Origin of the sequence: Salinispirillum marinum, assembly GCF_042650105.1 — a bacterium.
In the GTDB taxonomy this organism is placed as follows: Bacteria; Pseudomonadota; Gammaproteobacteria; order Pseudomonadales; family Natronospirillaceae; genus Salinispirillum; species Salinispirillum marinum.
The window spans coordinates 461371-518830 of sequence record NZ_JBHSAL010000002.1 but is presented as its reverse complement, the minus strand read 5'-3'; the positions used below and the strand labels follow the sequence as shown (position 1 = coordinate 518830).

General features: G+C 51.4%; 59 protein-coding genes (2 of these 59 running past the window's edge). 33 read left to right on the top strand and 26 right to left on the bottom strand.

What is annotated here, in order from left to right; all coding sequences use genetic code 11:
• Positions 1–773, bottom strand: the 5' portion of a protein-coding gene (gene gltA, locus ACFOSD_RS09575; RefSeq protein WP_380695894.1) for a citrate synthase. 505 nt of this gene lie to the left of the window's left edge; 773 of the gene's 1278 nt are visible here — the first part of the coding sequence; the start codon lies at positions 771–773; the stop codon falls past the left edge of the window.
• 416 nt (positions 774–1189) lie between these two features.
• Here gltA and sdhC point away from each other — a divergent pair, with 416 nt between their 5' ends.
• The 10 genes from sdhC to ACFOSD_RS09525 all read left to right on the top strand — a co-directional run bounded on the left by sdhC (position 1190) and on the right by ACFOSD_RS09525 (position 13017).
• Positions 1190–1564 (top strand): succinate dehydrogenase, cytochrome b556 subunit, encoded by a 375-nt coding sequence (gene sdhC / locus ACFOSD_RS09570; RefSeq protein WP_380695892.1) that lies wholly within the window; start codon positions 1190–1192, stop codon positions 1562–1564.
• Entirely contained in the window at positions 1558–1905 is a 348-nt protein-coding gene (sdhD, locus tag ACFOSD_RS09565; protein WP_380695890.1) for a succinate dehydrogenase, hydrophobic membrane anchor protein, read from the top strand. Before sdhC ends, sdhD begins: the two co-directional genes overlap by 7 nt.
• A 3-nt stretch (positions 1906–1908) precedes the next feature.
• Positions 1909–3681 (top strand): succinate dehydrogenase flavoprotein subunit, encoded by a 1773-nt coding sequence (gene sdhA, locus ACFOSD_RS09560; RefSeq protein WP_380695888.1) that lies wholly within the window; start codon positions 1909–1911, stop codon positions 3679–3681.
• An 11-nt stretch (positions 3682–3692) separates the two neighbouring features.
• On the top strand, positions 3693–4400 hold the full coding sequence (locus tag ACFOSD_RS09555) for a succinate dehydrogenase iron-sulfur subunit (RefSeq protein WP_380697258.1): 708 nt from the start codon (positions 3693–3695) through the stop codon (positions 4398–4400).
• Positions 4401–4524: 124 nt separating this feature from the next.
• Positions 4525–7371, top strand: coding sequence for a 2-oxoglutarate dehydrogenase E1 component (locus ACFOSD_RS09550; protein ID WP_380695886.1), 2847 nt, complete (start codon positions 4525–4527; stop codon positions 7369–7371).
• Between the two features lie 35 nt (positions 7372–7406).
• Positions 7407–8627 (top strand): 2-oxoglutarate dehydrogenase complex dihydrolipoyllysine-residue succinyltransferase, encoded by a 1221-nt coding sequence (gene odhB / locus ACFOSD_RS09545; protein ID WP_380695884.1) that lies wholly within the window; start codon positions 7407–7409, stop codon positions 8625–8627.
• Positions 8628–8664: 37 nt separating this feature from the next.
• Positions 8665–10104, top strand: a complete 1440-nt coding sequence (gene lpdA / locus ACFOSD_RS09540) for a dihydrolipoyl dehydrogenase (RefSeq protein WP_380695882.1) — start codon at positions 8665–8667, stop codon at positions 10102–10104.
• A gap of 126 nt (positions 10105–10230) precedes the next feature.
• Positions 10231–11400 (top strand): ADP-forming succinate--CoA ligase subunit beta, encoded by a 1170-nt coding sequence (sucC, locus tag ACFOSD_RS09535; RefSeq protein WP_380695880.1) that lies wholly within the window; start codon positions 10231–10233, stop codon positions 11398–11400.
• Positions 11397–12269, top strand: coding sequence for a succinate--CoA ligase subunit alpha (sucD, locus tag ACFOSD_RS09530; RefSeq protein ID WP_380695878.1), 873 nt, complete (start codon positions 11397–11399; stop codon positions 12267–12269). The genes sucC and sucD overlap by 4 nt, the downstream gene beginning before the upstream one ends.
• Before the next feature lie 115 nt (positions 12270–12384).
• Complete coding sequence (locus ACFOSD_RS09525; protein WP_380695876.1) at positions 12385–13017, top strand: alpha/beta family hydrolase; 633 nt, start codon at positions 12385–12387, stop codon at positions 13015–13017.
• A 13-nt stretch (positions 13018–13030) separates the two neighbouring features.
• Here ACFOSD_RS09525 and ACFOSD_RS09520 read toward each other — a convergent pair whose 3' ends face one another.
• The 6 genes from ACFOSD_RS09520 to ACFOSD_RS09495 all read right to left on the bottom strand — a co-directional run bounded on the left by ACFOSD_RS09520 (position 13031) and on the right by ACFOSD_RS09495 (position 16161).
• On the bottom strand, positions 13031–14035 hold the full coding sequence (locus ACFOSD_RS09520; RefSeq protein WP_380695874.1) for a glycosyl transferase family protein: 1005 nt from the start codon (positions 14033–14035) through the stop codon (positions 13031–13033).
• 13 nt (positions 14036–14048) lie between these two features.
• A complete protein-coding gene (locus ACFOSD_RS09515; RefSeq protein WP_380707588.1) occupies positions 14049–14381 on the bottom strand; it encodes a TusE/DsrC/DsvC family sulfur relay protein in 333 nt (110 codons plus the stop codon).
• A 20-nt stretch (positions 14382–14401) separates the two neighbouring features.
• Positions 14402–14704: a hypothetical protein gene (locus ACFOSD_RS09510; RefSeq protein ID WP_380695870.1), complete on the bottom strand. Its 303-nt coding sequence runs from the start codon at positions 14702–14704 to the stop codon at positions 14402–14404.
• Positions 14704–15072, bottom strand: coding sequence for a hypothetical protein (locus tag ACFOSD_RS09505; RefSeq protein ID WP_380695868.1), 369 nt, complete (start codon positions 15070–15072; stop codon positions 14704–14706). The genes ACFOSD_RS09510 and ACFOSD_RS09505 overlap by 1 nt, the downstream gene beginning before the upstream one ends.
• Entirely contained in the window at positions 15065–15436 is a 372-nt protein-coding gene (locus tag ACFOSD_RS09500) for a DsrE/DsrF/TusD sulfur relay family protein (RefSeq protein WP_380695866.1), read from the bottom strand. Before ACFOSD_RS09500 ends, ACFOSD_RS09505 begins: the two co-directional genes overlap by 8 nt.
• A 62-nt stretch (positions 15437–15498) precedes the next feature.
• Positions 15499–16161 (bottom strand): Bax inhibitor-1/YccA family protein, encoded by a 663-nt coding sequence (locus ACFOSD_RS09495; protein WP_380695864.1) that lies wholly within the window; start codon positions 16159–16161, stop codon positions 15499–15501.
• A gap of 189 nt (positions 16162–16350) precedes the next feature.
• Between ACFOSD_RS09495 and ACFOSD_RS09490 the strand changes: the two genes are divergently transcribed.
• The gene (locus ACFOSD_RS09490; protein WP_380695862.1) at positions 16351–17001 is read left to right on the top strand and encodes a TetR/AcrR family transcriptional regulator; all 651 of its coding nucleotides are present in this window, start codon (positions 16351–16353) and stop codon (positions 16999–17001) included.
• A gap of 129 nt (positions 17002–17130) precedes the next feature.
• Here the strand turns inward: ACFOSD_RS09490 and ACFOSD_RS09485 are convergent, their stop codons facing one another.
• A complete protein-coding gene (locus tag ACFOSD_RS09485) occupies positions 17131–17874 on the bottom strand; it encodes an enoyl-CoA hydratase/isomerase family protein (protein WP_380695860.1) in 744 nt (247 codons plus the stop codon).
• A gap of 73 nt (positions 17875–17947) precedes the next feature.
• Between ACFOSD_RS09485 and ACFOSD_RS09480 the strand changes: the two genes are divergently transcribed.
• Positions 17948–20860: an insulinase family protein gene (locus tag ACFOSD_RS09480; protein ID WP_380695858.1), complete on the top strand. Its 2913-nt coding sequence runs from the start codon at positions 17948–17950 to the stop codon at positions 20858–20860.
• Between the two features lie 13 nt (positions 20861–20873).
• On the opposite strand, the gene xthA is transcribed toward ACFOSD_RS09480, so the two are convergent.
• The gene (gene xthA, locus ACFOSD_RS09475) at positions 20874–21689 is read right to left on the bottom strand and encodes an exodeoxyribonuclease III (RefSeq protein WP_380695856.1); all 816 of its coding nucleotides are present in this window, start codon (positions 21687–21689) and stop codon (positions 20874–20876) included.
• A gap of 51 nt (positions 21690–21740) precedes the next feature.
• Between xthA and ACFOSD_RS09470 the strand changes: the two genes are divergently transcribed.
• The 7 genes from ACFOSD_RS09470 (at position 21741) to ACFOSD_RS09440 (ending at position 26790) form a co-directional block, all read left to right on the top strand.
• Positions 21741–22358: a thymidine kinase gene (locus ACFOSD_RS09470; protein WP_380695854.1), complete on the top strand. Its 618-nt coding sequence runs from the start codon at positions 21741–21743 to the stop codon at positions 22356–22358.
• 2 nt (positions 22359–22360) lie between these two features.
• Positions 22361–23122 (top strand): TSUP family transporter, encoded by a 762-nt coding sequence (locus ACFOSD_RS09465; RefSeq protein WP_380695852.1) that lies wholly within the window; start codon positions 22361–22363, stop codon positions 23120–23122.
• Positions 23123–23141: 19 nt separating this feature from the next.
• On the top strand, positions 23142–23561 hold the full coding sequence (locus ACFOSD_RS09460) for an HIT family protein (RefSeq protein WP_380695850.1): 420 nt from the start codon (positions 23142–23144) through the stop codon (positions 23559–23561).
• Positions 23562–23680: 119 nt separating this feature from the next.
• Complete coding sequence (locus ACFOSD_RS09455) at positions 23681–24421, top strand: substrate-binding periplasmic protein (RefSeq protein WP_380695848.1); 741 nt, start codon at positions 23681–23683, stop codon at positions 24419–24421.
• 96 nt (positions 24422–24517) lie between these two features.
• On the top strand, positions 24518–26104 hold the full coding sequence (locus ACFOSD_RS09450) for an ABC-F family ATPase (protein WP_380695846.1): 1587 nt from the start codon (positions 24518–24520) through the stop codon (positions 26102–26104).
• A gap of 126 nt (positions 26105–26230) precedes the next feature.
• A complete protein-coding gene (locus ACFOSD_RS09445) occupies positions 26231–26503 on the top strand; it encodes a CopG family ribbon-helix-helix protein (protein ID WP_380695844.1) in 273 nt (90 codons plus the stop codon).
• Positions 26491–26790 carry a type II toxin-antitoxin system RelE/ParE family toxin gene (locus ACFOSD_RS09440; RefSeq protein WP_380695842.1) on the top strand — a complete coding sequence of 100 codons (300 nt, stop codon included), beginning with the start codon at positions 26491–26493 and terminating at the stop codon, positions 26788–26790. The genes ACFOSD_RS09445 and ACFOSD_RS09440 overlap by 13 nt, the downstream gene beginning before the upstream one ends.
• Here ACFOSD_RS09440 and ACFOSD_RS09435 read toward each other — a convergent pair.
• Positions 26787–28034 carry a tyrosine-type recombinase/integrase gene (locus ACFOSD_RS09435; protein ID WP_380695840.1) on the bottom strand — a complete coding sequence of 416 codons (1248 nt, stop codon included), beginning with the start codon at positions 28032–28034 and terminating at the stop codon, positions 26787–26789. The two genes, ACFOSD_RS09440 and ACFOSD_RS09435, sit on opposite strands and share 4 nt — an antisense overlap.
• Positions 28035–28314: 280 nt before the next feature.
• On the opposite strand from ACFOSD_RS09435, the gene ACFOSD_RS09430 reads away from it, so the two are divergent.
• The 8 genes from ACFOSD_RS09430 to ACFOSD_RS09395 all read left to right on the top strand — a co-directional run bounded on the left by ACFOSD_RS09430 (position 28315) and on the right by ACFOSD_RS09395 (position 34645).
• Positions 28315–28923, top strand: a complete 609-nt coding sequence (locus ACFOSD_RS09430) for a hypothetical protein (RefSeq protein WP_380695839.1) — start codon at positions 28315–28317, stop codon at positions 28921–28923.
• Between the two features lie 92 nt (positions 28924–29015).
• A complete protein-coding gene (locus ACFOSD_RS09425; RefSeq protein WP_380695837.1) occupies positions 29016–30104 on the top strand; it encodes a hypothetical protein in 1089 nt (362 codons plus the stop codon).
• Between the two features lie 224 nt (positions 30105–30328).
• Complete coding sequence (locus tag ACFOSD_RS09420) at positions 30329–30712, top strand: DUF302 domain-containing protein (RefSeq protein WP_380695835.1); 384 nt, start codon at positions 30329–30331, stop codon at positions 30710–30712.
• Between the two features lie 429 nt (positions 30713–31141).
• Positions 31142–32260, top strand: coding sequence for an S-(hydroxymethyl)glutathione dehydrogenase/class III alcohol dehydrogenase (locus ACFOSD_RS09415; RefSeq protein WP_380695833.1), 1119 nt, complete (start codon positions 31142–31144; stop codon positions 32258–32260).
• Between the two features lie 11 nt (positions 32261–32271).
• Positions 32272–33117, top strand: a complete 846-nt coding sequence (gene fghA / locus ACFOSD_RS09410; RefSeq protein ID WP_380695831.1) for an S-formylglutathione hydrolase — start codon at positions 32272–32274, stop codon at positions 33115–33117.
• Between the two features lie 128 nt (positions 33118–33245).
• Complete coding sequence (locus ACFOSD_RS09405; protein WP_380695829.1) at positions 33246–33650, top strand: SRPBCC family protein; 405 nt, start codon at positions 33246–33248, stop codon at positions 33648–33650.
• Between the two features lie 24 nt (positions 33651–33674).
• Complete coding sequence (locus ACFOSD_RS09400; RefSeq protein ID WP_380695827.1) at positions 33675–34376, top strand: DNA alkylation repair protein; 702 nt, start codon at positions 33675–33677, stop codon at positions 34374–34376.
• Positions 34377–34396: 20 nt separating this feature from the next.
• Positions 34397–34645, top strand: a complete 249-nt coding sequence (locus tag ACFOSD_RS09395; protein WP_380695825.1) for a putative signal transducing protein — start codon at positions 34397–34399, stop codon at positions 34643–34645.
• An 81-nt stretch (positions 34646–34726) separates the two neighbouring features.
• Here the strand turns inward: ACFOSD_RS09395 and ACFOSD_RS09390 are convergent, their stop codons facing one another.
• Positions 34727–35743 (bottom strand): NAD(P)-dependent alcohol dehydrogenase, encoded by a 1017-nt coding sequence (locus ACFOSD_RS09390; RefSeq protein ID WP_380695823.1) that lies wholly within the window; start codon positions 35741–35743, stop codon positions 34727–34729.
• Between the two features lie 5 nt (positions 35744–35748).
• Positions 35749–36183: a DUF1761 domain-containing protein gene (locus tag ACFOSD_RS09385; protein WP_380695821.1), complete on the bottom strand. Its 435-nt coding sequence runs from the start codon at positions 36181–36183 to the stop codon at positions 35749–35751.
• A gap of 202 nt (positions 36184–36385) precedes the next feature.
• On the opposite strand from ACFOSD_RS09385, the gene ACFOSD_RS09380 reads away from it, so the two are divergent.
• The gene (locus ACFOSD_RS09380; protein WP_380695819.1) at positions 36386–36811 is read left to right on the top strand and encodes a VOC family protein; all 426 of its coding nucleotides are present in this window, start codon (positions 36386–36388) and stop codon (positions 36809–36811) included.
• 37 nt (positions 36812–36848) lie between these two features.
• Here the strand turns inward: ACFOSD_RS09380 and cysG are convergent, their stop codons facing one another.
• The 5 genes from cysG to ACFOSD_RS09355 are packed head-to-tail and all read right to left on the bottom strand — an operon-like array spanning position 36849 to position 44072.
• On the bottom strand, positions 36849–38249 hold the full coding sequence (gene cysG, locus ACFOSD_RS09375; protein ID WP_380695817.1) for a siroheme synthase CysG: 1401 nt from the start codon (positions 38247–38249) through the stop codon (positions 36849–36851).
• A complete protein-coding gene (serS, locus tag ACFOSD_RS09370) occupies positions 38249–39541 on the bottom strand; it encodes a serine--tRNA ligase (protein WP_380695815.1) in 1293 nt (430 codons plus the stop codon). Before serS ends, cysG begins: the two co-directional genes overlap by 1 nt.
• 42 nt (positions 39542–39583) lie before the next feature.
• Positions 39584–40963 carry a replication-associated recombination protein A gene (locus ACFOSD_RS09365; protein ID WP_380695813.1) on the bottom strand — a complete coding sequence of 460 codons (1380 nt, stop codon included), beginning with the start codon at positions 40961–40963 and terminating at the stop codon, positions 39584–39586.
• Positions 40960–41616: an outer membrane lipoprotein chaperone LolA gene (gene lolA, locus ACFOSD_RS09360; protein ID WP_380695811.1), complete on the bottom strand. Its 657-nt coding sequence runs from the start codon at positions 41614–41616 to the stop codon at positions 40960–40962. Before lolA ends, ACFOSD_RS09365 begins: the two co-directional genes overlap by 4 nt.
• Before the next feature lie 11 nt (positions 41617–41627).
• Entirely contained in the window at positions 41628–44072 is a 2445-nt protein-coding gene (locus ACFOSD_RS09355; protein WP_380695809.1) for a DNA translocase FtsK, read from the bottom strand.
• A gap of 104 nt (positions 44073–44176) precedes the next feature.
• On the opposite strand from ACFOSD_RS09355, the gene aat reads away from it, so the two are divergent.
• The 3 genes from aat (at position 44177) to infA (ending at position 45882) form a co-directional block, all read left to right on the top strand.
• Positions 44177–44911, top strand: coding sequence for a leucyl/phenylalanyl-tRNA--protein transferase (gene aat, locus ACFOSD_RS09350; RefSeq protein ID WP_380695807.1), 735 nt, complete (start codon positions 44177–44179; stop codon positions 44909–44911).
• Positions 44883–45590 (top strand): arginyltransferase, encoded by a 708-nt coding sequence (locus ACFOSD_RS09345; protein WP_380695805.1) that lies wholly within the window; start codon positions 44883–44885, stop codon positions 45588–45590. Before aat ends, ACFOSD_RS09345 begins: the two co-directional genes overlap by 29 nt.
• 73 nt (positions 45591–45663) lie before the next feature.
• Complete coding sequence (gene infA / locus ACFOSD_RS09340; RefSeq protein WP_380695803.1) at positions 45664–45882, top strand: translation initiation factor IF-1; 219 nt, start codon at positions 45664–45666, stop codon at positions 45880–45882.
• 105 nt (positions 45883–45987) lie between these two features.
• Here infA and clpA read toward each other — a convergent pair whose 3' ends face one another.
• Entirely contained in the window at positions 45988–48270 is a 2283-nt protein-coding gene (clpA, locus tag ACFOSD_RS09335) for an ATP-dependent Clp protease ATP-binding subunit ClpA (protein WP_380695801.1), read from the bottom strand.
• 15 nt (positions 48271–48285) lie between these two features.
• Positions 48286–48636, bottom strand: a complete 351-nt coding sequence (gene clpS / locus ACFOSD_RS09330) for an ATP-dependent Clp protease adapter ClpS (RefSeq protein ID WP_380695799.1) — start codon at positions 48634–48636, stop codon at positions 48286–48288.
• A gap of 192 nt (positions 48637–48828) precedes the next feature.
• On the opposite strand from clpS, the gene cspD reads away from it, so the two are divergent.
• The gene (gene cspD / locus ACFOSD_RS09325; protein ID WP_380695797.1) at positions 48829–49137 is read left to right on the top strand and encodes a cold shock domain-containing protein CspD; all 309 of its coding nucleotides are present in this window, start codon (positions 48829–48831) and stop codon (positions 49135–49137) included.
• A 178-nt stretch (positions 49138–49315) separates the two neighbouring features.
• Here cspD and icd read toward each other — a convergent pair whose 3' ends face one another.
• A complete protein-coding gene (gene icd / locus ACFOSD_RS09320) occupies positions 49316–50572 on the bottom strand; it encodes an NADP-dependent isocitrate dehydrogenase (protein WP_380695795.1) in 1257 nt (418 codons plus the stop codon).
• A gap of 117 nt (positions 50573–50689) precedes the next feature.
• On the opposite strand from icd, the gene ACFOSD_RS09315 reads away from it, so the two are divergent.
• Positions 50690–51256: a pseudouridine synthase gene (locus tag ACFOSD_RS09315; protein ID WP_380695793.1), complete on the top strand. Its 567-nt coding sequence runs from the start codon at positions 50690–50692 to the stop codon at positions 51254–51256.
• Here ACFOSD_RS09315 and tdh read toward each other — a convergent pair.
• The 6 genes from tdh to ACFOSD_RS09285 all read right to left on the bottom strand — a co-directional run.
• Entirely contained in the window at positions 51253–52278 is a 1026-nt protein-coding gene (gene tdh, locus ACFOSD_RS09310) for an L-threonine 3-dehydrogenase (protein ID WP_380695791.1), read from the bottom strand. The genes ACFOSD_RS09315 and tdh overlap by 4 nt on opposite strands.
• A complete protein-coding gene (locus tag ACFOSD_RS09305; protein ID WP_380695789.1) occupies positions 52275–53480 on the bottom strand; it encodes a glycine C-acetyltransferase in 1206 nt (401 codons plus the stop codon). The genes tdh and ACFOSD_RS09305 overlap by 4 nt, the downstream gene beginning before the upstream one ends.
• 125 nt (positions 53481–53605) lie before the next feature.
• Positions 53606–55387, bottom strand: coding sequence for an ABC transporter ATP-binding protein (locus ACFOSD_RS09300; protein ID WP_380695787.1), 1782 nt, complete (start codon positions 55385–55387; stop codon positions 53606–53608).
• A 91-nt stretch (positions 55388–55478) separates the two neighbouring features.
• The gene (gene fabV, locus ACFOSD_RS09295; RefSeq protein WP_380695785.1) at positions 55479–56657 is read right to left on the bottom strand and encodes an enoyl-ACP reductase FabV; all 1179 of its coding nucleotides are present in this window, start codon (positions 56655–56657) and stop codon (positions 55479–55481) included.
• A gap of 111 nt (positions 56658–56768) precedes the next feature.
• Positions 56769–57050 (bottom strand): DUF427 domain-containing protein, encoded by a 282-nt coding sequence (locus ACFOSD_RS09290; RefSeq protein WP_380695783.1) that lies wholly within the window; start codon positions 57048–57050, stop codon positions 56769–56771.
• Positions 57051–57060: 10 nt separating this feature from the next.
• On the bottom strand, positions 57061–57460 hold the 3' portion of the coding sequence (locus tag ACFOSD_RS09285) for an MFS transporter (protein ID WP_380695781.1). Its footprint extends 833 nt past the window's final position; 400 of the gene's 1233 nt are visible here — the last part of the coding sequence; its start codon lies beyond the right edge, outside the window; it ends in the stop codon at positions 57061–57063.

Sequence of the window (57460 nt, the reverse complement as noted above, 5' to 3'; positions counted from 1 at the left end):
GCAATGCCTGCCGAAATACAGGCGAAGGGGTTGGCGCCAGTAGAACCTGTTAAGCGTACCGTGGACGTAGAGGCATTTTGCTCGTGGTCGGCGTGCAGAATAAAGATCTTATCCATGGCGGCTGCCATCACCGGATTCACTTTGTACTCTTCACATGGGTTAGAGAACATCATGTGCAAGAAGTTGGAAGCATAGTCCAAATCATTGCGTGGGTAGGCAAAGGGTTGGCCGATTGAATATTTGTACACCATGGCTGCAATGGTGGGCATTTTAGAAATCAAACGGTGCGCGGTAATTTCGCGGTGATTCTGATCATTGATATCCAGTGAATCATGGTAGAAGGCCGCCAGAGCGCCAACCACCGCTACCATGATGGCCATGGGGTGTGAATCGCGACGGAAGCCGTTGAAGAAGGTGTGGATCTGCTGATGCACCATGGTGTGGTGCATGATGGAATGATTGAACTTTGCTTTCTGTTCCGCATTGGGTAAATCGCCATACAGCAGTAGATAGCAGGTTTCCAGATAGTCGGCGTTGTCGGCCAGCTCTTCGATCGGGTATCCACGGTGCAGCAAAATGCCTTTATTGCCGTCAATGAACGTGATCTGGGATTCACAGGACGCGGTAGACATAAAGCCAGGGTCATACGTGAAAACGCCGTGTTTTAACAAGCCGCGAACATCTACTACATCGGGCCCTTTGGTGCCAGAGTACATCGGCAATTCAATAGGCTCTTTGCCTTCAATCGTCAAGGTCGCTTTCTTCTCAGTCATGCGGCTTCCTCAGAGTGGTCTAGTTAATGATGGATCGAAAGGGATGGTATTCAGCAGGCGAGGTGATGTCTTCTTATACCATGGTCTAATTCTAAACAACAACAGACCTGTGAAAATTGCGCACAACTATAAGGGCCGTGCGCCGTTTGTCAATTTTTTCCGTGTGTAATGACCTTCTATCGAGTGGGATATTGCGGTGGTAACGTTGTCATTTGTTCGCCTTGCCTTTGATAGCGCTAAACTATCAAGTTAATGTCAAGAAACGGTGGAAAACTTGCGAACATGATTTGTAATTGCGTGGGGTGGACACTATAATCGCCCACGTTTTCAGCCCTCATGTATGGCGCTCCAGGTGGCCTAATACCTGTACCGAGCACCATGCCGACCCATAAAACTTAAAGTGAGTGTCTTCAGCCGTGAAAGCAGACAGACCTGTAAATCTAGACTTAACTACCTTATCGCTACCTCTCTCCGCTATTACCTCCATTTTGCACCGCATTTCAGGTGTGTTCCTGTTCATCGGGACGGCCTTTATGGTGTGGATGCTGCACAAGTCGTTGGCGTCGCCAGCTGATTTCGCAGCCGCACAAAATGTGATGGAGCATGGCTTAGCCAAGTTTATTACTTGGGGCCTGTTGTCTTCTCTTGCTTACCATTTGGTAGCTGGTATTAAACACCTGATCATGGATACCGGCATTGGTGAGACAAAAGAGGGCGGCAAGCTCGGAGCGCAGATCACCATCGTGGTCAGTGTGGTTCTGTTTATTCTGGCAGGAGTTTGGGTATGGTGAGCAGTGTAACTAACTTTAGTCGTAACGGTCTTTCGGACTGGCTGATTCAACGGCTGTCGGCGGTCTTACTCGCCGCATATACATTATTTTTAGTGGCTTACTTTTTGGTGCAGCCCGCTTGGACATACGACGCTTGGACCGGCCTGTTCGCACAAGGCTGGATGAAGGTATTCACTCTATTAGCCATCATTTCAATCATAGCGCACGCGTGGATTGGCTTGTGGACAGTCGCCACAGACTATATCAAGCCCACCGGTTTGCGCATGGCTTTCCTCGTGGCGCTTGGGGTGATTTTATTCGTGTATTTTGTTGTGTCCTTTGATGCAGTATGGGGTGTGTAACCAATGGCTAATTTAAGAGTTATGGAGTTTGACGCCGTCATCGTTGGTGGTGGTGGTGCTGGTTTGCGTGCTGCTCTGCAGTTGGCGCAGTCGGGCGTAAAAACGGCAGTGATCTCAAAAGTTTTCCCGACCCGTTCACATACTGTATCGGCGCAAGGTGGTATCACCTGTGCCATCGCCAGTGACGATCCAAACGACGATTGGCGTTGGCATATGTATGACACCGTTAAAGGGTCAGACTACATTGGTGACCAAGAAGCCATTGAATATATGTGCAGTGTGGGTCCACAAGCGGTTTTCGAACTAGACCACATGGGTCTGCCTTTCTCGCGCACCGAAAACGGCCGAATTTATCAGCGTCCGTTTGGCGGCCAATCCAAAGATTTCGGTAAGGGCGGGCAGGCCGCTCGTACCTGCGCCGCAGCGGACCGTACCGGTCATGCACTGTTGCATACACTGTATCAAGGTAACTTGAAAGCCGGTGCTCAATTCCTGAACGAATGGTACGCCGTTGACTTGGTAAAAAACCAAGACAACGCGGTGGTCGGTTGTACGGCCATTTGCATTGAAACCGGTGAAACCGTTTACGTAAAAGCCAAAGCTACCGTGTTTGCAACGGGCGGTGCAGGGCGCATCTATGCCTCAACGACCAACGCCTTGATCAATACGGGCGACGGCATTGGTATGGCACTGCGTGCTGGCTTCCCAGTGCAGGATATGGAGATGTGGCAATTCCACCCGACCGGTATCGCTGGAGCGGGTACGCTGGTCACCGAAGGTTGCCGTGGTGAAGGTGGATATCTGGTCAATAAAGACGGTGAACGCTTCATGGAGCGTTATGCACCTACAGCGAAAGATCTTGCGGGTCGTGACGTTGTAGCACGCTCGATGATTCTGGAAATTCTTGAAGGCCGTGGCTGTGGCCCGGACGGCGATCACGTTTATCTTAAGCTTGATCACTTGGGTGAGAAGGTACTGAACGAAAAACTGCCAGGTATCTTGGAATTGTCGCGGACGTTCGCGCACGCCGACCCGGTTAAAGAACCGATTCCAGTGGTGCCTACCTGCCACTACATGATGGGTGGTATTCCGACCAATATCGGTGGTCAAGCATTGACCATGGATGCCAACGGTAACGATCAGGTGATCGAAGGTTTGTATGCTTGTGGTGAAGCAGCTTGTGTGTCTGTTCACGGTGCGAACCGCTTGGGCGGTAACTCATTACTGGACTTGGTGGTGTTCGGTCGTGCTGCGGGTCTGCAAATTGAAAAATCGTTGCGTGAAGGCATTTCTACACGCGCCGCCAGCTTGAGCGATATCGATGCCTCAATGGATCGTTTGAATAAGCTGGAAGCTCGGAAGTCCGGTGAGAAAGTAGCCGACGTGCGGAAAGAATTGCAAAAAACGATGCAACTGTACTTTGGCGTATTCCGCCAAGGTGAAAACATGCAGAAAGGGCGCAAAATTTTGGAAGAACTGCGTGGCCGGGTTGAAAACGTGGCGCTGGAAGACTCCAGCAAGGCGTTCAACACCGCTCGTATCGAAGCTTTGGAACTGGCAAACTTGCTGGAAGTGGCAGAAGCTACCGCAGTGTCTGCTGAAGTCCGTACTGAAAGCCGTGGCGCGCATGCCCGCGAAGACTTTACTGAACGTGATGACGTTAACTGGCTGTGTCACACCCTGTATTACCCGCAGGACCGCAGCGTGAAGAAACGTGGCGTTAACTTCGCACCGAAAACGGTCGAGAAGTTTGAACCCATGGTACGGTCTTACTAGGAGTCATCGTGATGCAAGTATCTATCTATCGCTACAACCCGGAAACCGATAAAAAGCCTTACATGCAGGACTACACCGTTGAATTGCCTGAAGGCAAAGACATGATGGTGTTGGATGTCTTGAACTTGTTGAAAGAGCAAGACGTTACATTGTCATACCGCCGCTCATGTCGGGAAGGTGTGTGCGGTTCAGACGGCATGAACATTAATGGCAAAAATGGCTTGGCCTGTATTACTCCGTTGTCAGAAGCAACGCATGGCAAGAACAAATTGGTTCTGCGCCCGCTACCTGGCTTGCCTGTCGTACGAGATTTAGTCATCGACATGTCGATGTTTTATCAACAATATGAAAAAATTAAGCCATACTTGCAAAACAATACACCTGCACCGGCTATTGAACGGTTACAGTCACCGGAAGATCGCGCTAAGTTAGACGGGCTGTATGAGTGTATTCTATGTGCATGTTGCTCTACCTCGTGTCCATCGTTTTGGTGGAACCCGGAAAAATTTGTGGGTCCTGCAGGTCTGTTGCAAGCCTACCGTTTTCTGGCTGACTCTCGAGACACGGCAACCGCAGAGCGTTTGGCGGACTTGGATGATCCGTTCAGCGTGTTTCGCTGCCGAGGCATCATGAACTGTGTGAACGTATGTCCGAAAGGGTTGAACCCCACTCGGGCCATCGGCCACATTCGTTCTATGCTATTGAAGTCTGCGACCTAAGGGTCGCTTTCTTTTTGGTGTAAGGAAGGAAGGCGGGTACAGTAGTGCACGTGTTGCATTGTTGGCCCGCCACTGAAGACAACAATCGCCGTCGCAAACAAGCATTATTCTAGGTAGAGCAGAAATGGCTGAAAGCTACATGGAACAACAATGGGCGCTGTCTCATTTGGCAGGAGGAAACTCGAAGTATCTTGAGGAGCTTTTCGAAGCGTATCTCCAAGATCCAAACTCTGTGCCCGAAGAGTGGCGCAACGAATTTGACAAGCTGCCCAGCGTTAACGATCAAGTTCACAACGACATCCCACAAGCCCCAATTCGTGATCACTTCCTGTTGTTGGGTAAGTCACGCGGACGCAGCGTCGGTTTGGTCGCGCCTTCGATCAGTTCAGAGCATGAACGTAAGCAGGTACGCGTGCATCAGCTCGGTACCGCGTATCGTTTTCGTGGTCACCAAAAGGCTAAGATTGATCCTCTGGGCATTCTCCAGCGCCCACCGGTGCCGGACTTGGATCTGCATTTTCATGATCTCTCTAAGGCCGATGAAGAAACAGTTTTTAACTGCAGCAACCTCTACATCGGGGTTGATCAAGCCCCTCTGAAAGACATCGTTAACGCCCTCGAAAAAACCTATTGTTCTAGCATAGGTGCCGAATTCACGCACATTGTTGATACCGAACAGCGCCGCTGGATTGAGCGCCGTATGGAATCCGTTCGCTCTGCGCCCTCGTTCAGCAAACATGCTCGTTTGCACATTTTAGAACGCTTAACAGCGGCTGAGGGCTTAGAGAAATATCTCGGTTCAAAATACCCGGGCACCAAACGGTTTGGCCTTGAGGGCGGTGAAGCACTGATCCCGATGATCGATGAATTGATCCAGCGGGCAGGTTCTTACGGCGCTAAAGAAATAGTGATTGGTATGGCCCACCGTGGGCGTTTGAACATGCTGGTCAACATCTTGGGTAAAAACCCGCGTGACCTGTTCGATGAATTCGAAGGCAAATCATTCATCGACATGGGTTCAGGTGACGTTAAATACCACCAAGGTTTTTCATCAAACGTGATGACCACGGGCGGCGAAGTGCACTTAGCCTTAGCCTTTAACCCGTCGCACTTAGAAATCGCTTCGCCGGTAGTTGAAGGCTCCGTGCGGGCGCGCCAAGACCGCCGCAAAGACACCGACGGGTCCTTGGTTGTACCGGTGAATATCCATGGTGACGCTGCCTTCGCAGGGCAGGGTGTGGTCATGGAAACTTTCCAGATGTCGCAAACCCGTGCCTATAAAACCGGTGGCACCGTACATATCGTCATCAATAACCAAGTGGGTTTCACCACCTCGCGGCAAGAAGATGCACGGTCAACGGAATACTGCACAGACGTAGCAAAAATGGTGCAAGCGCCCATTTTTCACGTGAACGGTGATGACCCTGAAGCTGTAGCCTTTGTGACACAGATGGCGATAGATTTCCGGCAAACCTTCAAGCGTGATGTGGTCATAGACCTGGTCTGCTACCGCCGCCGTGGGCACAACGAAGCCGATGAACCGGCGATGACACAGCCGGTGATGTACTCGAAAATTCGCTCGCAAAAAACGACACTTGATCTCTACGCGCAAAAACTTGTGGATGAAAATCTGCTGAGCAGTGATGAATTCAAGGATATGACGGAAAACTACCGTGATCTGCTGGATAAAGGCATGCACGTCGCCAAATCGTTGGTCACCGAAGCGGATAAAAGCCTGCAAGTGGATTGGACGCCGTATCTGAATCAGAAAATGGAAAACCATTTTGATACTTCGTACCCGCTGAAAGAATTGCAAGAACTTGCGCGTTTAATGACGCATGTGCCGGAAGGCTTTCCGCTGCAAAAGCAAGTGCAGAAAATCATCACCGACCGCCAGAAAATGACAGCGGGCGCATTATCGATTAACTGGGGCTATGCTGAAACTCTGGCTTATGCATCCATTTTGGCACAAGGTCATCCGATCCGGTTCACCGGGCAAGATGTAGGCCGTGGTACGTTCGTGCACCGACATGCGGTATTGCACAACAACAAAGACGGTTCAACCTATATCCCGTTGCAAAACCTGGCGGAAGATCAACCGCATTTTGAGATCTATGACTCCTTCTTGTCAGAAGAAGCGGTGCTCGCGTTTGAATACGGGTACTCGGCAACGCGGCCTGATACCTTGGTCATCTGGGAAGCGCAGTTCGGTGACTTCGCCAACGGTGCTCAAGTAGTGATCGACCAGTTCATTACCAGTGGTGAAAACAAATGGGGCCGTCTGTCTGGCTTGGTTATGTTATTGCCGCACGGTTATGAAGGGCAGGGGCCGGAACACTCATCGGCTCGTCTAGAGCGTTTCCTGCAATTGTGTGCGGAACAAAACATTCAGGTGTGTGCGCCGACCACGCCGGCACAGGTGTATCACATGTTACGCCGCCAGATTATCCGTAATCTGCGCAAGCCATTGGTGGTCATGTCGCCGAAGAGTTTACTGCGTCACAAAGATGCCGTATCCACGCTGGAAGAACTGGCTGATGGCCATTTCAGAACGATCATAGATGAAGTAGACAGCAGCATTGAGCCGAAAAATGTGCAGCGGGTCGTGCTCTGTTCGGGCAAGGTTTATTACGATCTCGCGGAGTTCCGCCGTGAAAACGGGATCAATAACGTTGCCATCATCCGTGTGGAGCAACTCTATCCGTTCCCGGAAGACGAGCTGCAAAAAGCAATGGCGCCCTACGTCAACCTAGAAGACGTGGTTTGGTGTCAGGAAGAACCGATGAACCAAGGGGCTTGGTACAGCAGCCAGCACCATATGCGCAACGTGATCTCTCGCCATAACCCGGATCTGTATCTGAGTTATGCGGGACGTGACGCTTCTGCATCGCCAGCTGCGGGTTATATGAAGCTGCACATGGAACAATTAAAGAAATTTTTGGATGACGCATTAGTCTATCCAAAGAAATGATTTTGGGCGCACGAGGAACGAGTAAGGGTTGAAGAATGGCTATCGAAATTAAAGCTCCACAGTTTCCGGAATCTGTTGCAGACGGTAGCATCGCTACTTGGCACAAAAAACCCGGCGAAGCATGTACACGTGATGATCTGATTGTCGACATCGAAACCGATAAAGTGGTGCTGGAAGTAACAGCACCTGCGGACGGTGTAATCAAAGAAATCATCATGGATGAAGGCTCCACCGTAGAAAGTGAAATGGTGATTGCCATATTCGAAGAGGGTGCTGCCGGTTCAGCGGAAGCGTCCGCACCAGCAGATGCGCCTGCCGAAGTAGAAGAAGATGTTACCGTTGCTGGTAAGGTACTAAGCCCTGCTGTACGCCGTTTGGTGGAAGAGCACAATTTGGATGCGGCTGCCATCGAAGGTACAGGAAAGGGTGGACGGATCACCAAAGAAGATGTGATGGCCTACCAAAACAGCAACAAGGCTAAGCCAGCAGCCAAGCCAGCCACTGCGGCCAAGTCTGCGCCTTCTGTGGCTCCGGTTGCTGTCGGTGCCACCGGACGCACCGAGAAACGTGTACCGATGACGCGTTTGCGCAAAACCATTGCCCGTCGTTTGGTGGAAGCGCAACAGAATGCAGCCATGCTGACGACGTACAACGAAGTGAACATGAAGCCAGTTATGGAATTGCGTTCACGCTACAAAGACTTGTTTGAAAAAACGCATAACGGCGCTCGTTTGGGCTTTATGTCGTTCTTTGTGAAAGCTGCCACAGAGGCTTTGAAGCGCTTCCCGGATGTCAACGCATCCATCGACGGCGATGACGTCGTCTACCACGGATATTACGATGTAGGCGTTGCTGTATCATCGGATCGCGGTCTGGTGGTTCCTGTACTACGTGATGCAGATACTATGGGACTGGCCGAAATCGAATCAGCCATTCGTGATTTCGGTGCGCGTGCGCAAAAAGGCCAAGTAGGCATTGAAGAAATGCAAGGCGGCACGTTCACCATCTCAAACGGTGGTGTGTTTGGCTCCTTAATGTCAACGCCCATCTTGAACCCGCCGCAAACGGCAATCTTGGGCATGCACAAGATTCAAGAGCGCCCCATGGCAGTGAATGGCCAGGTGGTTATTCTGCCCATGATGTATCTGGCGTTGTCGTATGATCACCGGATGATCGATGGTAAAGAAGCTGTTCAGTTCTTAGTGACCATTAAAGAACTGCTGGAAGACCCAGCACGCATTTTATTGGACGTTTAAGTACTCAAATTCACGAATACCGCAATAGGATAGTTCAATGGCAAATCAATTTGACGTCGTAGTCATCGGTTCAGGCCCAGCAGGTTATGTGGCCGCCATCAAAGCTGCTCAACTTGGCTTGAACACCGCCATCGTTGAGAAATGGCGTAACAAAGAAGACAAGGCCGTATATGGTGGTACTTGTCTGAACGTTGGTTGTATTCCTTCCAAGGCTTTGTTGCAGTCATCTGAGCATTATCATCAAGCTGACTCATCTTTCAAAGATCATGGGATTAGCCTGTCGAATTTGAAAGTTGACGTTAAAGCGATGTTGGCACGTAAAGATGGCATCGTTAAAAACCTCACGACCGGTGTTGCTGGCTTGTTGAAAGGCAACGGCGTTACATCGTTTGAAGGTTCGGGCAAATTGTGCGCGGGTAAAGTCGTCGAAGTTACCGATAAAGACGGCAAAGTCACCAAGCTGGACGCCAAGAACGTCATCTTGGCGTCGGGTTCTATTCCCGTTGAGATTCCGCCTACGCCAACCGATGGCAACATCATTGTTGACTCAACCGGCGCGTTAGAGTTCACCGAAGTGCCAAAACGCTTGGGCGTTATCGGCGCAGGTGTCATCGGCTTGGAGCTTGGCAGTGTCTGGAAGCGTTTGGGCTCGGAAGTGATCGTGTTGGAAGCGCAAGATTCTTTCTTAGCCGCGGCCGACCAGGCGTTGGCGAAAGCGGCGTTCAAGTCGTTCACCAAAGACCAAGGTTTAGACATTCGTTTGGGTGCTCGGGTAACGGGTTCCGAAATCAAAGGCAAGAAAGTCTTGGTGAAGTTCACCGACAGCGAAGGTGAGAAAGAAGAAACCTTCGACAAACTGATTGTTTGCGTTGGTCGTCGTCCTTTCACGCAAGGTCTGCTGTCGGAAGACTGCGATGTGAAATTAGATGAACGTGGATTCATCTTCGTCGATGACAACTGCCTGACTACAGCGCCCGGCGTTTACGCGATCGGTGACGTAGTGCGTGGACCTATGTTGGCTCACAAAGGCTCGGAAGAAGGCATCATGGTTGCCGAGATCATTGCGGGCCATAAGGCACAGATGAACTACGACGCCATCCCGAACGTTATTTACACCAATCCTGAATTGGCTTGGGTCGGTAAAACGGAAGAAGAAGTGAAGGCTGAAGGCATCAAGTACAAAGCCGGCAGCTTTCCTTTCGCCGCCAGTGGCCGTGCAATGGCCGCAAACGACACGACAGGTATGGTGAAAATCATTGCCGACGAAGAAACCGACCGCATTTTAGGCATGCATGTGTTTGGTTTGCATGCGTCTGAGATTGTGGCTCAAGGTGTCATTGCCATGGAATTTGGCTCGTCAGCCGAAGACCTGCAACTGATGTGCTTTGCTCACCCGACGTTGTCTGAAGCAGTGCATGAAGCTGCCTTAGCAGTCGACAACAAGGCTATTCATGTCGTTAACCGGAAAAAACGCTAAAGCGTAGATCGGTTAAATGACATGAAATAATCCGGCGCGCGATCAGGCTACCTTGGTAGTCTGCCACGCGCCTTTCGTTAAACGGAATGCGTTACGACGCAACCTATCAATAGACGGTTTAATGGTATGAACTTACACGAGTATCAAGGCAAACAGCTGTTCCGTGAATATGGCTTGCCCGTGTCCGACGGCTTCGCCTGTGACACCCCGGCAGAAGCCGTAGCAGCGGCTAAGAAAATTGGCGGCAGTATGTGGGTCGTTAAGGCTCAAGTACACGCAGGGGGCCGTGGTAAGGCCGGCGGTGTTAAGCTGGTAAAAACCGAAGACGAAATTCGCGAATTCGCCCAAAAATGGCTTGGCCAGCGTCTGGTGACTTATCAGACTGATGAACATGGCCAGCCGGTGAGCAAAATTTTGGTTGAAACCTGCACCGATATCGCTAACGAGCTGTATTTGGGTGCCGTTGTTGACCGTTCAACCCGCCGTATCGTTTTCATGGCCTCTACCGAAGGTGGCGTGGAAATTGAGAAAGTAGCGGAAGAGACACCAGAAAAAATCCTGAAAGCAGAAGTAGACCCGTTGGTCGGTGCACAGCCTTACCAAGGCCGTGAACTGGCGTTCAAACTGGGCCTGCAAGGCGACCAGATCAAGCAATTCACCAAGATCTTCTTGGGCTTGGCAAAACTGTTCCAAGACAAAGACTTGGCGCTGTTAGAAATCAACCCATTGGTTATCACTGACCAAGGCAACCTGCATTGCTTGGACGCCAAACTGGGTATCGACTCTAACGCTCTGTACCGTCACCCTGAACTGCAAGCGATGGCCGATCCTTCGCAAGAAGACGAGCGTGAAGCTCATGCAGCACGTTGGGAACTGAACTACGTAGCATTAGATGGCAACATCGGTTGCATGGTTAACGGTGCTGGTTTGGCCATGGGTACCATGGACATCGTGAACCTGCACGGTGGCAAGCCTGCAAACTTCTTGGACGTTGGCGGCGGCGCGACCAAAGAACGCGTAGCAGAAGCGTTCAAGATCATCCTGTCGGATGAAAACGTGAAGGCGGTTCTGGTTAACATCTTCGGTGGTATCGTGCGTTGTGACATGATCGCGGAAGGTGTTATCGGTGCGGTAGCTGAAGTCGGCGTTAAAGTACCCGTGGTTGTTCGCCTAGAAGGCAACAATGCAGAACTGGGTCAGAAAAAACTGGCCGAAAGTGGCCTGAACATTATTGCGGCTACCAGCCTGACAGACGCTGCTAAACAAGTGGTTGCAGCAGCGGAGGGTGCAAAATGAGTATCTTGATCGATAAAAACACCAAAGTAATTTGCCAAGGTTTCACGGGCTCACAGGGTACTTTTCACTCTGAACAAGCCATCGCCTACGGTACTAAGATGGTTGGCGGTGTAACCCCCGGTAAAGGCGGTCAAACGCACCTAGGTTTACCTGTTTTCAACACCGTAGCAGAAGCCGTAGAAGCCACAGGTGCCGATGCATCAGTTATCTACGTACCCGCTCCGTTCTGCAAAGACTCTATCTTGGAAGCAGCTAATGGCGGCATCAAGTTAGTGGTGTGTATTACGGAAGGCGTGCCTACGCTGGATATGCTGGAAGCTAAAGTAAAATGTGACGAGTTAGGTGTTCGTTTGATCGGACCTAACTGCCCCGGTGTGATCACACCCGGTGAATGCAAAATCGGTATTATGCCCGGCCACATTCACTTGCCCGGTAAAGTCGGTATCGTATCGCGTTCCGGTACATTGACGTATGAAGCGGTTAAGCAAACCACAGATCACGGTTTCGGCCAGTCGACCTGTGTTGGTATCGGTGGTGACCCGATTCCTGGCTCTAACTTCATCGACATCCTGGCTATGTTCGAGAAAGATCCTAAGACAGAAGCGATTGTGATGATCGGTGAAATCGGTGGTTCTGCTGAAGAAGAAGCTGCTGCATACATCAAAGCCAACGTAACCAAGCCTGTAGTGTCTTACATTGCCGGTGTTACTGCACCAAAAGGTAAGCGTATGGGCCACGCCGGTGCGATCATCTCTGGTGGTAAAGGTACCGCCGATGAGAAGTTCGCTGCGCTGGAAGACGCGGGTGTGAAAACCGTTCGTAGTTTGGCGGATATTGGCGATGCTTTGAAAGAGATCACTGGTTGGTAGTTTGAAATGACTGCGCTTGTACAGGCGGTTTTTAAAGACTATGCACTAATCTAATAACCCCGGTAGGTTTCGGTCTATCGGGGTTTTCTATTTTAACGGGGAGGAAGATTTCATCGTGTCTCGTTACTTACGAAATACCTGCGCGAATCCACAAGCCCGTATTCTGTTGCTGCATGGTGCCGGGGCGCCCATGGACAGCCTTTGGATGAATACGGTGGCCGAAGCATTGAGTAGTTTGCAACTTGATGTGGTGCGTTGGGAATTTCAGTATATGCACCAACGCCGAGTGAATGGCAAAAAACGTCCGCCTTCCAAAGCGCCGGTTTTGCTGGCTGAATTGGCCGAAACGATATCAGAGCTGCAAACTTGGGATCAGATGCCATTATTTCTGGCGGGGAAATCCATGGGCGGGCGTATGGCAACGATGCTTATAGCACAGCAACCCGAGCTGAATATTCACGCCTGTTTGGCCTTCGGCTACCCGTTTCATCCACCCGGCAAACCGGAGCGGTTGCGCACGGAGCATTTTTCCGCGCTCAAGGCTCCTGTTTATATTTTGCAAGGCAGTGCGGATACCATGGGAAATCAAACCTTGGTATCCGGGCTCAGGCTACCGGACAACATGCATATACGATGGGTTGAAAGCGGGAATCATGACTTGCGTGCTAAAGGCTTAAAGCAAGCCGAGGTAATGCCAACGTTGGCGGCTGAGGTAACAGCATTTGTCAACGTAATGCTTGGCCGCTAGAGCATGAGAACGGTTAACGTCGTGTTCGATCCCGATCTTCCCACGCTGTTTGTACGCGCTGCAGGGCAGAATCGAATGTCCATTGTTCATGCGCCATGATGGCCAACGCTGCCGTGCTCAGTACGGCGGCTTCGGCGTATTCGTCTTGTAGGTCGCCTTTCCATAGCCGCACTAAGTCATCAAGATCCAGGCTTTCAGGCTTTACATGCCGCCGCGCAAACAGCGCGGGCAGGGTGGTTTCAGACGTTTCGCCATGGCGTGCCCAGTACAGCGTAAGCTCTGCATCCGGGTTGCGTTCAAATTCGCCACCATCACCTTTGATAACCAGCGCCGATGGGTAGTTTAGGAGCGCACTCGCACCTTGGTGAATGCTGTGATAGCCCGGGTGAAAAATCGCTTGTAGGACCGTTGGGGCCGCAAAGGGGTTTAATAGGCGGCTAAAACTGTGCACCGGCGAACGCAAACCCAGAACACGGCGCAGCTGAATGATGCTTTCCAAACGCGGTGACAACACGTCCAGCGGTAAGAAGGAGGGTGTGCCAGGATCCCAGTCCGCCAACTCCTCTAGGCTCTTCAATACCGGCCAGCCCAAATAATCATAAGCATCCTGAACATACAGCCGGTCGACCGTATGGCCTCGCGTACCGTGAATGCACTGCCGATAGCCCATGTCAGCCAGCAATCGTTGACTCAGCACCAGCCATGGTATATGGCGACGTTTGCCTGCGTAGCATGACCAATCGATATCAACGGAAATGTCAGGCAGCGGCCAATGTGCTTGAACGGCCGCACAAAATCCGGCAATTTCAGCGGGCGACTCTTCCTTGATGCGCAACAACATCAAGAATGCCCCCAATTGCTCCGGCAGTACATCATCACGCAGAATCATGCCCATGGCGGCTTGAGCTTCATCTTGCGTTAAATCACGCGAGCCTTTTTTACCCTTACCAAGAATGCGTACAAAGGGAGCGAACGGGTGGTTGTCCGAAGCAATCATGGGGGGCAATTCAGGCGTCATTCGATGAGTCCCGTTATAAGCAGTGAGGAGGTTTTGGCAAGCCCGCAATCTTGGCTGCATCTCGTGCGGCATGGCCGCCAAAAAGCTGCATAAGGTAGATCGAGTTGCCTTGTTGCTCGCCTAGGCGTTCTTTCACCACTTTGACCAGCGCACGGTTGGCGGGGGCCAAGTCAAAACGAATATATAGATCGCGCAGTAAATGCAAAATAGGCCAATGCGCATCCGTTAGGGTAATGCCTAACTGGCCTGCAATAACTGCGGCAACTTCGGCGTCCCATTCGTCTAAATTCACTAAGAAGCCACGGTCATCCGTCGCTAATATACGTCCGTTTACGTTGTAGCTCATACTTTGCTTCATGTCGTCAGTCATGACCAGGAAACTCGATGCGGATGGGCAAGAACCAAATCTACCCATTCGGTGTCGTTAATGAGTTGAGCATTCGACACGGTAATGCCGTATTGTTCGGCGTCCTGTGCCAAAGCAAAACGTTGTTGGGTCGGCAAGGCCGCAGCATCGTGAGCTAGGGCGTTGCCACAGAGTAACACCATATCCGGTGCCATAATCCACGGTAACGCGCGGTTAAAGCCTGCGGCACTGAAAATGATGTGCAGTGTAGATTTTTGTGTAGGGTTCTGTGCAGAGTTCTGTGTCGGCTTCAGAGTGTTCATTACAGTGTGATCACCTGTTTCGCTTGGCGCATAAAGGTACGGGCCGTTTCTTGATTGACCACTTCTACTAAGGGTTGCAAGTCTGCGGGTAAGGTAGCGCAGTCGATATGAGGAATTGGCTCAACCAGCGCGATGCGTTCGATGCCAAAAAGTGATGCCGACTGCCACAACTTGCCAGTATTGCGTAAGCCCGTTGCTGGGTTTTGCAGTACCAAGTGCATTGCCGCTTCGTGCCAAAACAGCACCACAATAGAGAGATCAAATACGCCACCGGCCACCGCTAAATCAAAAGTTTCTTCACCGAGAAAACCCGCTTGCGGAGGCTGCGTGACCAGCACACATAGGTCATATATGGGTTGTTCAGCCAAAATGCAGATGCTCCCCTTGTTGCAACCCGGTCACCCAATCGCCTAAACCGACCAATTGCCAAGGTGTATCTACAGTTGTAACAGCACGGCGTTCGGCGGCTGAAACGCACAAAAAGAGTTCACAACCCATATCGGTCGCCAAGGCTTCCCATGCTTGGGCGATTGGTGCGGCCTGTATTGCTTGGACGGCATCTTGGTAAAAAAATACCTGCCGTACAGTATGTCCCTCGGCGTGCAACGCATGCGCGAATCGTAACGCCCGAGGATGTTGGTCTGTGGACCAGGGTGATGCAGTCACGGTGAGAGAAAATTCGGCCATTGGTTCGTAAAACGCTCTTAACAGTTCAAGATTTAAAACCATCATGCCTTGTGGTCATAAAAAAGCCCTGCAGAGCAGGGCTTTAGAGTCTAGCAAAAAAGTAACCGTTATTCGTCGTTCATCACACCCAAAATGTGCAGCAAGCTGACAAACAAGTTGTAGAGTGATACGTACAATGACACCGTTGCCCGGATGTAGTTCGTTTCACCGCCATGAATGATCTGGCTGGTTTGGAACAAGATCATGCCGGAGCTGATCAACATAAACAGGCCAGAAGCTACCAAGCTCATCATTGGTGCTTGGAACAGCAAGCCTAAAATGCTGATCACAAAGGCAGTGACAATACCGACCATCAGGGCACCGCCCATGAAGGAGAAGTCAGTTCTGGTCACCAAGGTGTAAGCCGAGAGGGTGAAGAAAATAATCGCCGTACCGGCCAGCGCTTGGAACACCACACTCGGCATAACGGCCAAGTAAGCATTCAACATCGGCCCTAAGCCTGCGCCCAATAAACCCGTGAAAACAAAGGTCCAGATAACACCGCTAGGCTTATTTTCTACCTTAGGCAAAACAAACCAGATGATACCAATTGCGCCGAAACTCATGATCATGGCGACGCCATGCCCTAAGCCAACCGCCATTGATAAAAACGCAGTGAAGGCGCTGAACAACAGGGTCATTGCCAGTAACATATAGGTGTTACGCAGTACCTTGTGTGTCGCCAGTAGGCTTTCACCTGTACTGCGCGTAGTGGTTTGATATTCAGCCATTGCCGATCTCCTCGTTAATTTACCCGTCTAAATATATAGTCTTCCCCTCCAAATTCAAGCAGAGTCGGCGCCTAGCGAGTAAACAGAGCGTCAACCATGCGCCGAGAATGTGTAATTTTTCATTTCAAATCGCCGAGGCTTCACCTACAATGAACGGGTGTTTAAAACGGTTGTTTGAAAAGGGTGTTAATGAACGATTCTGCTGATACCGCGTCACGTATTCTCGACGCCGCTGAAATTCTCTTTGCTGAAAAGGGCTTTGCGGAAACGTCATTGCGCTCCATTACCACCCGTGCCGGGGTCAATCTCGCGGCGGTGAACTACCATTTCGGGTCGAAGAATGAATTGATCCAAGCTGTATTCGAGCGTTTTCTAACGCCTTTTTGCACGAAACTCGATAAAGAGTTAGATAAAGCCATGCGGGCTTCTTCAGCGCCTGTCTTGCCTTTAGAGCGTGTATTCTCGATTTTGGCCGACACCATGTTGACCGGTGTGCATGCTTCTACTAACGACAATAAACTCAGTATTTTCATGCGCTTACTGGGTTTAGCTTATACCCAAGCTCAAGGTCATTTACGGCGGTTTCTGCGCGAAAAATATGACACAACGTACCGGCGGGTCATCCTGATGATCCACCAAAGCACGCCGCATGTGTCGCCCAATGAACTGTTTTGGCGGATTCACTTTGCCATTGGTTCGGCGGTATTTACCATGGGCAGCATCGAAACGCTGCGCGCCATGGCACACAACGATACTCATAAAGACAATTCATTGGATGAAGTTGTGCACAAGCTGGTGCCGTTTTTGTCGTCGGCCCTGCACGAAGATCGGGATTTTTAGAACGTTTCTGTTGAACCTTTGACGTTCGAACGGGCATTCGAGCTGTAGGGTGTATGCCTCAAGGCGCGACTCCCGGCCTGCCATGGAGCGCCGGAGGCATACCCCGAAAGCCGGTAGGGGCGGTCTACACTATGACTTCTCACGGCTGTAAAACTCAGCCCGCGTTTCCGCCAACAAATCGGCTAAATCGTCACTCATTTCCGGGTCAAAATAGTCAGGTGCTGAATAACTCAGCACAATTTTCGCCTGCCGCAACGTCACCGGCGACATACTCAACCAATGGTCAATACGGTATTGCGCGGCGTTAACCAATTCCATTGGAGGCACCCGTTGGTGAATCAACCCTAACTGTTGCGCCGTTTCGGCATCAATGGCTTCACCGGTTAACATCAACCAGCGCACTTTGCGTTCACCCATGATACGAATCAGGTAGGGTGTTGAAATGACCGGCATTGAAGCTTGGTGTACTTCGTTCATCTGATAATGGCTATCGTCGGCACCAATTACGTAATCGCAACAGGCGAGAATGCCCAAAGCACCGGCCAATGCTTTACCCTGAACAACGGCTAACGTGGGAACAGGGAAGTTCATTAAGGTTTCCAGCATACGGCTGATCTGGCTCGCACTGATGCTGGACTCATAACGCGGTGAACTGGCAATACGCCGCATCCACGCTGGGTCTGCACCCAAGCAAAAATCGCGGCCTTCGCTGCGAATTACTAACACCCGGACGTCTTCATCTTCGGCGAAATCGTCCAATGCGGTGATTAACGCACAGAGCACATCTTCATCGTATATGTTACCTTCATCCGGACGATTAAAAGCGATGGTGGCGACCCCATTTTCAAGGGTGGCGTAAATAGACTGCGTCATGGCGGTGATCACATTATTATTGTTCTGACGAATTTAGCAGGAAAGTCCTGCGCAATAAACACAGCGAGATGAAATGAGCACACAAACCTCTACTTTTGAATTCCAAGGCACACACCACATCGGGTCGCTCAACATCGATCTGGAACACTATCAGCACAAGCACACGGGGGCAGACCATTACCATCTGCGTACCGACCACCAGGAAAAAGTGTTCATGGTCGCATTAAGGACCGTACCGCAAGACAATACCGGCGTCGCGCATATTCTGGAACACACGGTGCTCTGTGGCAGCGAGCGCTTCCCTGTACGTGATCCGTTTTTTATGATGACCCGTCGCTCGCTGAATACTTTTATGAACGCTTTCACCGCCAGCGACTGGACGGCGTATCCGTTTGCCAGCGAAAACGACAAAGATTTCTACAATCTGTTGGATGTCTACCTGGATGCTGTGTTCTTTCCTAATTTGTCGGAACTGGATTTTGCACAAGAAGGGCATCGTCTGGCCTTGGTTGATACAGAAACGCCCGATAGCGGTTACAGCTCACTCGAATACCGGGGTGTGGTATTTAATGAAATGAAAGGGGCCATGAGTTCAACCACCAGCCGGTTGTTCCATACGCTGACCAAATACCTGTTCCCGACCACCACCTATCACTTTAACTCCGGAGGAGAACCGCGTTCTATACCTAAGCTCACTTACGAAGGGCTTAAAGCGTTTTATCAAAAGCATTATCACCCCAGTAATGCCACCTTTCTGACGTTTGGCGACTTGGACGTTGCGCAACTGCAACACGAGATCGACAGCAAAGTCATGCAGCGTTTCGAACGCAGCACGGAACAGGTCAGCGTGCCTCGAGAAGAGCGGTTTGCCGCGCCGGTCAGCGTACAAGAATACTACCCGGCCATACCAAATGCCGATGGCAGTCCGCAAGACCACGTTGTCGTCAGTTGGTTGCTGGGCGACAGTACCGATGTAAAAGGTGCTTTGGAAGCACACTTCTTAACTGAAGTGCTGCTCGATAACAGTGCGTCACCTTTACGACATGCATTAGAAACCACGGATCTAGGCAGTTCAGTGTCGCCGCTGTGCGGCTTAGAAGATTCGCACCGTGAAATGATGATGGTCTGTGGTTTGGAAGGAGCTAAAGCGGAAGACGCTGGAGCTATTGAACAGTTCATTCTCGATACCCTAAAACAGATTGCTGAAACAGGCATACCGCAAGAAGACCAAGAAGCCGTGCTGCATCAATTGGAACTTAGCCAACGTGAAATCGGTGGTGATGGCCAGCCTTTTGGCCTGCAATTGATCATGACCTTGCTGCCCACTGCCATTCACCGTGGCCCGGTTGCCAGTGCGCTGGACATTGATGACGCCCTGGCTTGGTTGCGCGAACAAACCCAACGGCCGGATTATATTCAACAATTGATTCATCGTTTGTTGCTCGATAACCCGCACCGGGTCCGCTTGACGCTAGCCGCCGATGCCGAGTATCAAGCACGCGAAGAACGCGAAGAAGAAGAGCGCCTTGAGCAACTGGCAAAGTCCATGACGGATGCCGAACGCAAGCGCATCAAAGAACTTAATGTAACACTTGAAGAACATCAAAATCGCAAGCCCGATCCCGGCTCATTGCCCAAAGTAACGCTGGCCGATGTGCCGAAAGCATTGCGTGTTACATCACCCACGGTAGAGGCAGAGCATCACATAGGGTTTGGCGTGGGAACCAATGGCCTTACCTATTTGTCCTACGTGCGCCCGTTACCCGCTTTACCAGCCGACACCCTGCGTTGGTTGCCGATGTACAGCGGTCTGATCACCGAACTGGGCCATGGCGAGCACAGCTACACCGAAGTTCAACGACAACAGGCACGCTATACCGGTGGTGTCTCAGCGCAATTTTCGTACCGCCCCGATAAAACGCAGCAAGACCAAGTGGCCATGCATGCGATCATCAGCGGCAAGGCATTGAACCGCAACGCTGATGCGATGAATGCGTTAATGCTTGAAACGATCACCCGCGTGCGGTTTGATGAACCGGCGCGTATCCACGAATTACTGCAAAGTATGGTCAGTCGTCGGCAGCGTGGTATAACCGGCAACGGGCATGGACTGGCAATGTCGGCTGCGGCCAGTTATTGGTCTGGGGCCGCGAATCTGCACCATCAGCAAGGTGGATTAGCAGGTACACAGTGGCTTTCGGCGTTGGTCAAAGCGGATGCAAAACAGTATATGGATCATGTCGTCGCGGCGTTGACCGATGTGCACAACATGTTAATGCCTCTACAAGGCCAATTATTGGCCATTGCCGAACCGGAAATATTGCACGATCAATTGCCGCAATGGGTAGCACCTTGGCAGGACACACTAGGCGCGGCGAAATACCAAACGGTAAACCTACCGAGCGATAGTGAGCGGCATTCTGCCTGGCTTACCAATACGTCAGTCAATTTCTGTGCACAGGCTTTCGCGACAGTACCGGTCGAACACCCGGATTCTGTTGCTTTGGCGGTATTGTCCGGCATTCTGCGTAACGGCTTCTTGCATACCGCTGTCCGCGAACAGGGTGGTGCGTACGGTGGCGGTGCTACGCATGACTTGAGCACTGGGATTTTCCGCTTTTACAGCTACCGTGACCCGCGTTTGGAAAATACCTTTGCTGACTTTGAGCGGTCAGTGGAATGGTTTATCCGGGAAGATCATGGCTATGAACCCTTGGAAGAAGCCATTTTGGGCTTGGTGTCGAGTATGGACAAGCCGGGAAGCCCAGCGGGTGAGGCTCGCCACGAATACTTCAACCAACTCTATGGCCGCGATGTCGCGTTCCGAGAAAACTTGCGGGCGCGGTTATTGAGCGTCACAGAAGCCGATTTGAAGCGAGTGGCGGCGGCTTATCTGGCACCTGAAAAGGCGTCCAGCGCTGTGGTGACATCGGCCGATGAAAAAGCCCTATGCGAAGCACGGGGCATGGTGATTCATACGATTTAAGTGTGCAGGGCGGTTATATGTCGTAATCCGCCCATACTGGGGCATGATCCGATGGTTTCTCCATCGCTCGTGCCTCGTAGTCCACGCCAGACGCCATACACACAGCGGCTAACGGTGGTGTGACCATCAAGGTATCAATGCGTAGACCTCGTTTCGGCTCGTCTTCGAAACCGCGCGATCGGTAATCGAACCAACTGAACTGATCGTTAACCTCGGGATGATGTAAGCGAAAGCTGTCCAGTAATCCCCAGTCTTTCAAACCGTCAAACCACGCACGTTCTTCTGGCAGGAAGGCGCATTTACCGCTACGTAACCAGCGTTTCATATTCACGTCACCAATCCCAATGTCGTTATCCTCCGGGGCAATGTTAAAATCCCCCAGAATCACCACCGCATCGTCAGGCGAACGGTTGCCAGCCAGCCAGCTTTTCAGATTGGCGTAGAAATCTACCTTCATGGGAAACTTGGTGGGGTGGTCACGGGATTCACCTTGCGGAAAATAGCCGTTGATGATGGTCACTGGAACACCCTTGGGGCTAACATGCTCACTGATGATCAGTCGGCGTTGAGCGTCCTCGTCTTCTTCTGGAAAGCGCTTGGCGATCAAGGTTCCTGGCATCTTGCTCAAAGTGGCAACCCCGTAGTGGCCTTTTTGCCCATGGTGGATAACGTGGTAGCCCATGGCCTCAACATCGGCCAGGGGGAACTGTTCGTCGTGAACTTTAATTTCTTGCAGGCAAAGTACATCCGGTGACCAGCGGGCAATAATGGCGTCTAATTGATGAAGACGTGCACGAAGACCATTGATATTAAATGAGATTATTCGCATAGTAAGGCGCTTATTCAGTGGCAGATCAACGCATTCTAGCAAGGGTACAGGATGGCACAACTCTACTTTTATTATTCGGCGATGAACGCTGGAAAATCCACCAGCCTGTTGCAGAATGCGCACAACTATCGCGAGCGCGGCCTCAACCCGGTACTGTTTACCGCTGCCATCGACGAACGCTATGGCAAAGGGCGCATTGCCAGCCGTATTGGTTTACAAGCGGACGCCGAATTGTTTGATGCCAGCACCGACTTTATTGCCTGGCTGGCCGCGCGGCAAACGCAGGCGCCGGTGCACTGTATCCTGATAGACGAAGCGCAATTTCTTACCGTCGAGCAAGTAAACCAGTTGGCCGCCGTGGTCGATGAAGGCCATGTACCGGTCGTATGTTATGGCCTGCGTACTGATTTTATGGGTGAACTCTTTCCCGGCAGCGCCCGTTTGCTGGCCATCGCCGACAAACTGAACGAATTGAAGGCCATTTGCCATTGCGGGCGCAAAGCCACCATGACGGTGCGCCTGAACAGCGAAGGTTTGGTGCAGCAGTCGGGTGAACAGGTCGTGATTGGCGACAACGATGTATATGTGTCCCTGTGCCGGGCGCATCATCGTGCAGCCCTAGCCGGAAATCATGCTGCGGCCAAACCCGCCCGAATCATTAAGGAATAATCTTGGAAACACTCTTCGGCCCGGAAGTCCTGATTGCGCTGTTCTTTGTAGCCATGTTGGCGGGTTTTATTGATACCTTGGCTGGTGGTGGCGGTTTGATCGTCTTTCCTGCCTTGCTACTGGCTCAGGTGCCACCATTGGCGGCCATTGCCACGAATAAATTACAGGCGTCGTTCGGCTCACTGACCTCCAGCTATCGAATGTTGCGCAGTGGCTTGGTCACTTGGGGACAGGTCAAGGGGTTGTTTCTTGCCAGCCTGATCGGGTCGGCCATTGGAACGGTGGTGGTGCAATGGATAGATGCAAAAGCACTGGATGTGATTATTCCCATCGTGCTGATTTCCGTGGCCCTGTACTATCTGTTTGCACCTACCGCAAAACCGGATGCGCCGCCAAAAATCTCCGAAACTGCGTATCGCAATGGCGTGGCACCCGGCATCGGCTTTTATGATGGTTTCTTTGGCCCCGGCACCGGTTCCCTGTTTGCTTTTTCACGCAATGTTTTGCGTGGAGAGCATCTGATTCAGGCCACCGCCAAAGCCAAATTGATGAACTTTGCCTCCAATGTCGTGTCACTCGTTATTTTTGCTTTCAGCGGACATATTGTATGGGTGCTAGGCTTAGTGATGATCGGCGGGCAGATGATCGGTGCTTGGGCGGGCAGCCATTTGATCATTGGTGGTAAAACCGGTTGGATTCGGCCCTTGATCGTCATAATGTGTTTAGCCATGGCGATTCGCTATATTCTGACCACCTGGTTTTAAATTTTTAGGGAGACTGAGCATGTCCTACGACAACAACAATATTTTCGCCAAAATCCTGCGCGGTGAGCTGCCATGCATCAAAGTGTATGAAGATGACCACACCATGGCTTTTATGGACATTATGCCGCAGTGCGACGGGCATACCTTGGTAATTCCTAAAGAGCCCGCAGAAACGCTGATGGATTTATCCGACGAAGGCGCAGCCGCCGTGATCAAAACCACGAAAAAGATCGCGGCTGCTGTTGACAAGGCCATGCAAGGCCCGGGCGTCGTACTTTTCCAGTTGAACGGTGCTGGAGCAGGGCAAACCGTACCGCACCTGCATTTCCATGTAATTCCTGGCTCACTGGCAATGTTGCGTCAACCGCATGCCATGGTTCAGGGTGATCCGGAAGTTTTGAAAGTCAATGCGGAGAAAATCAAAGCAGCATTGGGCTAAGTGAACTACGCTAGCGTAGAGCGTTAATGTGAATAGGGAATATTGGCATGTGTTGGGCAGAAGGGCAGATCACAGTGAATAAGGTTTTTAGAGCAAGGCGTTTTTGCGATCGATTAAGCATGAAAAGGCTGGTTCTAGCGGCGTTCGCGGTCACGTTTGCTGCTATCGTTGCTGCACCCTTTGCTCTCGCTCAACGCACACAGCTTATTACCGTACATTACAACGAACGCTTTCCATACATGTATGAGGAAGAGGGTGCCTTGAAGGGCCTTACAGCTACTCGAGTTATCGCCGCCCTGGATGCGGCTGGGTTAAATTATCGCTGGATCGAGACACCCGCCGCCCGGCAACTCACCCTGATAGAACAAAATTCTGGTGCCGACTGCGGCATTGGCTGGTTCAAAAACAACCAACGCGAACGGTTTGCCCAGTTCAGTGACGCGCTGTACCAAGACCAACCCATTGCCATACTTACCCGCACCGCGCATCCGCTGTTTCGATCCAACCGGACATTGCACGATGTATTGGCCGACCGACGACTGATCCTCAATACCAAAGTCGGTTATTCCTACGGCGAATTCCTGGATTACCTGATTGCGGAATACGACCCGGTGTCCTTGCAGTCGGCTGCCGAAAACCTCACGCTGTTTCGTCAAATTGCTACCGGACGGGCCGACTACATGTTTGTCGCCCCGGAAGAAGCGGAAGCTGTATTTGCCTTGCCCGACCTCAGCGCCGCCCAATTTCAACTGCTCACCCCACCCGACATGCCCGATGGCGAAGAACGCTACCTGATGTGCAGCATGAACGTGGATCCGCGCACCATTGCCTTGTTTAACCGCGCCTTGGCGAATTTGTAATCGCTTTGCCATGGTAGGCGCAGTGCATTTCCGCTAGAATGCGCGGTCTTTCACGGGTCTAACCCCTGTCGCTCATTTTTTGGAATACAACACACTGTGATCTCTACCGCCAACATCACCATGCAGTTTGGTGCCAAACCGCTGTTTGAAAACGTCTCCGTAAAATTCAACAACGGCAACCGCTATGGCCTCATTGGCGCGAACGGCTGCGGCAAATCTACCTTCATGAAAATACTGGGCCGCGATTTAGTGCCATCTTCCGGTCAGGTCATGTTGGAACCCAATCTGCGGGTCGGTAAATTGAAGCAGGACCAATTCGCCTACGAAGAATTCAGCGTGATCGACACCGTGATCATGGGGCACGAAGATCTCTGGCGGGTAAAAGCCGAACGTGACCGTATTTACTCACTGCCTGAAATGTCCGAAGAAGACGGCATGAAAGTGGCGGAGCTGGAAGTTGAATTCGCCGAAATGGACGGCTATACCGCCGAAGCCCGTGCCGGTGAATTGCTGTTAGGTTTGGACATTCCGCTGGAACAGCATTTCGGCCCCATGAGTGAAGTCGCACCCGGTTGGAAATTGCGCGTTTTGCTCGCGCAAGCTTTGTTCGCCGACCCGGATGTGCTCTTGCTCGACGAGCCCACCAACAACCTCGACATCAACACCATCCGTTGGCTGGAAAACATTCTGGTGCAGCGTAAAAGCACCATCATCATTATTTCGCACGACCGTCACTTTCTGAACAGCGTGTGTACGCACATGGCCGATTTGGACTATGGTGAATTGCGCGTTTATCCCGGCAATTACGACGAATACATGACCGCAGCCACGCAAGCGCGTGAACGCCTGTTAGGAGAAAACGCGAAGAAGAAAGCGCAAATAGCTGATTTACAACAGTTTGTTAGCCGGTTCTCGGCAAACGCCTCTAAAGCCAAACAGGCTACTTCGCGTGCCAAGCAGATTGAGAAAATCAAATTGGACGAAGTGAAACCCTCGTCGCGGGTCAGCCCCTACATTCGTTTCACACAGAATAAAAAGCTGCACCGCCAAGCGGTCACCCTTGAAGACGTATCCAAAGGCTTCGATGGTAACACCCTGTTCAGCAAGCTCAACCTGCAAGTAGAAGCGGGGGAGCGTATCGCCATCATCGGACCAAACGGCGCGGGTAAAACTACCCTGCTGCGTTGCCTGTACGGTGACCTAAAACCGGATTCCGGCACCGTGAAATGGGCCGAACAAGCCGAAATCGGATACTTTGCGCAGGACCACACCTACGACTTCTCGTATGAGTCCAATCTGTTTGACTGGATGAAGCAATGGACCAAAGGCGACGAACAACTGGTGCGCGGCGCATTGGGCCGCATGTTGTTCTCGAATGACGACGTTCTGAAATCAGTGAAAATAATTTCGGGTGGTGAAAAAGGCCGCATGCTGTTTGGCAAACTCAGCCTGATCAACCCCAATGTTATGCTGATGGACGAACCCACCAACCACCTGGATATGGAATCTATTGAATCCTTGAACCTGGCGTTAGAAAACTACCCCGGCACGCTGATCTTCGTCAGCCACGACCGCGAGTTTGTTTCATCGCTGGCCACGCGTATTCTGGATTTCACCCCGCAAGGGTTGGTGGACTTCCAAGGCAACTACGAAGAATACCTGCGTAGCCAAGGCGTGGTTTAAGCCACTCGTAGGGGCGGCGAACGAGCCGCCCGCATCTCACTTTGTGTACGTTTGAGTCATTTCCGTAAAAAATACTTTATGCTATCGTATTCGAAGGTACTACCTTTTGATACTCGTGGTAACGACATGGCGACATCAGTAAAACTTGACGATGATTTGAGAAATAGAGTCCAGCATTTAGCAGAAGTGCGGCAACGTTCTTCGCATTGGATCATGCGCGAAGCCATCCGAGATTACGTTGAGAGGGAAGAAAAGCGCGAAGCCTTTAAAGACGATGCCTTACAAGCTTGGAAGGCTTACCAAGAAAACGGACTTCACCTAACACTCGAAGAAGCCGACGAGTGGTTGGCGAAGCTTGAAGCCGGTGTTGATGCGGAAATGCCTAAGTGTCACGATTGATTTGGGCACCGCCAGCGCTTTTGGATGTGCAGCGGTTATATCGATTCTTGAATCAGAAAGATGAAGACGCAGCTCGCCGTGCCATAAAAACTATACGGGCTGGCGTTAAAATTTTAGCGCACCAACCCGAGGCCGGACGCCCTCTTGAAGATATGAGTCCGGAGTTCCGGGAATGGCTGATCGAATTCGGAACTAGTGGCTATATCGTTCTTTACCGCTTCAATGGTGAAACAGCGACCGTACTTGCTGTCCGGCATCAAAAGGAAGCGGGCTACCAAGCTTCTTAACTCTCCGTCTTCATCGGCTTATGACGCGCACTGGCATGCCGGGCGCGTCGTTCTGCATCAATGTAGCGGTCGGTCGTTAAACTGCTCGCGTGGCCCGCGTCATCCCGCACATGGTCAACCGGCCGAAACTTCACATCTTCTGAAATCCCCGTATGGCGCAGCCAGTGTACCGTTGCGGCCTGCAACTCATGCGACTCATCTTCCAAGCCTTCCAAGCGCATCCGCTCCACCGCTGTATCAAAACACAACTGCACAATAGCGCGAATATGCCGCGTGGATGTCACCGGCTTTTTACCGCCCAGCGTCGGCACCAAGGGCGTACGCTCACCCGAAACCGGCATGGGCGTTAACCCCAAATGGCGACGATAGCGCTTCAGCGCAACCAGCATCGCTTCCGACACACTGATCGAACGTTCCTTGTTACCTTTACCGACTACTTCAAACCACCAGTTATTGTCGCTGTCGCGGCGGAAGTCCGTCATCAACGGCACATTGCGTTCGTCTGCTACTAATTCTGAAATCCGCAAATACATCGCGTACAAACATTGCATCACAAACAGAGTGCGCTCGTGCTTGGCCGGGTCTTCTGCCGCCATCATACCGGCGGTTTCCAGCACAAAATCCCACTGCAAATTGCTTAACCGACGCACCTCGCGGCGCGATGTCGTGACCAAAAACTTGCTCTTTTGCCGAATCAACGCCACAGGGTTAGACCCAATGGCTTCTTCCTGAATCAGAAAGTTAAAGTAACTTGAGAGGATAGCGAACAGGCTTTTCAAAGCCGACTGGCTGGGCGCGTAGTCCGCCGTATCCGCATGCATACCGGCACGCGCTTGCACCTTGCTGACGGAAGCCACAAAAGGCCGCCAGTCCTCATGAGGCTTACGTAGATCATCCGGCCCCACAAAGCGCGCACAGTTCTTGGTGCCAATCCAAGCGCGCGGTGGCTCCATACAGAACTTAATGAACTTCTCGATGTCGTCGCGCTTCAACGCACACACGCTCTTTTCTTGCACCAGCCAACACCATTGCAGCAACCGCTCGATTTCTCGGCGATAGGCATTGAACGTCGCGGTAGAACCATCATAAGACAGCAAAAAGCGCAAGCTCAGCCAGTAGTCTTCTGGAAACGGCGACTGCACATAATGCGGCAACGCCTCACGCCGCCCGGAGAACGCATCGGGCATGAACTCCATTTGGTCAAAAATGGGCGAGGGCGGTACACGTAAGGCAGCATTCAGCATGAACAGGCTCGTAGATGAAAACGGGTAGGGGAATCATCGGTGCAATGGCGCAGAAATTCAACTGATCAACGCGTGACGGCACCACCGTAGATCATTCAGCACGCAAATTACCAGGCCCTTTTGCGTGCATGTGCGGTTTTTTCTGCTACGATGAAATGCATTGACTGGGGTTTTCTGGCAGCAATTTCAGAGAGGCCAAGTAAAACAAGGGCCTTTGAGCTGGCCAGCCGTGCTCATGTGCATGAATAAAAGCTGTTAGGGCGTCAGGAGACATAGGGTAGTGGAGGAGACTGCAAAAAAGTTGTTTGAAGCGATTAGGGGTATGTCTGCTCCAGACCCGACTATTAGAGTTTTCGTGATTAGTGAGAATCATTTCTTCAGGATATACGATGGCAGATACTCATGGACAGAGTACTCAAATGAGTTTGGTTATGCTGATGTCGAGAAACTAGATCGGGGAAAGATCCTTTCTGCCTTCGCCAAACTTGAGTTTCTAGTGACCGAGTGCTTGAACTTGCATATTCTTAGCGCAAGCTCCTCGAAGTATGACGACCAAGCTTTTTTAGCTCGTAAACTGCCTTTTCGGCAACGGATAGAAGCCCTCAAAGAATTTGCTCTAATCAACGCTTCTCTTGAAAAGAAGCTGAAAAATCTCGCGGTTACACGGAATTTTTTAGCGCATGAATGGGACGAAAAAATGGCGAAATTCGATGGAGGCCGTCTGGACGATCCGGTGATTTTTGATAAGTTTGCCCGTCATCTTAAAATGGTCTTCGAATTGCTCGTTGATGAGTATAAACGCCTTCAGTTAGAAACGAACTATGAGAGATACTTGTTGGCAATTACTCAGCAAGTGGAGATTAGTTGCCAAAGCGAAGGTGAGCCTTAACATTGCCAATCATGGCGCTTTTTCGTTGCGGCTTAGCCTTCACTACAAAGCCGCTCGCCGTGTCAGAGGTATGCGCATAGTGATGCTATCGAATGAGTGAAATCGTATTTATTTTAGGTGCCGGAGCATCAAAAGACTGCGGCGCTCCGTTAATGAATGATTTTCTTGATACGGCCTCGAGGCTTTTAGGTACGAATCAGGTTCCGGGAAAAAACGACGATTTCAAAAGGGTCTTTCGGGCAATAGCATCCATGCAAGCAGTCCACTCAAAGTCTCAGCTTGATTTGAACAATATCGAGTCTATTTTTACGGCTCTAGAAATCGCTAATGCTCTCGGAAAACTACCAGGGTTCAATAAAGCGGAAATCCCCCAGGTCATAGCATCACTCAAAGAGCTAATTGTTGTGACGCTTGAGCAGACAATCGACTTCCCTACGCGGAAAAACCGCATTCTGGCGCCGAGTAGTTATTCTAACTTTTCGGAACTACTTCTTTATTTGAGCAAAGATGCGAATCCAGCGATTGTTCCCGCGATCGTTTCGTTTAATTACGATATCGCTCTAGACGTTGCTATGTATCGGGCTGGCCTCGGTCCAATCTATGGATTCGGGCCAAGCGTGCAGGCTCATTATCAAGTACCGCTTCTAAAGCTCCATGGTTCGTTAAACTGGGCTGTGCGTAAGAGTTCGGGAGCAGTTGAGCCGCTAACTATCCAACAGTACTTCAGCAAATATTCTTACAACGGGTTTGAAGAGCAAGGTACTTGCAAAATGCCAGTGGGCAGTCAATTGCAGGAATATTACTCTAAGCACACTGATGTGGAAGTTAATCCGGAGCCTGTCATTGTGCCGCCGGCTTGGAACAAAGCCGATTATCATCAAACACTAGCGAGCATTTGGAGCGATACGGCCAAACACCTAGAAGAAGCGGAGTATATTTTCATCATTGGTTACTCATTGCCTGAGACGGACGCATTTTTCAGGCTCCTTTACGGACTTGGTACCGTTGGTGAAACGCTTCTAAAAAAGGTTGTCGTTTATAACCCTGATCAGTCCGGTGTCACAGAAAGTCGATTTAAAGATATGCTCGGCCCAGGCGCTCTAGCTCGCTTCGAATACAAGCCTATGGTCTTTTCTGAGGCTATTGGCGACATTCGAAATTTTTTTCCAGGTCGCACGTAATTCATAACCAATGCAGGCACGGCGACGCCTACTACATTGCACCATCGGCTCCATTCCGTGGGCGCGCAGGCTGCAAACGTTGAGGCTGTAGAAAACCCTCCTGACCTGAAGTCAGAAACTGGTTAGTTGCGTTCGATTTCTACCAATTTTTAAACGGTTTCACTACCAATCCGTAGCTGCACATGTCGGCATTATTTCACATCAATTCAGAGAGGCTAAATACCATGTACTACATCGTTGAAACACCAAAATCGTTTGAGCAGGCAGTAACAGACCTAGAAACAGCCGTTGCTCGCAATGGATTTGGAGTGCTGCACATCCATGATTTGGGGGCAACCCTGCGCAGCAAGGGCATTGCATTTGAGGAGCAGTGCAAGGTATTTGAAGTCTGTAATCCCGTTCAGGCTGCTAAGGTTCTTTCTGCCGATATGCGGCTCAACATGGCATTGCCGTGTCGGATTTCGGTGTTTACTGAAAACATGACGACGAAGATTGGCCTTATTAAACCAGCTCAAATGCTGTCGGCGTTGTCGGATGATGCGTCGTTGGCCCAAACGGCTCAGGAAGTCGAAGAGAAAACCATGCTGATGATCGACGAAGCAAAATAAAGGCACAGACTATGGCAACCAAAAGGCTGAGTCTTGGTTGAAGAAGGCATCCTAAGTTCTTGTTTTATATGAGATTATGATGTCTTTACCTTGCCGCCGCACATAGGCCTCATTACAGTCGAACCTGAAGTCTTTAGGTAGCCTAACGGCTTGGCTTCTAGAATTCATCACGGCGGAGCAGTGTGTGGCTTTACCGCTTTTGATTTCGGACACACGCCGGATAACTTCTCGTTCTAAGCTTGCTCAACCGAATCGTCTCTAGTGCCATCCAGACCCTTTTTTAGCTCGCGAGCTAGCGCTACTCGTTCCGATTTTCATGTTTAAACAGTACGTTCCTGTCTGTGGTCATTCAGCGGTCAATTCAAGCTATCCCTCATAAACGTTATCTGTCACCCTTCGTTACATCACTAAACGACAGGAATTTTTGCCATGCAACCCATTAAAACTCGTGCCGCCGTCGCTTGGGGGCCAGGTCAGCCGTTGACGATTGAAGAAGTGGATTTAATGCCGCCACAAAAAGGCGAGGTGTTGGTGCGTATTGTGGCTACAGGTGTGTGCCATACCGATGCCTATACGTTATCGGGCGATGACCCGGAAGGTGTGTTCCCGGCTATTTTGGGCCACGAAGGCGGTGGTGTTGTGGAAGCGGTGGGTGAGGGCGTGACCTCGGTGCAAGTGGGTGACCATGTTATTCCGCTGTACACGCCAGAATGCGGTGAGTGCAAGTTCTGTTTATCGGGTAAAACCAATCTGTGTCAGGCCATTCGGGCCACGCAGGGCAAAGGCTTAATGCCGGACGGCACCAGCCGCTTCTCGAAAGACGGTAAGCCGATTTATCACTATATGGGCACCTCGACCTTCTCTGAATACACGGTGTTACCGGAAATTTCACTGGCGAAGATCAACAAAAGCGCGCCGCTGGAAAAGGTCTGTTTGCTGGGCTGTGGGGTAACCACGGGCATGGGCGCGGTGATGAACACCGCGAAGGTTCAGCCGGGCGATACGGTGGCGGTGTTTGGTTTGGGTGGCATCGGGTTGTCGGCCATTATCGGTGCGGTGATGGCGGGCGCGGGTCGCATCATTGCCATTGATATCAATGAAAGTAAGTTTGAAATTGCCACGCAGTTGGGTGCCACCGATGTGGTGAATCCGAACGATCATGAGCGACCTATTCAAGAGGTCATTGTTGAGATGACGGATGGCGGCGTGGATTTCTCGTTTGAGTGCATCGGCAATGTGCATGTTATGCGCTCGGCGCTGGAATGCTGCCATAAGGGCTGGGGCGAATCTGTCATCATCGGTGTGGCTGGTGCTGGCCAGGAAATTTCCACACGGCCGTTCCAGTTGGTGACGGGTCGGGTATGGCGGGGCAGTGCGTTTGGTGGGGTAAAAGGCCGTTCTGAATTGCCGGACTACGTGGAGCGTTATTTGGCCGGTGAATTTGAGTTGGATACGTTCATTACCCACACCATGCCGCTGGAGCAGATCAATGAGGCCTTTGATTTGATGCATGAAGGTAAGTCGATTCGCACCGTGATCCACTTTTAAGGAATCAAACCATGGCTGTTTTGGAAATCCTCAGTGATCAACGGTTGTTTGGTGGCCGCCAGATACGGTTTGCGCACGACTCGGCTGTCTTACAGTGCCGCATGCAGTTTTCGGTGTACTTACCACCACAAGCCACGCAGCAGGATGTTCCTGCGTTGTATTGGTTGTCGGGCTTAACCTGTACGGATGAGAACTTTTCTGTAAAGGCAGGTGCACAACGGGTAGCGGCAGAGCTGGGGTTGGCGTTGATTATCCCGGACACCAGCCCGCGTGGTGAAAACGTGCCAGACGACCCGGACGGGGCATCTGATTTCGGCTTGGGTGCGGGTTTTTACGTGAATGCCACCGAAGCGCCTTTTCAGCAGAATTATCAGATGTACGACTACATCTGCAAAGAGTTACCAGCGTTGGTCGAAGCGGAACTGCCGTTATCAACCAGCCGCGCTATTTCGGGGCATTCTATGGGCGGGCATGGTGCTTTGGTGATTGCGCTGCGTGAAGCCGGGCGTTACCGCTCGGTGTCGGCTTTTTCGCCGATCAGTAATCCGGTTAATTGCCCTTGGGGCCGTAAGGCGCTGGCGGGTTATCTGGGTAACGATGAAAGCCAGTGGCAGCAATATGATGCTTCGTTGTTGTTGGCGCAAAAAAAAGCGGCGTTGCCGATCTTGGTAGAGCAGGGTGATGCTGACCCGTTTTTGGCCGAACAGTTGAAACCCGAAACGCTGCAAGCCGCCAGTGCGGCCAGCGGCTCGGAACTCGAGCTGCGTATGCAGACCGGCTATGATCACAGCTACTATTTTATCGCCAGCTTCATTGAAGACCATCTACGATTTCATGCGCGACATCTTTTGCCTTAGGTCTAAGTTGCATAAAAGGATCCGCACCGACACTCAAGTCGCAAAAAAGAGTGAGTTTGGGGTAGATTCGGTGTTTTAATGTGCGGATTAAAACGTCATTTAAGTCGTTAAACCTAGGGGGGTGAACAATGATTATTTCCGTCGAGGTCGTCGTTCAAGCGTCAATAGATAAGGTTTGGCATGCGTACAGCAATCCGGAAGACATTATGCAGTGGAACGCCGCGTCTGACGATTGGCATACCACGCAGTCCACTGTGGACCTCCGGCCCGGTGGTCGGTTTTGCTCACGTATGGAAGCAAAGGACGGTAGTTTCGGATTTGACTTCGAGGGCACCTATACCGAAGTAGTACCTAATAGCCTGATTAAGTACGAGTTCGGCGGACGGGACGCTACGGTTGAGTTCAATGATGGTTCGGATGGTGTGTTGGTAAGGGTGTCGTTCGACAGCGAAGATACACATACGGAAGAGCAACAACGCGAAGGTTGGCAGGCCATTCTTAACCGCTTTAAACAGCACGTTGAAACACATTGACAAGCCATCCCTGGAGATTTCATCGTGAATGTATCTGACGTTATGGCTCTGCTTGAGTCTGAACGCGACGAGCGCGGCATTAAGCACTGGCGGAATCTGGGGGACAAAACAGCGGGAATGAAAAGTTTTGGCATTGGCTTGACGCGTTTACGCAAGCTGGCGAAACAATTAGGTCGTGATCACGAGTTGGCGCTGGTGTTGTGGCAGACAGACGTTTACGACGCCAGAGTCATTGCCTTGTTAATTGACGACCCGAAACAGGTAACCCCTGAACAGGCTGAACGTCAGGTAGATGAATTGGCAGGTGGCATGTTGGCGCATGTATTTTCTTCCTGTGATGCAACACTTGCGAAGACGCCCTTTGTCATCGAACTGGCCGAACAATGGGTACAGAGTGACGACGCTGTGCGTCGTCGTTGTGGTTACGGGTTAATGTATGAAGCGTCGAAGTTTTCCGGGAAGAAAGCGCCCAGCGAAGATTTCTTTCTCACTCAGATTGCACGCATAGGCGAGCATATAGACAACGAGCCAGAGGCCGTGCGCATGGCCATGGGTTCGGCGCTCATGGGCATTGGTAAACGCAGTGCATTGCTAAACCAGACAGCGCTGCGCGTGGCACAAGTTGTGGGACCTATTGAGTTTACGTCGGCCAGTGGCCAGTGTGATCCGTTTGATGTGGCCAAGCATTTGACATCTGACGGGCTAAAGAAAAAACTCGGTGTTTAAATTCGTCTAGAGGTCGTTTTATGCTCGTGACCATAGCCCGATTCAGTATGGCGTTCGAAGCTCAAATAGCCAAAGCTCGTTTGGATTCCGAAGGTATGCCGGCTTTCTTGGCGGATGTGCACACCAACAATGCGCTATCAATTTATGGTGACGCGTTTGGCGGTATCCGGTTGCAAGTACCGGAAGAAGTCGCTGAAAGAGCTGTGCAAATTCTCGCTGAATACCAAGAACAAGCTTTGTGTGAGTTAGACGATGATCAGGGTGAATAAAAAGGCCCAAAATGGGCCTATTTTCGCCCACGACACCAACACCGATAATAATAATTATCGGAGATTTATGATGTGTATTTCTTAGGGCATTAAGACGATTCGCCCTACAGCCGCACCTGTTTGTAATTGCTGCATGGCGGTAACTGCTTCACTCAATGGATACCTTTCTACGATACGCACAGACAATTTTCCTTCGACGGCCAATGCGCGCAATGCGTTCAAACATTCATGCTTGCTCAGTGAACTGGGTCCCCCTTTGGGTAGATGTTTCTTGAAGCGCTTATCCAGCATGGGTTTAAACATGGCCGGAATACTGCCGAGCCAGCGACCGCCTTGTTTACCGAAGTGATCGTGGCCAATCAATACAAACTGCCCTTGCTCGGCCATCAGGTGCTGGCATTCAGGTATGGGCAAGGTTGAGGCAACGTCGACCACCAGATCAAATGCTGACGGTGAGCGTGACATAATGTTTTCGCGCTCAAAGTCTACGCAGTCGTCTGCACCCAGTTCTGTCAGATAAGCAAAAGTGGCTCGACGATCTACGGCGGTCACATGAGCGCCATAGGCCTTTGCCATTTGCACGACGAGACTTCCCAGCGCACCGGCTGCGCCGTTTACCAGTACCCTCTGTGCATTTTCTAAAAGCGCGCCCGCGTGTAAATTTTGCCAGGCAATTATGCCCGGTGTCGCAATAGCGGCCGCCTGCTCATAACTGAGTGGTTCGGGTTTGTGCACCAACGATGATGCCGGCGCGGCAACATATTCAGCAAAAGCGCCACCCGTTTTCCACTGCATACCTTTGTGGCTTTCGCCAAATACGGCGTCACCAACATTGAATTGCGTAACGGATTCGCCTACCGCCACAACATCCCCCGCAACATCGATGCCGGGAATGGGTTGCCGCGGCTTAAATACGCCATTACCCATAATACGTAATACTTTCGGCAAGCCCATGGCAACATGCCAAACGTCTGCATGTACGCTGGTTGCCTTTACCCGCACAAGAACTTCGTTGGCTTTGGGTTTTGGCTGAGGCATGTCGCGCTGTTGCCACACGCGTTCAACAGGACCGTAGCCTGTTTGTATGATGGCTTTCATAATTCTTAAAGGATTATGCCGACGACCACACCGGCAATCATCAGTCCTGCAATGGCATATCCTCCGTCAACAGCGAACAATTGCCATGGTTTGGTGCGATCGTCAAAGTTGTACACCGCCTTTTTTACCCCTTCCATGGCTGCAACGCCAATGCCGATGAAGGCGCCAAGTAGCACACCATCCACAACCGATGAACCACCAGCCGCTTGGTAAAACCATACGAGCACTGCGGTTGATAACCAAGCGCCGATCAAGGTCAGCACTAAAGATGCTCCGGGTGATTTACCTCTGAATTCTTCCAAGCTCCGGCCGGTTGCCGCTACCCAAGGTTTTTGAAATAGTGCCATGTACCATAATGCTCCCAGCATATAATTGGCGATACCGCCGAGTGCGATGGCGAGCCAGACACGTCCACTGAGTTCCAACAGTTCGATGTTCATGGGTAATTTTCCTTGTGCTTGAAGTGTTTTTAATTAAAGCGGTGTGTGATGAATAGTTCAGTCAACCTAGGTTGTCAAGTGGCCGCTTGAGCTGCACGTTGGACGCGGGTATCTGTTGATAGGCACTGTTATACTCGTCGCATAACCACCCTGCCCCATTTTGCTGCGGTGAAACTAGGGCAATTATTGAGGAGATCATGCAATGAGTTTATCCCCGTTTCATTTAGCCATTCCCGTTTATGACTTGCCGAAAGCACGGCAGTTCTACGGTGAGGTATTTGGCTTGGCCGAAGGGCGTTCCAGTGCTCAGTGGGTTGATTTCGACTTTTATGGTCACCAATTGGTGATTCACGAACACCCTAAAATCGCCACTCAGGATCACGCCCACACGAACCCGGTTGACGGACATGATGTCCCCGTACCACACTTCGGCATTGTGCTGCACTGGGAGGAATGGGAAGCCTTGGCGGAACGCTTAAAAGGTTTCGGTACCGAGTTTGTGATCGAGCCCTATGTGCGTTTCAAGGGTCAAGTGGGTGAGCAAGCCACGATGTTTTTGTTAGACCCCTGCGGGAACGCGCTTGAGTTTAAAGCTTTTAAAGACATGAGCCAGTTGTTTGCCAAGTGATTTTCCGTTGTGGTAGAAACGCCTGTCGATAATCCTGTCAGGCTTCTACCACATCTTTAAACCAATTCAATCTATGATGCAGCTGCACCACTTCGCCGACAATAATCAACGTAGGCGCCGAGACATCCTGTTGAGTAACTAAATCGACCATCGTTCTCAAGGTACCCGCAAAGACTCTATGCTGCGGTGTTGTACCCTTTTCAATCAGCGCGATGGGGGTTTCCGGGCTGCGACCATGTGCCTGTAATTGGGCACAAATCTCCGATAATCCGGTCAATCCCATATAAAACACGACGGTTTGATTGGTTTGTACCAGTTCTTCCCAAGGAAGATTAGCGCTACCATCCTTCAAGTGTGCGGTAATAAAACGTACGGATTGTGAATAATCACGGTGCGTTAACGGAATGCCACTGTACGCGGCGCAGCCTGAAGCGGCCGTGATGCCGGGCACCACTTGAAATTCGATGCCTTCGTCGGCCAGTCGGTCTATTTCTTCGCCGCCGCGACCAAAAATAAAGGGGTCCCCGCCTTTCAACCGACAGACACGTTTACCCGCGAGAGCATGTTGCACCAAGAGTTCATTGATGTTGTCCTGAGGGACGGCATGTTCGCTGCGTCGTTTGCCAACGTAGATCATCTCGGCATCGCGGCGCACAAGGGCCAGAATTGCCGGGCTGACCAATCGGTCGTACAGTACGATGTCCGCTTGCTGCATCAATCGCAGGGCTTTAAAGGTCAGCAAATCTGGGTCGCCAGGCCCTGCCCCCACTAGGTAAACTTCACCTTTCGACGTGGCATTTTGGGCGTAGGCATCCAGTTCTTCGTTCAACAACCTTTCTGCCGTTTGCATCTGTCCGGTCATGGCACGATCGGCAATGACACCGCTGAGTACCTGCTCCCAAAATCGCCGACGAGCAGCTTCGGGCAATCGGTCCTTTACCGTTTGGCGGTAGCGCCCGACCAGTTCGGCCAGCATGCCGTAACTGGCAGGAATCAGGCTTTCTAATTTGCCGCGCAGCAAACGCGTAAGTACCGGCGCTGCGCCACTGCTGGATACGGCAGCGACAACGGGTGAACGGTCTATCACAGCAGGAAAAATAAAAGTGCCCAAGTCAGGGTCATTGACCACGTTGACCGGCAGATGCAGCGCACGAGCATCCAGCGCTACCTGTTCATTCACTGCACGCTGGTCGGTGGCGGCCACGATCAATTGATGACCGGCCAGGTACTCGGAGGTATAGATGTCGGTGATAACGGTTACGGATTCTGCATGCTGTTCCGCAATACCTCGGACGGCGCGGGAAATTTCCGGCGCCACCAAGGTCACGTTCGCACCGGCTTCGAGCAACAGTTGCGCTTTGCGTGCGGCAATCGGCCCTGCCCCCACAATCAAGGCGTGTTGGTCGGTAACGCGATGAAAAAGCGGCAAGAAATCCATTAGCCGATGATGTCCAATCCGCCCATGTAACTGCGCAACACGTCAGGCACGACCACTCGGCCATCGGCTTGTTGATAGTTTTCCAACACGGCGACCAAGGCTCGGCCAACGGCCAGACCGGAACCGTTCAGTGTATGCACCAATTCCGGCTTGCCGGTTTCGGGGTTACGCCAACGGGCCATCATGCGGCGGGCCTGAAAATCCGTCATGTTTGAGCAGCTGGAAATTTCACGGTAGGTGTTCTGTGAAGGAATCCAGACTTCCAAGTCATAGGTTTTGGCGGCACCAAAGCCCATGTCGCCGCCACTCAACACGACTTTGCGATACGGCAGGTTCAGCTTCTGTAGGATGGATTCGGCGTGCAGAGTGAGTTCTTCCAAGGCGTCAAACGACACATCGGGGCGCACGATTTGCACCATTTCAACTTTGTCGAATTGATGTTGGCGAATCATGCCGCGGGTATCACGGCCATGAGAACCCGCCTCACTGCGAAAGCATGGCGTATGTGCTGTGTATTTTATCCGGCCATTTTCCGGCAGCTCCAGTATTTCGTCGCGCGCTAAATTGGTGAGCGTCGCTTCACTGGTCGGAATGAGGTAATAGTCCGTGTTGTTAAAGGGCACATGGAATAAATCTTCCGCGAACTTAGGCAACTGGCCGGTACCGTGCAACGATTGGGCGTTCACGATATACGGGGTATACACCTCTTCGTAGCCATGCTCGTTGATGTGGGTGTCGAGCATGAATTGCGCCAGTGCGCGGTGCATGCGGGCAATCTGATTTCGCATCACCACAAAGCGGCTACCGGTCAGCTTGATGCCTGCTTCAAAATCCAGCCCACCCAGTTGGGTACCAAGATCGACATGGTCTTTCGGTTCAAACGCCAATGTTGTCGGCTCGCCCCAACGCAGAATTTCCACGTTGGCGTTTTCATCTTCCCCTGCGGGGACGGATTCATGAGGAATATTGGGCACGCCCAGCAGCAAATGGTCCAGAGCATCTTGCACTGTTTTCAGTTGCGTGCCTAAGTCGGCCATTTTGTTGTCAATATCGGCGCTATCACGGGCCACCTGCGCGCGTGCGTCGTCGACACTCATGCCCTGCCCGATCAACACGCCAATCTGTTTCGATAATTTGTTTTTTGCCGCTTGATGTTGCTCGGTTTCTACTTGCAGCGCTTTACGCTGAGACTCAAGGGACTGAAATGCACTCACATCAAATGAGAAGCCTTTACGCGCCAGTTGACGGGCGATGGCATCTGGGTCTTGGCGAAGCGCTTTGATGTCGAGCATTTTATCTTCCTGTTTACAACGTACGAATGAATTCAACGACGGTCAGTCGTCCTGATGGTCTTGTGCAGTGCCCGGATGGGCCGGTGTATAACGTTTCTGAGTTGCCGTCTCGTTTAGACGTCTCAGATGGGCCAATTTTGCCGCAATTTTGCTTTCCAAGCCACGATCAACCGGATAATAGTGCCGGGTTTCCTGCATTTCTGGTGGGAAATAGTTTTCTCCCGCCGCAAAGGCGTCAGGTTCGTCGTGCGCATAACGGTAACCCTGTCCCATGCCCATATCTTTCATGAGCGTGGTAGGTGCGTTACGCAGATGCATGGGCACGGTATAGTCTGGCGTATTCTTCACGGTATCGCGCATGGCATTGAAGGCACTGTATACCGCGTTCGACTTGGCGGCGCAGGCGATATACACCACCGCTTGTGCAACGGCCAGCTCGCCCTCCGGCGATCCTAAACGGGTTTGTGCATCCCAGGCGTTCATGGCCAGTTGTAAGGCTCTTGGGTCTGCATTACCCACTTCTTCAGAGGCCATGCGTACCACCCGACGAGCGATGTACAGCGGGTCTGCACCGCCTTCGAGCATACGACAAAACCAATACAGTGCTGCATCCGGGTCGCTACCCCGAACCGATTTGTGTAAAGCAGAGATCTGTTCGTAAAACACATCCCCGCCTTTATCAAAACCCTTTATCTGTTCACCCAGCAAGTCAGCCAATAAGGCCGGGGTCACCGTTTGGTCGGCGGGAAGTTGCAGGGCAACCGATTCTAAGGTGTTCAAAGCGCGCCGGGCGTCACCCATGGCGGCTTGCGCAAGCAGAGCCAAGGCATCGTTGTCGAATCGTGTGCGCACCGACGCCAATTGTTCATCGTGCGCTAGGGCCTGTTGTAAAACGGCCAACAGCTCATCGGCGGTAAAAGAATTTAACCGATAAACCGTAGCGCGTGATAACAACGCGCGATTCAGCTCAAACGAGGGGTTTTCTGTCGTTGCGCCGATAAAAATAAGCGTACCGGCTTCAACGTGCGGTAAAAAGGCATCCTGCTGGGATTTATTAAAGCGATGGACTTCATCGACGAACAAGACGGTCATTTTACCGCGTTGTTGCGCGTGGCGTGCTCGCTCCACCACTTCTCGAATGTCTTTCACGCCACTCATCACGGCTGAAATTTGAATAAATTCAGCGTCCGTCGCCTGTGCCAAAAGCCGTGCTAAGGTCGTTTTTCCGGTGCCTGGCGGACCCCAGAAGATCATCGAGTGCAGAGTTTTATGGGTGAGCAGTTGATGGATAGGCCCTTGCGGGCCGAGCAGATGTTGTTGGCCTAAATAATCTTCTATCCGGTGTGGCCGCATCCGTTCGGCCAGCGGTTGGTATGGCGGCGGTTGCTGGCCGAATAAGTCGGTATCTGTAGCGCGGCTCATTGGCCCATTTGGTCGATCACATCGACACCCGCCGGAGGGTTAAACACAAAAATTTCGGGGTCCAGTTCCGGATTCAGCGTGAGGTTATCGAAATTCACCAAGGTGGTTTGATTGAATCCGTCACGCAATCGAATGCTGGTCGGTGTATTACCTTCAAACGCCAGGTCCAGTGATTCAATGGCGTTATTTTCCCCGCGCGGGGTCAACGTAAAAGTTGCGAACGGTGGGCGATTGACGATTTGTTCCACTGCGTATCGTTCGGTAATTTGCTCTCGCGTGCCGGTTAATACCAACGCGGGTGACTGTTCCCACTGCTCTTCTACCGGTTGGCGAATGGCTTGTGCCAGATCCATGTCGAATATCCACAGCGTGCCTTCGTTGACGTAAATTGACTGCTCATAAGGCACGTCGCTGTACCAGTAAAGTTGCGCTGGACGAACCAGTTGCAAGGTACCTGAAATGGTTTGGATGTTGGTTTCTGAGGCATCCAAGGTCAACTGACGAAAGTTGGTGCTCAGGCTGTTGAGGTTACTCAAACGCGCCATCAAGGCGTCAATGTCGTCGGCTAATGCGGAGTTACCGAGCGTCAATACGGCGACCAACGCTAAGGTACACAACCGCCGCACAACATAAAGGCTGTTACAAATTCGCATATAAACTCGTCTCATCGCTCCGGGGGTGGTGGTGCCAACACTTCACGAGCACCGTTATGGCCGGGAGAGGATACAATGCCGGCCGCTTCCATGGCTTCTATTAAACGAGCGGCCCGGTTGTATCCGATACGCAATTTTCGTTGCACTGACGAAATTGAGGCTTTCTGACTTTGCGTCACAAAGGCAACCGCCTCATCAAACAGTTGATCCGATTCCGGGTCATCGCCATTTTCATCCACCAGGCCGGTTAACATGCCCGCGTTATCTTGTTCACCGCTCAAAATGTCTTCGATATAATTCGGTGCGCCACGTTTCTGCCAGTCGGCCACCACCCGATGAACTTCGTCATCATCCACGAAGGCACCGTGCACGCGAATGGGGAGGCTGGTGCCCGGAGGCATATACAGCATGTCACCGTGTCCCAATAATTGCTCTGCTCCGCCTTGATCTAAAATCGTGCGTGAATCGATTTTAGACGAGACTTGAAACGCAATACGGGTTGGCACGTTAGCTTTGATCAAGCCGGTAATGACATCGACGGAGGGTCTTTGTGTAGCCAGTATCAGGTGAATACCCGCCGCCCGCGCCTTTTGAGCAATCCGGGCGATCAGTTCTTCTACCTTTTTGCCGACGATCATCATCATGTCGGCAAATTCGTCGATCACGACCACAATAAAGGGCAAGTGTTCCAGTTCGGACGCTTCTTCACCGTAGTGGTCTTCGGCTTTCCAAAGCGGGTCTTTCAGCGGCGCTCCAGCATCGGCCGCTTCTTGCACTTTGCGGTTGTAACCGGCCAGATTGCGCACGCCGACTTTCGACATCAGCTTATAGCGCCGTTCCATTTCGGCCACACACCAGCGCAAGGCATTGGCGGCATCTTTCATATCGGTGACCACGGGGGTCAACAGGTGCGGAATGTCGTCATACACGGAAAGCTCAAGCATTTTCGGGTCGATGAGAATCAAGCGCACATCCTGTGGTGTCGCTTTCATCAAGATGCTCAACAGCATGGCGTTGACCCCCACCGACTTCCCTGAGCCAGTTGTGCCCGCAACCAGCAAGTGCGGCATTTTGCCTAGGTTCGCTACCACTGGAACACCGGCAATATCGTGGCCTAAGGCCAGCGTTATTAATGAGCTGGCGTCTTGATAGGCACTTGCTGCGAGGACCTCTTTCAAGCTCACAATGGCACGGTTTTCATTTGGTACTTCGATACCGACCACAGACTTTCCGGGGATGATTTCCACCACCCGTACACTGACCATGGCGAGCGAGCGTGCTAGGTCTTTCGCAAGGTTGGAGATTTTACTGACTTTCACCCCGGCCGCCGGTTGAATTTCGAACCGGGTAATCACGGGACCAGGGCATACCGCGACGACTTCGGCCACCACGCCGAAGTCTTTCAGTTTATCCTCTAATAGGCGAGACAACTCTTCCAGCCGATCTTCACTATACCCTGCGTTCGGTTGATGCGGTGGCGGGTCCAGCAGTTCCAGACTGGGTAGGCCGCCCGACGTTCTTTCATCAAAAAGTTTGCGCTGTGCGGTTTTGGGGTGCTGTTCTTCTTGGTCCGGTTGTTGCTCGGATTTGAGAGGCTCTATTTTAATCGCGCGAATTTTTTCGGCAGGCGGAACGTCCGTAACGACAGGCTCTGTCCTGGCCGGGCGCGCTTTAGCTACTTCGGGCGCTTGGTCATCACTCAATACGGGTTCTTCAACCTGTCGCGGACGTGGTTTACGCATCGCCAGAGCACTCATGCGCGGGCCATGGCCATCGTTGTCCAGCCGAACGTCCAAGTTCTCACGCCGTTGTTGCATGGCCACCTGGCGCTCAACATTCGCCATATGTGCCTTCTCGCGTCGGTCCCGCAGCCAGACCACTGCCGAAATCACCCAACCGCCTAGGCGCTCGCACAGTCGAAGCCATGAAATATTGGTCGACAGCGTAAGGCCGAGCAGACAAAAAATTAGCCCAACAATGGAGGCAGCGGTTAAGCCGAGATACGGGTACCACCATTCACTGATGGCGATACCAATGTAGCCACCGGCAGAGAAGGCCAGGTTCGATGCAAAATGCAGAGTCAATAAGGTGCAGGAACCCATGGTAAAGAAGAACACGCCAATGGCACGCAACAGAACTAAGGGCCAAAACCACAGATGCTCCGAACGCCGTAAACGTACGATATTGATGGTCAAGAGTGCCAGCGCCGGGGGAATCAAAAAGGCGATCCACCCAGACACCGCAACGGTAAAGGAGGCAAACCATGCGCCGGCCGCCCCCGCCAGATTGGAAACACCCCTGCCCTGCCCGCTGGACACCCAGCCAGGATCTGCCGGGTTAAACGAATACAACGCCAAGGCCGCCAGCAAGGTGATTGCTGCCAACACCAACGCCATGCCTTCGTTGAGGAATCGGTGCCGAGTTGATTGATACTGTTTCTGCGCGTCTGACGTCATATAAAAAAGGCTTGGTAAACAACACGTTAGGGATTACAACTAATGGCGCGTACTATAGCACTCTATCTTTGTATCTAAAAACGTATTCACGGTTTGTACGTCCCATGTCCATTTACTGGTTAGACCCCAAACAGCCCCCGATATTTCCCCCGCCCGAATGGGCGCTGGATGATCCGAATGGTCTTTTAGCCACTGGTGGCGCTTTAACCGTTGAATGGCTCACACAAGCCTATTCACAAGGCATTTTTCCGTGGTTCAGCGAGGGCGAGCCTATTTTATGGTGGTCACCATCACCGCGCTGCGTGTTCATGCCCGGTGATTTACACATCACTAGACGATTGCGCCGCCAGATCCGCACCGTGCCAGACTTACGAATTACCCTCGGGACAGATTTTGATCAGGTGTTGCAATACTGTGCCGAAGTACCCCGGCATGGCCAGTATGGCACATGGATTACCGAAGGCATGCAGGAGGCTTACCGAGCGCTGCATCGAGCAAGTCATGCCACAGCCGTTGCGATATGGTCAGGACCGGAACTGCTAGGCGGCATTTATGGGGTGAGCCTTGGACAGATGTTTTATGGCGAGTCGATGTTTTCTCGCCAATCGGGAGGGTCTAAGATGGCGTTAGCTGTGGTGGACTATCTGGCTCGCCAAGGGGTGTGGCGTTGTGTTGATGCACAAGTTGAGAACCCACATTTAATGTCGCTTGGCGCTCGATTGATCTCGCGCTCACAATTCGAGCAAACGCTGCACGATGCCGTTGCTCAGCCATCAACACTTAAAGTAATTTCTGAAGAGTTTAGGTTGGATGCGTTTCTACAAGACCTCGCCACATGAATGCAGTTACATAAAAGGCCGACAAGCAGAAACGGTGTTTTTGAACCCCGAAATTGAGGTTTCTCCGGCGTTGTATGAACAACTGAATCAAGTGGGCTTTCGGCGCAGCGGCACACACATTTACCGACCTGATTGTCATGCCTGTAATCAGTGTTTGTCCTTGCGCATCCTGGCCTCCGAGTTTCGCCCTGCGCGTCGCCATCGACGACTGTGGAAAAAGACGGACCCCATTCTGCAATGGTCTGTTCGGCCGGTGCATTACGAAGACGCCTACTGGCAACTCTACGCGCGCTACATCAATGCACGGCATTCGTCGGGAGATATGTACCCACCCGTGCAAGAAGACTTTTACCGCTTTTTGTTTCAGCGTTCGGACTACGGATTTCTGCTGGAGGCACGACAAGATAATGAGCTGGTGTTAGTGATGGTGGTCGATCAGTTTCGTACCGGACTTAGCGCGGTATACAGCTTTTTTTGTCCCGATCGCCCTGAATGGTCTTTAGGTACTGTGGCGATTCTACAGCTCATCCGTGCGGCTCAGGAATTGAACATGCCTTATGTCTATTTGGGATATTGGCTGTCTGATGTGCCGAATATGCAATATAAAGCGACTTTTGCACCGGCAGAGATTTTTCATAATGGAAAATGGGAACCACTTATTGAATCGACGTTGACATAAGTTTTGCCCTTTGCTGCTTTTTCAGGCAGAATTGCGCGCCACAAATCACGATATATGAGGAAAAACAGGCATTATGGCGAAAGAAGACGTCATTGAAATGGAAGGCGAGATTCTCGACACTCTGCCTAATACCATGTTCCGCGTAAAACTGGAAAACGGCCACGTCATTACGGCCCACATCTCTGGAAAAATGCGGAAGAACTACATCCGCATACTGACTGGCGACAAGGTTAAAGTGGAATTGACGGCGTACGACCTGACCAAAGGTCGCATCGTGTATCGCTCTAAATAACCTGCTTTTGTTTCCTTGAAGCAAAAAAAGCGCCTATTGGCGCTTTTTGTCTTTTATGATCAACGTTAAAAACGTTACGCTCGTGAACGCGAGCGCATTATGTTTTTAGGCTTCTTCCAGCACTTTACCTGTTTTCGATTCCTTGAACATGAAGTGCAGACGACCTTCCTGAACGGATACTTCTACTTCTCCACCTGTGCTCAAGACACCGAATAACAACGCATCGGCCAGTTTCTTCTTGATTTCCTCTTGAATCAACCGAGCCATCGGGCGTGCACCCATCGCTTTGTCGTAACCTTTTTCAGCTAACCATTCGCGGGCATCGTCCTGTACGGTGATGTGAACTTTCTTATCGTCCAACTGCACTTGCAGTTCGACCAAGAACTTATCCACCACCGACATAATGACCTCACGTGGCAAGGCCGAGAATTGAATAATGCCATCGAGCCGATTTCTGAACTCGGGCGAGAACATTTTGCGAATCGCCTCATTGCCGTCGATGGCATGGTCTTGTTGCGAGAAGCCCATGGAACGTCTGCCCATATCCTCTGCGCCAGCGTTACTGGTCATCACCAATATGACGTTGCGGAAGTCCGCCTTGCGCCCGTTGTTGTCGGTCAAGGTGCCGTGATCCATAACTTGCAGCAGCAGGTTAAATACTTCAGGGTGCGCCTTTTCGATCTCATCAAGCAACAACACCGAATGCGGGTGCTTAGTGACGGCATCAGTTAACAGACCACCTTGGTCATAACCCACATAGCCCGGAGGTGCGCCAATCAAACGAGACACCGTATGCCGCTCCATGTACTCCGACATATCAAAGCGAATCAACTCTACGCCCAAAGCCTCCGCCAATTGACGTGTGACCTCTGTTTTACCGACCCCTGTCGGGCCAGCAAACAAGAAGGAACCGATCGGCTTATTGCCGTCTTTCAAGCCCGCACGAGCCATTTTGATGGCACTGCCCAGGGTATCAATGGCGTCATCCTGGCCGAACACGGTCATTTTCAGGTTGCGCTCAAGGTTCTTCAGCAACTCTTTGTCGTTCCGCGATACCGCTTTGGGTGGAATGCGCGCAATAACGGCGATGATTTCTTCAATCTCCGTCACACCTATGACCTTCTTACGACGACTGACGGGCTTCAGGCGCTGCGCAGCACCCGCTTCATCAATCACATCAATCGCTTTATCTGGCATGTGCCGGTCATTGATATAACGCGAACTCAAGGTCACCGCGGTACGCAGTGCTTTATCGGTGTAGCGAATATCGTGGTGCTCTTCGAAACGGCTCTTTAAGCCTTTCAGAATCTGATAGGTGTCGTCATCACTGGGCTCTACCACGTCGATTTTTTGGAATCGGCGAGTCAGTGCACTGTCCTTCTCAAAAATGCCACGAAACTCTTGAAAGGTGGTGGAACCCACACAACGCAATTCACCGCTGCTGAGCATCGGCTTCAATAAGTTAGAGGCATCCATAACGCCGCCAGACGCAGCACCTGCACCAATGATGGTGTGAATTTCATCAATAAAGAGAATGGCTTTTTCCCGTTTTTTCAACTGCGAAAGCAGCGATTTAAGCCGCTTCTCAAAATCGCCACGGTATTTAGTACCCGCCAGCAAGGAGCCTAGATCCAAAGAAAAGACTTCGGCTTCTATGATGATGTCCGGTACGTCGCCTTCTACAATCTTCTTCGCCAAGCCTTCAACGATGGCGGTTTTACCCACCCCGCTTTCACCCACCAACAGAGGGTTGTTCTTACGACGACGAGAGAGCACCTGAACCAGACGCTCGACTTCTTTTTCGCGCCCGACCAGAGGGTCGATTTTGCCGCGTTTCGCCAACTCATTGAGGTTGGTGACAAAGCTTTCCATGCCCTCGCCGGTTTCGCTATCGACCGCTTCTTCCGGCGCAGCATCTCGGCCTGGATGGGCATCCTGGCCTGAGTGATCATCAAGTTTTGAAATACCATGCGCGATGAAGTTCACCACGTCGATACGGCTGACATTTTGTTGCCGGAGCAAATAGACCGCTTGGCTTTCCTGTTCGCTGAAAATAGCGACCAGCACATTGGCACCGGAGACTTCATTCTTACCGGATGATTGGACATGAAAGACCGCGCGCTGCAACACCCGTTGAAAGCCCAGTGTCGGCTGGGTGTCTCGATCTTCGTCGTTCTGCGGAATCAATGGCGTGGTGGCGTCAATGAATTCGCTGAGTTCGCGGCGTAGACGGTCGGCGTCCACGGCGCATGCATCCAGTACTTCGGTCGCTGCTGTGTTGTCCAATAGAGCAAGCAGCAAATGCTCTACTGTCATGAATTCATGCCGCTTATCGCGCGCTTCTTTAAAAGCTTGATTGAGCGTACCTTCGAGTTCTTTGCTTAACATAAGCCACCTCGCTCGCTATTCCAATGGTTCTACTTCACACATCAATGGATGCTCATGGTCCCGGGCACACTGATTAACCTGTGTTGCCTTGGTTTCTGCAATATCTTTAGTATAGACGCCACACACCCCTTTGCCTTTTGTATGTACAGCGAGCATCACTTGTGTCGCTTGTTCTCGCCGCATGTTGAAAAACACTTCTAGTACCTCTACCACAAACTCCATGGGGGTATAGTCGTCATTTATCAAGACCACACGATACATAGCGGGACGCTTAAGCTCAGGCTCCGCCACTTGAGGCTTGATGGTCGGGGACGCGATGTCGTCCTGTTGGTACACCGCTAACCGTGTCTTCATCATCGTCAACATAACTGTTTTTTTAAACTCTCTGAACTATTACAGCAAGAAATGTGCACTGGATCATGTTTCACGAAACTATACTTGACACATCCGTTCGTCGGCTACTACATTGCTTCTATCTGATCAGATTTTGTGCAAACCAAGTGCGCTCGGTGATCAGGTAAAACATTCTACCTCAAATAGCAGTACAGGAGTGAAGTCATGCCTGCAGGGAAAGTAAAGTGGTTCAACAATGCTAAGGGTTACGGTTTTATTGTAGCAGACGGAAGTGACGAAGACTTATTCGCCCATTTTTCCACCATTACGATGGATGGCTACAAAACCTTAAAAGCAGGCCAGCCCGTTGCGTTTGATACCATGCAAGTGGACAAGGGCATACATGCGGTGAACATTCGCCCATGTAAAACCGAGGAAGAGGCAGTTCGTGTGGCATTGGAAATGGGCCAAGCGGATTTGCAACAGGAAACCGAGGCCACAGCCAATAAGGTTGGCAAAGCGATAAACGGCTAATCGGTTACACTGGCGGTTGTGTGCTACTCTCTCTGGCGGGACTCTGATTCCGCCCAAGCTTTTTTTGTCGTGCGTTTTATGACACTAAATCTTACGTAAACATCGACACAATGGCCTTACTGGCCAAAATTTCAACAAAAAAGGGTGCCGAAGCACCCTTTTTTGTTCATCGCCATAATTACATGCGGGCGATAATTTCTTTACCGAACTGTGATGCAGACACCAACTCGGCACCATCCATCAAACGATGGAAGTCATAGGTAACCTTTTTCTCACCAATCGCGGCAGAGGTACCTTTCAGGATCATATCCGCTGCTTCGGTCCAGCCCAAATGACGTAGCATCATTTCGCCTGACAGAATCAACGAACCTGGGTTCACTTTATCCTGACCGGCATACTTAGGTGCTGTACCATGGGTGGCTTCGAAAACGCCTACGGTATCAGACAGGTTCGCACCCGGTGCAATACCGATGCCGCCAACTTCTGCTGCCAGAGCGTCCGACAAGTAGTCACCGTTCAAGTTCAGGGTAGCGATGACGTCGTATTCTGCAGGACGCAATAGAATTTGCTGCAACATAGCGTCGGCGATTACGTCTTTAACGATAACGTTTTTGCCTGTTTTCGGATTCTTGAACTGCATCCATGGGCCGCCATCCAGCAACTCTGCGCCGAATTCGTCACGTGCAATTTCATAGCCCCAATCTTTGAAGGCACCTTCGGTGAACTTCATGATGTTGCCTTTGTGCACCAAGGTCAACGAATCACGGTTGTTGTCGACCGTGTATTGCAGAGCTTGGCGTACCAAACGCTTAGTGCCTTCTTCAGACACTGGCTTAACACCAATACCACACATGTCTTCAAAGCGAATGTTAGTCACACCCATTTCTTCGGTGAAGAATTTGATGACTTTTTTCGCTTCTGGCGAGCCTGCTTTCCACTCGATACCGGCGTAGATGTCTTCCGAGTTTTCGCGGAAGATCACCATGTCCACATCTTGCGGGTTTTTCACGGGGCTAGGTACACCCGTAAACCACAATACGGGGCGCTGGCATACGAACAGATCCAGCTTCTGACGAATGGCAACGTTTAGTGAACGAATGCCGCCACCGACTGGGGTGGTCAGAGGGCCTTTGATACCTACTTTAAAATCTTTCAAAGCTTCCAGTGTTTCTTCAGGCAACCAGGTGTCATCACCGTATACTTTAACGGCCTTCTCACCTGCGTAGACTTCCATCCACACCAGTTTGCGTTCACCGCCGTAAGCTTTTTCCACGGCAGCGTTCAATACGTCGAGCATCGGTGGTGTTACGTCAACACCGATACCATCCCCTTCAATGAAAGGAATGATTGGGTTATTCGGTACATTCAGAGAACCATCGGAATTGATGGTGATCTTGGTTCCTTCAGCAGGCACCTGGATCTTTTGATAGGCCATATTGCGCTCCATGTTTCAAAGAAAGGGCGTTTTGCGGTCGCGAAGTATACCGAAAGCTCGGCAGATCCGGTAGAGTTTGTCGCCTGTGTTCGACCAAAAGATAGCATGAGGCATCACTTGGCCACCTTGGTTCTATTCAACAAACCCTTCAATGTTCTGTCACAATTCAAAGATGACCAAGGTCGAGCCACCTTGTCCGACTTCATTCCCGTACGCAATGTCTACCCAGCAGGACGACTTGACTTCGATTCTGAAGGCTTGTTGTTGTTGACCGACGATGGCGCGTTACAACACCAAATATCTCACCCGAAGAAAAAAATGCGCAAAACCTACTGGGTTCAGGTTGAGGGTGACATCACGGACGGGGCACTGCTAGCGTTGCGCGGCGGCGTAGAATTGAAAGATGGCAAGACCTTACCCGCACAAGCAGAACGACTGGCCCCGCCGTCATGGCTATGGTCACGTAACCCGCCGATACGAGAACGGAAAAATGTGTCTGACAGTTGGATAAGTTTGCAGATCAGTGAAGGAAAGAATCGTCAGGTGCGCCGGATGACAGCGGCTGTGGGCTTCCCTACCCTGCGTTTGATTCGTTATGCGATTGGGCCATGGTCGCTGGAAAGTCTGGCCCTCGGCGAATACAGAGAGCTATCCGTCCATATGCCCAAAGGAAAAACCTTTTAAGTCCACGTTAGAATGACTTTACCCGACTGCCCCGACCGCATCACATCAAAGCCTTGTTGAAAATCGTCTACCGGAAAATGATGTGTAATCATGGGTGTTAAATCGAGGCCTGACTGAATCAGCGCCGCCATTTTATACCAGGTCTCAAACATTTCGCGGCCATAGATGCCTTTGATGTGTAGCCCTTTAAAAATCACCTTGGTCCAATCCACGTTCATATGAGCAGGCGGAATACCCAACATGGCAATTTTACCGCCATGGTTCATGTCGTTCAGCATGGCGGTGAACGCTGATGGAACACCGGACATTTCTAAGCCGACGTCAAAACCTTCCGTCATACCCAATTCCCGCATCACATCCGGCAGTTGCTCCTGCATGACGTTCACGGTACGCGTGGCCCCCATTTGTTTGGCGAGACTCAAACGATAGTCGTTCACGTCAGTCACCACAATTTTCCGTGCGCCGACATGACGACATACGGCCGCCGCCATGATACCAATCGGTCCGGCACCGGTGATTAACACGTCTTCACCCACCAAATCAAACGACAAGGCCGTATGCACTGCATTGCCAAAGGGGTCGAAAATGGCTGCGAGGTCATCGGGGATGTTGTCCGGCAGTTTGAACGCATTAAACGCGGGAAGAACCAGATACTCAGCAAAAGCACCATCACGGTTCACGCCAACGCCAATGGTGTTGCGGCAGAGGTGCGTTCGACCCGCTCGGCAATTTCGGCAATAACCGCAGGTGATGTGCCCTTCACCGCTGACTCGATCACCGACCTTAAAACCACGCACTTCTTGGCCCATATCAACCACTTCACCCACGTATTCGTGACCGGCGATTAAAGGCACCTTGATGGTGTTTTGTGACCAGTCATCCCAGTTGTAGATGTGAACATCCGTGCCACAAATGGCCGTTTTACGAATCTTAATCAACAAATCGTTGTGCCCCATTTCTGGCATGGGCACATCGGTCATCCAGATTCCTTCGATAGGTTTTAGCTTGGCTAAGGCTTTCATGCACTGGCTCCTAGAATGCCGAGTTTGTGCCCGACCCGAATAAAGGTTTCAATGGCGGTGTTCAGTTGTTGTGCGCTGTGAGCCGCTGACATTTGCACACGAATACGGGCTTGGTCTTGCGGAACGACAGGGTACGAAAAGGCGACCACATAAACCCCTTCTTGCACCATCGCTGAAGCAAATTCCGCCGCCTTGTGCGCATCACCTATCATGATCGGGATGATTGGATGGTCTGCGCCCGCCAGGGTGAAACCGGCCTTGCTCATGCGCTCTCGAAACATGGCGGTATTGGCCCAGAGCTGTTCGCGCAACTTACCGCCCTGCTCAAGCATCGACAGCACACGCAGTGAAGCAGAAACAATGGCTGGCGCTAAGGCGTTTGAAAACAGATAGGGTCTTGAGCGTTGGCGCAGGAGATCCACCACCGGCTTGCGGGCTGCGGTGTAGCCGCCGGAAGCGCCCCCCAATGCTTTGCCTAGCGTGCCGGTCAGGATGTCGATACGGTTCATCACGCCACAGTATTCGTGGCTGCCACGTCCTTGCGCACCGAGAAACCCGACCGCATGCGAGTCATCAACCATCACCAGCGCATCATACTGATCCGCCAGGTCACAAATGGCGCTTAAATTGGCGATGACCCCATCCATTGAAAACACGCCGTCCGTGGCTATCAAAATGTGTTTGGCACCCTTGGCTTGTGCGGCTTTTAACTGACGTTCGAGGTCGGCCATGTCGTTATTGGCGTAACGATACCGTTGAGCTTTACACAGGCGAATGCCGTCGATGATGGAGGCGTGATTCAGGGCGTCGGAAATAATCGCATCCTCGGCGTCAAACAAGGTTTCAAACAGGCCGCCATTGGCGTCAAAACACGACGAGTACAGAATGCAGTCTTCCATCCCCAAGAATTCTGCCAGGCGTTGTTCCAGCGTTCTATGCAAGGTTTGCGTACCACAGATAAACCGCACCGAAGCCATGCCGAAGCCATGCCCATCGAGCCCCTCTTTAGCGGCTTCAATCAATGATGGATGGTTGGCCAAGCCTAGGTAATTGTTGGCACAGAAATTCAACACATGGCGACCATCTTCAATACGAATGTCGCCTTGTTGCGCCGACACCAAAGGCTGCTCATGTTTGTAGAGGCCAGCCTCTTGGATGTCGCTCAGTGTGTCGGTTAATTGCTGATAGAAGCCAGAACGCATGATGAGTATCTCTCCCTAATTTTTTATTGTTGATAGGGAAACACTGTAGCAGGAAAGCCGTGGCCTGCCACCGAGGAGCGGCAGGCACGTTGCTATTTTACTGCCTGGAAAATGGCAAGCGCGCCTTACACACCGCCCGTTTGAACCCGCCATTGCGCGGCATAAAGGCCATCAAGCTCGATCAATGCCTGGTGCGTACCCCGTTCAACAATGTGACCGTGTTCCATCACAACAATTTGGTCGGCATGCACAATGGTTGATAAACGGTGCGCGATCATAATCACTGTTCGACCATGGCCGATTTTCTTCAGCGAGCGCTGAATTGCCGCTTCCGTTTCATTGTCAACGGCACTGGTGGCTTCGTCTAAAATCAAAATAGGTGGGTTCTTCAGAAGCGCACGCGCCAACGATAAACGCTGCCGCTGACCACCCGACAAGCGCACACCACGTTCGCCGACCAGCGTTTCAATGCCGGCCGGTAAGCGCTCAATAAACTCCCATGCTTCCGCCACACGCGCGGCTTCAATAATGTCCTCGTCGGATGCATCAGGGCGCCCGTAGGCAATGTTCTCTCGAATGGTGCCTTCAAACAGAAAAACATCCTGACTGACCAAACCAATGGCGCTGCGTAAACTTTGCATGGAAATGGCGTCAATGCTGAGGTCATCAATCAAGATACTGCCCCGCTCTGGGCCGTAATAGCGCAACAGCAGCTTCATCAGGGTAGATTTGCCCGACCCGGTAGCACCCACCAAAGCCAGCGTTCCGCCAGCCGGCACATCCAGATCAATGTTATGCACACCATCAGGTGAATTGGGGTAGGTAAATTGCAGTCCGTTAAAGGTGACACGGCCCGGCGTGCTCAAGGGCAGGTCAATTTTGCCATCATTGGGTACCGCTATGCGCAGCCCTAAAAGGTCAAGAATTCGACGGGTGCTCGCCATCGCCCGCTCGAACAAGTCGACGGTTTGCGCCAAGCCGGTTAACGGCCATAACAGGCGCTGAGTGAGAAAGACCAGAACGCCATAGGCACCGATATTTAACGTGCCTTCCAAGGCCATATAACCACCAATCACAAAGGTCGCCAGGAAGCCCAGCAGCACCGCCATGCGAATTACCGGAATGAACGCCGAGCTGATGGCAATGGCCTTGCGATTGGCTTCTACATAGTCTTCACTGGCGACCCGTAAACGTTCGGCTTCGCGGGTTTCGGCAGTAAAGCTCTTGATGGTAGCCATACCGCCGATGTTGTTCGACAACCGGCTCGACAACGCCCCTACTTTTTCTCGCACATCGTTGTACAAAGGCCCGGCTTTACTTTGAAAGAAAAACGCTCCCCAAATAATCAGCGGGATGGGCGTAAAAGCAAACAAAGCAATCATTGGTGACAGAATAAAGAACACCCCGCCCACTGCCACGACGGTGACAAAGACCTGAATCAGATCATTCGCGCCACCATCCAAAAAGCGCTCTAACTGGTTCACGTCATCGTTCATGATGGCGACCAAATCGCCGGAGCTGCGGGCTTCAAAGAACGCCATATCGAGCTCTTGCACATGCTCGTAAGTATCCTGACGCAAATCGGCCTGTAGGCGTTGCGCGAGATTGCGCCACAGAATCATATACAGATACTGAAACAGCGACTCTCCGGCCCAGATAAAGAAGGTAAGTACCGCCAGAATGATGATTTGCTCTTTCGGTGATTCAAAGCCCAGTTGCGCTACAAAGCTGCTTTCTTGATTGACCACAACGTCAATGGCAATCCCGATGAGTATTTCAGGAGCAATATCAAAGAGCTTGTTGATGATGGAACAGGACGTAGCCGCGATAATGCGGCGCCGATAGCCCTTGGCATAGCGTAACAATCGGCCAAGTGCTTGAAAGGATGAGGTGTTTTCCGACGGCATGCAGACGTCCCTTTTATTCGGTAGTGGGAAGTCTGCATGCTGCCACTGAATCCTGAAATATCCAAGGATTACAGTTGGTTATTGCAGGATATTAAACGACAGGATTGACATCGGCTTCATAGTCTACTGAGGCAAAACCAAACCCAAACAGTTTGAAGAACTCTTCTTGGTACCCGGCAAAGTCCGACAGTTCCATAACGTTTTCTGTCGTGCACTGGTGCCACAGGCGTTCCACTTCGTTTTGCACGCTGTCGTCCAGTTCTTTCAGGTCTACCCGCACCCGACCATGGTCATCCAAGGTCAAGGCGTTACCGGAATAATATTCACCGGACAACAGCTGATGGATTTGCTCTATGCAACCTTCGTGCGTGCCCTGTGCTTTCATCACCTTGTACAACAGAGAAATGTACAGTGGCATCACAGGAATGGCTGATGAAGCTTGGGTCACCAGGGCCTTGAGTACCGAAACACGAGCACTGCCTTGATATTTCTCGGCCAGATTAGCGTTGATGGCCTTCGCCGCGCGATCCAGATCTTCCTTCGCCTTGCCGATGGTCGCTTTGCCATAGATCGGCCAAGTGAGTTCTTTACCGATGTAGGTATAGGCTGTGGTTTTTACGTTGTCGGCCAACACACCGGCCGCATCCAAGGCGTTTAACCACAGCTCCCAGTCTTCGCCGCCCATGACCTTTACGGTGGCGTCAATTTCTGCTTGGGACGCAGGCTCCAACGTCACTTCGGTAACTTGCTTGGTGTCGGTGTTCAATGTTTTACGCGTCACCGCTTCGCCAATGGGCTTCAAGGTAGAGTTGTAAACGGTGTCTGAATTTGGGTCCTTGCGCCGTGGCGACGCTAAACTGTAGACGACCAAATCCACTTTACCCATGTGAGCTTTGATTTCGGCAATTACGTCTTCTTTGGCTTCGTTGGAAAACGCATCCATGTTGAAGGTCTTGGCATACAAGCCTTTCGCTGCGGCTTTGTCTTCAAAGGCACGCGTGTTGTACCAGCCGGCCGAGCCAGTTTTGGTCTCTGTCGCGGGCTTCTCGAACATTACGCCCAGCGTGTTGGCACCATAACCAAACGCGCTGACGATGCGTGACGCCAAGCCATAGCCGGTAGAACAACCCAGTACCAATACATTTTTGGGGCCTGTGCCCGCTACGCCTTGTTGCACAACATAGTCAATTTGTTCCTGTACATTGGTCGCGCAACCGGTTGGGTGTGCCGTGGTGCAAATAAATCCGCGAACTTTGGGTTTGATGATCATAAACAGTTCCATTCTTTCTGGGTGCTGAAAACCAGCACACGGTAGTGAGCGTTATCGGCTAGTGTAAAAGGCTCGACACAGAATCTAAACCCACTAGATTCACAAGTGTTTTTAACGTACGACTTGAATGCCCTTCCAAAACGCAATGTAGCCGCGTATGCCCTTTGCCGTAGACTTAGGGTTGGCATAGTACCAGGCGGCGTCTTCATTGGTTTCGCCATCAACCACCACATGGTAATAATTGGCCACGCCTTTCCATGAGCAGGTGGTCGTTTTATCACTGTCGACCAAGTAATCTTCGTTAACGGATTCTTCCGGGAAATAGTGGTTACCTTCAACCACCACCGTATCATCCGATTCTGCAATGACTGTATTCTTCCAGATTGCCTTCATACACACCTACCTATATGGATTGGGCACGCTTATTGACGAGTATTTGCAGGAGAATGGCACAACTTAGAGTACTCAACAATATGATTATTGAACCTAGAATCACCCCCGGCCACGCCAGCCACTGCCAAAACGGGAACAAGTAGAAGCCACCCAGTGTGGCACCAACATAATAAAACACTAAATATAGAGCAGAGGCACTGGCTTTGGCGGTCTTTGCTTCATTGCTTACCCAGCCTGTGGCGGTGGCCTGAGCGAAAAAGAAGCCAAAGGCATTGACGAAGAAGCCACCGATAATCACCGGCAAATAGGAGATTAAGGTCAACAGTGAACCAACGATCAGGATGACAATTCCCCCAGCCAGGCATCGGGGTGGTGAAAAATACTGGGCGATACGACCGGAAAAAGCGGCC

Bases quoted from the DNA above. Each gene is read 5' to 3' on its own strand.
- sdhD (WP_380695890.1), top strand. From the start codon at position 1,558: ATGGTGAGCAGTGTAACTAACTTTAGTCGTAACGGTCTTTCGGACTGG.
- sdhA (WP_380695888.1), top strand. From the start codon at position 1,909: ATGGCTAATTTAAGAGTTATGGAGTTTGACGCCGTCATCGTTGGTGGT.
- ACFOSD_RS09555 (WP_380697258.1), top strand. From the start codon at position 3,693: ATGCAAGTATCTATCTATCGCTACAACCCGGAAACCGATAAAAAGCCT.
- ACFOSD_RS09550 (WP_380695886.1), top strand. From the start codon at position 4,525: ATGGCTGAAAGCTACATGGAACAACAATGGGCGCTGTCTCATTTGGCA.
- odhB (WP_380695884.1), top strand. From the start codon at position 7,407: ATGGCTATCGAAATTAAAGCTCCACAGTTTCCGGAATCTGTTGCAGAC.
- lpdA (WP_380695882.1), top strand. From the start codon at position 8,665: ATGGCAAATCAATTTGACGTCGTAGTCATCGGTTCAGGCCCAGCAGGT.
- sucC (WP_380695880.1), top strand. From the start codon at position 10,231: ATGAACTTACACGAGTATCAAGGCAAACAGCTGTTCCGTGAATATGGC.
- sucD (WP_380695878.1), top strand. From the start codon at position 11,397: ATGAGTATCTTGATCGATAAAAACACCAAAGTAATTTGCCAAGGTTTC.
- ACFOSD_RS09520 (WP_380695874.1), bottom strand. From the start codon at position 14,035: ATGACGCCTGAATTGCCCCCCATGATTGCTTCGGACAACCACCCGTTC.
- ACFOSD_RS09515 (WP_380707588.1), bottom strand. From the start codon at position 14,381: ATGAGCTACAACGTAAACGGACGTATATTAGCGACGGATGACCGTGGC.
- ACFOSD_RS09510 (WP_380695870.1), bottom strand. From the start codon at position 14,704: ATGAACACTCTGAAGCCGACACAGAACTCTGCACAGAACCCTACACAA.
- ACFOSD_RS09500 (WP_380695866.1), bottom strand. From the start codon at position 15,436: ATGATGGTTTTAAATCTTGAACTGTTAAGAGCGTTTTACGAACCAATG.
- ACFOSD_RS09495 (WP_380695864.1), bottom strand. From the start codon at position 16,161: ATGGCTGAATATCAAACCACTACGCGCAGTACAGGTGAAAGCCTACTG.
- ACFOSD_RS09490 (WP_380695862.1), top strand. From the start codon at position 16,351: ATGAACGATTCTGCTGATACCGCGTCACGTATTCTCGACGCCGCTGAA.
- ACFOSD_RS09485 (WP_380695860.1), bottom strand. From the start codon at position 17,874: ATGACGCAGTCTATTTACGCCACCCTTGAAAATGGGGTCGCCACCATC.
- ACFOSD_RS09480 (WP_380695858.1), top strand. From the start codon at position 17,948: ATGAGCACACAAACCTCTACTTTTGAATTCCAAGGCACACACCACATC.
- xthA (WP_380695856.1), bottom strand. From the start codon at position 21,689: ATGCGAATAATCTCATTTAATATCAATGGTCTTCGTGCACGTCTTCAT.
- ACFOSD_RS09470 (WP_380695854.1), top strand. From the start codon at position 21,741: ATGGCACAACTCTACTTTTATTATTCGGCGATGAACGCTGGAAAATCC.
- ACFOSD_RS09460 (WP_380695850.1), top strand. From the start codon at position 23,142: ATGTCCTACGACAACAACAATATTTTCGCCAAAATCCTGCGCGGTGAG.
- ACFOSD_RS09455 (WP_380695848.1), top strand. From the start codon at position 23,681: ATGAAAAGGCTGGTTCTAGCGGCGTTCGCGGTCACGTTTGCTGCTATC.
- ACFOSD_RS09445 (WP_380695844.1), top strand. From the start codon at position 26,231: ATGGCGACATCAGTAAAACTTGACGATGATTTGAGAAATAGAGTCCAG.
- ACFOSD_RS09435 (WP_380695840.1), bottom strand. From the start codon at position 28,034: ATGCTGAATGCTGCCTTACGTGTACCGCCCTCGCCCATTTTTGACCAA.
- ACFOSD_RS09425 (WP_380695837.1), top strand. From the start codon at position 29,016: ATGAGTGAAATCGTATTTATTTTAGGTGCCGGAGCATCAAAAGACTGC.
- ACFOSD_RS09420 (WP_380695835.1), top strand. From the start codon at position 30,329: ATGTACTACATCGTTGAAACACCAAAATCGTTTGAGCAGGCAGTAACA.
- ACFOSD_RS09415 (WP_380695833.1), top strand. From the start codon at position 31,142: ATGCAACCCATTAAAACTCGTGCCGCCGTCGCTTGGGGGCCAGGTCAG.
- fghA (WP_380695831.1), top strand. From the start codon at position 32,272: ATGGCTGTTTTGGAAATCCTCAGTGATCAACGGTTGTTTGGTGGCCGC.
- ACFOSD_RS09405 (WP_380695829.1), top strand. From the start codon at position 33,246: ATGATTATTTCCGTCGAGGTCGTCGTTCAAGCGTCAATAGATAAGGTT.
- ACFOSD_RS09395 (WP_380695825.1), top strand. From the start codon at position 34,397: ATGCTCGTGACCATAGCCCGATTCAGTATGGCGTTCGAAGCTCAAATA.
- ACFOSD_RS09390 (WP_380695823.1), bottom strand. From the start codon at position 35,743: ATGAAAGCCATCATACAAACAGGCTACGGTCCTGTTGAACGCGTGTGG.
- ACFOSD_RS09385 (WP_380695821.1), bottom strand. From the start codon at position 36,183: ATGAACATCGAACTGTTGGAACTCAGTGGACGTGTCTGGCTCGCCATC.
- ACFOSD_RS09380 (WP_380695819.1), top strand. From the start codon at position 36,386: ATGAGTTTATCCCCGTTTCATTTAGCCATTCCCGTTTATGACTTGCCG.
- cysG (WP_380695817.1), bottom strand. From the start codon at position 38,249: ATGGATTTCTTGCCGCTTTTTCATCGCGTTACCGACCAACACGCCTTG.
- serS (WP_380695815.1), bottom strand. From the start codon at position 39,541: ATGCTCGACATCAAAGCGCTTCGCCAAGACCCAGATGCCATCGCCCGT.
- ACFOSD_RS09365 (WP_380695813.1), bottom strand. From the start codon at position 40,963: ATGAGCCGCGCTACAGATACCGACTTATTCGGCCAGCAACCGCCGCCA.
- lolA (WP_380695811.1), bottom strand. From the start codon at position 41,616: ATGCGAATTTGTAACAGCCTTTATGTTGTGCGGCGGTTGTGTACCTTA.
- ACFOSD_RS09355 (WP_380695809.1), bottom strand. From the start codon at position 44,072: ATGACGTCAGACGCGCAGAAACAGTATCAATCAACTCGGCACCGATTC.
- aat (WP_380695807.1), top strand. From the start codon at position 44,177: ATGTCCATTTACTGGTTAGACCCCAAACAGCCCCCGATATTTCCCCCG.
- ACFOSD_RS09345 (WP_380695805.1), top strand. From the start codon at position 44,883: ATGCGTTTCTACAAGACCTCGCCACATGAATGCAGTTACATAAAAGGC.
- infA (WP_380695803.1), top strand. From the start codon at position 45,664: ATGGCGAAAGAAGACGTCATTGAAATGGAAGGCGAGATTCTCGACACT.
- clpA (WP_380695801.1), bottom strand. From the start codon at position 48,270: ATGTTAAGCAAAGAACTCGAAGGTACGCTCAATCAAGCTTTTAAAGAA.
- clpS (WP_380695799.1), bottom strand. From the start codon at position 48,636: ATGTTGACGATGATGAAGACACGGTTAGCGGTGTACCAACAGGACGAC.
- cspD (WP_380695797.1), top strand. From the start codon at position 48,829: ATGCCTGCAGGGAAAGTAAAGTGGTTCAACAATGCTAAGGGTTACGGT.
- icd (WP_380695795.1), bottom strand. From the start codon at position 50,572: ATGGCCTATCAAAAGATCCAGGTGCCTGCTGAAGGAACCAAGATCACC.
- tdh (WP_380695791.1), bottom strand. From the start codon at position 52,278: ATGAAAGCCTTAGCCAAGCTAAAACCTATCGAAGGAATCTGGATGACC.
- ACFOSD_RS09305 (WP_380695789.1), bottom strand. From the start codon at position 53,480: ATGCGTTCTGGCTTCTATCAGCAATTAACCGACACACTGAGCGACATC.
- ACFOSD_RS09300 (WP_380695787.1), bottom strand. From the start codon at position 55,387: ATGCCGTCGGAAAACACCTCATCCTTTCAAGCACTTGGCCGATTGTTA.
- fabV (WP_380695785.1), bottom strand. From the start codon at position 56,657: ATGATCATCAAACCCAAAGTTCGCGGATTTATTTGCACCACGGCACAC.
- ACFOSD_RS09290 (WP_380695783.1), bottom strand. From the start codon at position 57,050: ATGAAGGCAATCTGGAAGAATACAGTCATTGCAGAATCGGATGATACG.